Raw genomic sequence first — 56,325 nt, forward strand, 5'->3', positions numbered from 1 at the left:
CTCGCATGTGCCCGCGGCCGGCCAAATGTCACCTGCACAGTCGAGTCTTTCCCCGAACCTCGCAAACAACAAAAAAGGCCCTTGCGGGCCTTTCGTCGACGAAGCGAGTAGCGTTACTGCGTCAGCGCCGTAAACCCCTCCAGCAACCGCTCGACATCAGCTGCTTGAATCGCGCCCATCGTCGAGATCCGGAACAGCTCCTTCGACAACCCGCCTTGCCCCGCATAAATCACGAAGCCGCGCGCCTTCAGCCCGTCGTGCAGCGTCTCGTACGTGACGCCTTGCGGCAGCCGGTACGCACGCAGCACGACCGACGACGCGCCTTCCGGCAGCACGAGCGACATCCCGCGCGCCGCGAGCCCGGCCTGCGCCTGATCGGCGAGCGCCTTGTAGTGCGCATGGCGCGCGCGCCAGCCGCCGGCCTCATCGAACTCGCGCAGCGCCTCGACGAGCGCGTAGTACGCGTGCACGGACGGCGTGAACGGCGTATTGCGCTGATCCTGCAGCTTCGCGAGCCGGCCGAGATCAAGGTAATACGTGCGGCTCGCCGCCTTCGCGAGCGCGCTGCGGCGCACGATCACGAACGCGGCACCCGGCACGCCGTGCAGGCACTTGTTCGCGGTCGCGGCGACCGCGTCGATCACGCCGCCGGCGAAGTCGATCGCTTCGGCGCCGAAGCTGCTGACGCCGTCGACGAGCATCTTCACGCCGCGCGCACGGCACACGTCGGCGATCGCGCCGAGGTCGTTCAGCCGGCCGGTCGTCGTTTCGTGATGAATCACCGCGACGTGCGAATAACCGCCCGCGTCGAGACGCGCGGCGATCTGCGCGAGATCGGGCGCCTGCATCCATTCGTGCTTCAGCACCTCGTGCGCGATTCCGTACTGCGTCGCGATCTGCGTGATGCGCTCGCCGTACACGCCGTTCTCGATCACGAGCAGCTTGCCGTCCTGCGGCACGAGCGCCGCGATCATGCTCTCGACGGCGGCGGTGCCCGAGCCGGTCATCAGCACGGCGGCCCATTCGGCCGGATCGAGCTCGTACGCGGCGACGAGGCGCGCACGCGCTTCATCCTGCAGATCGAAGAATTCGCTTTCGCGATGGCACAGGTCGGGTTGCAGCAGGCTGCGGCGCACGCGTTCGGTGAGCGTGACCGGGCCGGGATTCAGCAGCAGCATCAATGAGCTCCTTCGGCGTGGGCTTCAGCCTGCGCGGCGCCGATATGCCGCATCAGGCGGGTCTTGACCTCGACCGGCGTGACGGTCGGGCGGGGCAGGCCGTCGGGCACGCCCGTGCGGATCGCCACGCGCACGAACTGCGCACCGTCGGCCCGCGCGGCGAGCGTTGCATCGAGCACGTCGAGCGTGTCGCCTTCGACCGCCGACGCATAGCCGCATGCGGCCGCGACACCCGCGAACGACACATGCTGCGACACGGTCGCCTGGCCGCCCGTCGATTCGTGTGCGCCGTTGTCGAGCAGCACGTGCGTGAGGTTGGCCGGGCCGTAGGTGCCGAGCGTCGCGAACACGCCCATGCGCATCAGCGCGGCGCCGTCGCCGTCGACGGCCACCACGCGCAGGTCGGGGCGCGCGAGCGCGAGACCCAGCGCGAGCGGCGTCACGCAGCCCATCGAGCCGACCATGTACAGCTGGTTCGGGCGGTCGTCGATCGCATAGAGCTCGCGGCCGCAGAAGCCGGTCGACGCGAGCACGACGGTCGAATCGACCGGCGTGTGCGCGATCACGCGCTGCAGCGCGTCGTGGCGGGTCGGCCACGCGTCGGCCGACGCCGCACGCGACGACGCTTGCGCGGCGACATGCGCGCGCGGCGCGGCCGCCGGGTTCGCCTTCAGCTCATACGGCGCGACGCTTCCTTTCTGCATCACGAGCGCGTACGGGCGGCCCGTCGCGTCCATGTGCGCGATCGCGCGGTCGAGCGCCGGGCCGACCTGTTCGGGGTCGGTCGGGAACGTCTCCCACGGGATCTCCATCGTGTCGAGCATCGCCGGCGTGATCGGGCCCATCAGCGCGTGCTGCGGCTCGTCGGCGACGCCCGGCTGGCCGCGCCACGTGACGATCAGCAGCTGCGGCAGCCGGAACGTCCAGGTCAGCGACGTGAGCGGGCTCACCGCGTTGCCGAGCCCCGAGTTCTGCATCATCGCGATCCCGCGCTTGCCGCCGAGCGTGGCGCCCGCGATCAGCGCGACCGCGTCGCCTTCGTTCGCGGCCGACACGTAGTGCAGCGTCGGGTCCTGCAGCACGTAGTTGATGAACGGCGTCAGGTACGAGCAGGGCACGCCCGCGTACCAGTCGAAACCGCGTTCGCGCGCGGCCTCGACGAACTGGGCCGCTTCGATCATTGCGCGCCCCCGTTGCCGGCGCCCGGCTCGGACAGCGGCGTCTGGCCGTGCGCGAAGTCGCCCGCGCGGCGGAAGTCTTCCAGATCGTTGACGCCGCGCCAGTGGCCGTGCACGTACTGGACCTCGATCTTCTCGCCGGCGGCGATCAGCTCGTTGAGCAGCGACGGGATGTCGAGCGTGTCGAAATCGGGGCGTGCCTGCAGCGTCGCGAGCATCGCCTTCAGGCGATCGACGCCCGCGCCGCGCACGTTCAGGAGACCGATCCAGCGGCCGTGCGGCGTGCCGGCGGCGACGTCGCTCGACACACGTTGCAGATACGTCTTCTGGCCGAACAGGCCGCGGTCGTCCGCCGCCGAGCACAGCGCGAAGTCGCGCACGCTCTGGTTGGTTTCCGTCAGCGACGAATCGACGACGACGCTGAACTCGGCCTCGCTCTCCGCGAGGTCGCGCACGATGTAGCTGCGGAACAGCAGGTCGCCGTACGAGATCACGGTGTCGCCGGTCAGGCGTTCGGCCGCACATGCGAGCGACGCGAGTTCGCCCGTCTGCGCATGGCGTTCGTTGACCACGAGCTTGATGCCCGACGTGTCGATCGCGTCGGCGCGATAGCCGCCGACCACGGTGATGTCGTTCACGCCGTGCGTCTTGAAGCCGTCGACGAGCCAGCGCAGCAACGGCTTGCCGGCGACCGGCAGCATGACCTTCGGCTTGTCTTCGGTGACGGCTTCGAGGCCCTTGCCGCGGCTCGCGGCGAGCACGATCGCGGCGTTCGACGCGCGCGACGACGACGACAGGTAGATGCGCTCGGCGGCCGAGTACTCGTCGGCGTCCTGCAGGCGGAAGATCTCGTTGACCGATGCAACGCGGTCCTCGACGTTGATCAGCGTTTCGCTCTCGTGGATCTCGCGCGCGGTCGCCTGCATCGCGGATGCCGACGCGCGGATCAGGTGGTTCGCCCAGATCACGGTGCTGATGCCGGCCTGGCGGAACACGTCGGTCGGCGTGCTGTAGTACTTGGTCGGTACGATCACGAGCGGCGCCTTGCCGCTCCATTCGCGCGCGAACTGCAGGATCTCGTCCGGGCGCGACAGCTTGCTGTGGATCAGGATCGCGTCGGCGCCGGCTTCCGCGTACGCGTTCGCGCGACGCAGCGCCTCGTCCATCCCCCAGCCTGCGATCAGCGCTTCGACACGCGCGACGATCGAGAAGTCGGGATCGGTCTGCGAATCCTTGCCGGCCTTGATCTTGCCGCAGAACTCGTCGATTTCCGCGAGCGGCTGGCGCTCGCCGCCGATGAAGCTGTTGGTCTTCGGGAACTGCTTGTCCTCGATACAGACGCCGGCGATGCCGCGCTGCTCGAGCTTCTTCACGAGGCGGCGCACGTTGTTGAAGTTGCCGTAGCCGGTGTCGCCGTCGAGCAGGATCGGCAGGTCGCTCGCGTCGGCCATGAACTCGAGCACGTCGACGACCTGCGTCCAGCTTGCCTCGTTGTTGTCGCGCACGCCGAACTGCGCGGAGATCGCGAGGCCCGATGCCCAGATCCCCTTGAAGCCCGCTTCGCGGACGATGCGCGCGGACAGGCCGTTGTGCGCTTCCATCAGGAATTCGAGTTCGCTGCTGACGAGCATGCGGCGCAGGCGTGCGCTGCGCGATTCGGAGAAGTTGGGTTCGCGTGCGTTCATCGTGCGGCTCCGGCGGTCGTGCGTTGAATCAGGGGGAGAATTTCTTGCGTCGCGCGTGCGACGTCGTTCGGGAAGTCGATCTCGATCCACGGCGAACCCGTGACGTCGGCGACGTCGAACGCGTGGCCGCCTTCGAGCAGCAGGTCGCGCACGGCTTCCTCGTGCGGCATGTTCGCGCGGCCGCTGTCGACGTAGCCCGCGACGATTTTCGCGAGGCGGCGCGCGGTACCTTCGGTGAAGCGGAAGAAGCCGACCGACTCGCCGATCGTGTCGTAGTCGAGGTCGACCGCGAGCTGCTTGCGCAGCTCGACCGGCACGCCGTTCTTCAGGCATAGCTTGACGGGTTCGTCGCCGGCCTCGAAGTCGCGATCGATCAGCAGGCGGTCGACCGACTGGTCGGCATCGGCGACCAGCGCGTGCAGGATGTTCTCGTCGTACAGCACGTCGGCGTCCATCAGCAGCACGTCGCCGCCGCGCGTCATCGCATCGGCGACGGTGTGCACGGTCAGCACGCTGCCGAGGTCGTAGCGCTCGTTGATCACGATCTCGGCGGTGCGGCCGAGGCGCTTCAGTTCCTGCTCGACCGTCTCGTGCTGAAAGCCGAGCCCGAGCACGATTTCATCGACGCCCGCGGCGTCGAGCACGCGCAGATGGCGCTCGAGCAGCGACACGTCGTCGAAGCGCAGCAGGCACTTCGGGAATTGCGCCTCGGGCGGTTGTTGCAGGCGCAAGCCGAGGCCTGCCGCAAGAATGATGGCTCGCATGGGTTCTCCAACCAAAAAGCCGGCGGATCTGAACGATCAGTCGGCGATGGGCTGCGGCGCACGGCGCCGCTGCCAGTTTCTTTCACTGAAATGCAGATAGAGCAGGCCGGGCAGGCCGAGCGCGAGTTCGCGCGCGCGCTTCGCGAGCGACAGCGCGAGCGCCGCGTCGGGCGGCAGGCCGACCAGCGGGGCGAGCAGCAGGTAACCGCCTTCCTGTGCACCGAGCGAGCCCGGGATCGCGAATGCCGCACCGCGAATCGCCTGGCCGACGCTCTCGAGCAGCAGCGCGTCGAGCCAGCTGACCGGGTGCCCGAGGAAGTGCAGCGCGAGCCACACTTCGGCGGTGCCGACGATCCAGCCGGCGAGGCTCAGGGCGAAAGTCTTCGCGACCTTCGCGCGATCGCGGTACAGCGCGCCGACCGCGTCGTCGATCGCGTCCGCGCGGGTCGCCAGCGACGACCAGTCGCGCGGGCCGAGCAGCTTCGACGCGAGGCGCAGCCCGCGGCCGAACAGCCCGCGCCGCTGCGCCGCGTAGAACGCGACGGCCAGTGCGCCGAGCACGCCGGTGGCGATCAGCGCCGGCGTGCGCAGGTGAGCGACCGACTCGTGCGTCGCATACACGCTGAACGTGGCGATGCCGATCAGCGCGAACGCCATCTGCGCGAGCGCCTGCATCGTCGTGCTGACGGTGACCGCGGCGGCCGCGTCGGCCATCCGCGTGCCGCGCTGCGCGAGGTGGCGCACCATCAGCACCGGGCCGCCGATCTGCCCGGCGGGCAGCAGGCTGTTCACCGATTCGCCGACCCAGCGCGCGCGCAGCGCGTTGCCGAGCTCGGCGCCCGGCTGGCCGCGGCGGAACATCACCGAGATCGCCAGCGCGTCGATCACGAGCGGGACGACGTGGAATGCCGCGACGAGCGCGATGCCCCAGCCGGCCGCGAGGAACGTCGACGCGACCGCGCCGACGCCCTGCCACGCGAGCAGGGCGACGAACAGTGCCGTTCCGAGGGACAGCAGGATCAGGCCGGCGCGTGTCATGACCCGCTCGACCGGCGCGTAGCCAGCTGCTTGAACACCTGGCGGAAACCGAAATACGCGATCGCGTCCTTCATGTTCGAAATGAAGCGCTTCCACGGCCGCATGCCGGGGTTGGTCACGTATTCGAACGTGAGCGACACGCGCGTCTCGTTCTGGCCGAGCGGCGTGATGCGATGGCGCAGCTTGTCGCCGTCGAACAGCACGATGCCGCCGTCTGCGATCTGCACGGAACCCGGTTCGTCGGGCACGTCGGGATTGCGCGTATGCAGTTCGTAGTCGAGCCGGCACGACGACTCGTCGATCACGCCGATCAGCAGCGTGTAACGACGGCCGTCGTAGTACGACGTGTCGTAGTGCCAGCCGATGTGGTCGCCCGGCTTCGTGTAGTAGTACAGCGCGTACGCATGCGGATCGTCGTCCGGCGACAGCATCAGCTTGTCGCCGGTGACCTTCTCGAGGAAGCCGATCAGCGCCTTCGAGCGGTACAGCTCCGCGATGTACGGCGCCTGCTCGTCGATCGTGTGCCGGCTCACGCTGCCGCCCTGCTTGTGGCCGGGCAGGTAATTGCGGTTCAGGCCGGCCTGCATCGCGCGGGCGGCGGCCGCGAGCTTCGCGTGCGCGTCGGCCGGCAGGAATGCGTCGAGGTACAGGAACGAGCCCTGGCGCGTGTAGTCGCCGCGCAGGCGGTCGAGGTCGAGACGGCCGACGCAGTCGGCCACGGTGCGATCGGGATCGGCCGCTGCCGCGCGCGCAGGCGCGGGGCGTGCCGGGCTCAGCACGGAGTCGTCGCGCGTGCTAGGAGTCATTTGGAAACCTGGATTTCGGTAGGGTTCTGCGGGAGATTGCCGCGGCGGACGATGCGCCACCAGTCGATCACGACCCACGCGGCGAACAGCGGGGCGCCGATCGATGCCGCGAGCAGGAACGGCTGCACGCCGTCGACGAGCGTCACGATCGGCAGCAGGTAGAGCACGTCTTCCGTCTCGAAGCCGCCGGCGAACGCCTGCTTGGTGCCGGCCTTGCCGGCGATCGATTCGATCCGCATGCGCAGGAAGAAGATCAGCGCGACGGCCGCACCGGCCACCGCGCCGAGCAGCACCGGCGACGCGGCCATCTGGCCGCCCTGGGCGACGATGCCGAGGCCCATGCTGACGAACAGCGCGACCGTCACGAGCGCGTCGGCCGCGAGGTCGTAAAAGTGACCGATCTTGCTGGACTTGCCGCTGATGCGCGCGAGTTCGCCGTCGGTGTGGTCGACGAAGTTCGACAGCACGATCAGGAATGCCCCCCCGTTGATCCAGCCGAAGCCGCCTTGCGCGAGGCACCAGGCACCGGCGAGGCCGATCAGCAGACGAAGGGTAGTGAGGTGATTCGGGGTGACGGGCGTGTCGATCAGCGGGCGTACAAGCGAGCGCGCGAGCCGCGCATCCCAGGTGCGTGGCAGGGGCGGTTCGGAACGTGTGGCGGTTTTTCTTTGGTCCATCGGCGAAATATATACGGAATTGTAATTTGTTGCTTTTTATTCGATCAATGTCCTGACATACGGGAGTGTTACCGCGCATTCCGGACATCGGCGGTTGCGAACCGGATGCACGAAACGGCGTTTGCACAGGCGGGCCTTACCTGTTCCAGTGTGGTTCGCATCGTGCGGCTGTCAAGGGCGGACGGGCCTTGCGCGCGGGCGCGGCGGCGCTCCGCGCGCGTCGTCGCGTTGATGTGCATCAGGCCCGCAAAAGCCGCGTCGGGCGACAATCGGCCGCGGCGATCGCCGATCGGCCGTCGCATGCGGATTCCCCGCGTTTGCGCGGTCAATCCGGAAAGATCTCGATCGATTCGCGTCAAGCAATTTGTAATCCGCGTGCGGCAAATTGGCGGTCCGCTTTCGCGCACCTTTCGACTGCATTCGATGCGCAGCCGGCTCCCTGTCACAGAACGGCCGTTCGATACCCGGCGCATTCGGCAAGTATCTTTTGCATTCAACGGACATTTCGCGGCGATGGCCTCTGCGATACTCCGACCGTGCCCGTGGTGCCGGGCCGCCCCTCGCGGCCCCAAGGGCTTCGCGTCGCCCAGGAGACACCCCCCGCGACGTCAACGACAGACCAAAAGCGTCAGATATACAGCCATGTCTTCTTCACGCATCCTCGCTCCCGCCCTGCGTTCGCTCGTCCGCACCGCCGACGAAGCCGCCGCGCTGATCCGCCCCGGCATGACCGTCGCCATGAGCGGCTTCACCGGTTCCGGCTATCCGAAGGCCGTGCCCGCCGCGCTCGCCGCCCACATCGACGCGGCCCACGCGCGCGGCGAGGACTTCCGGATCAACGTGCTGACCGGCGCATCGACCGCACCCGAACTCGACGGCGCGCTCGCCCGCACCAACGGCATCTCGATGCGCCTGCCGTACCAGTCCGACCCGACGCTGCGCGACAAGATCAACAACGGCGAAGTCGATTACCAGGACGTCCACCTGAGCCACGTCGCGCAATACGCATGGTTCGGGCTGTACGGCGACCTCGACGTCGCGATCGTCGAAGTCGCGGGTATCCGCGAGGACGGGTTGCTGATTCCGTCCGCGTCGATCGGCAACAACAAGACGTGGCTCGAGCAGGCGAAGCACGTGATCCTCGAAGTCAACGCGCGCCAGCCGCTCGGCCTCGACGGGATGCACGACGTCTATTACGGCACCGCGCTGCCGCCGCACCGCAAGCCGATTCCGCTGACGAAAAGCGACGACCGGATCGGCGAGCCGTACCTGCGCTGCCCGGCCGAGAAGATCGTCGCGATCGTCGAGACCGACGCGCCGGACCGCAGCAACGCATTCTCCGCGCCGGACGCCACGTCGAAGCAGATCGCGCTGCAACTGATCGACTTCCTGCGCCACGAGGTGAAGCGCGGCCGCCTGCCGGAAAACCTGCTGCCGCTGCAGTCGGGCGTCGGCAACATCACGAACGCGGTGCTCGCGGAACTCAGCTCGGCCGGCTTCTCGAACCTGACCGCGTACACCGAAGTGATCCAGGACGGCATGCTCGACCTGCTCGACGACGGCACGCTGAGCTTCGCGTCGGCCACGGCGTTGTCGCTGAGCCCGGCCGCGGTGCAGCGCTTCGCGGACGAGATCGCGACGTTCCGCGAAAAGATCCTGCTGCGCCCGCAGGAGATCAGCAACCATCCGGAACTCGTGCGCCGCCTCGGCTGCATCGCGATGAACGGGATGATCGAGGCCGACATCTACGGCAACGTGAACTCGACGCACGTGATGGGCACGAAGATCCAGAACGGCATCGGTGGTTCGGGCGACTTCGCGCGCAACGGCTACCTGTCGTGCTTCATGTCGGCGAGTACCGCGAAGGGCGGCGCGATCTCGCGGATCGTGCCGATGGCGAGCCACGTCGACCATACGGAGCACGACGTCGCGGTGGTCGTCACCGAGCAGGGGCTCGCCGACCTGCGCGGCCTGTCGCCGAAGCAGCGCGCGCGCAAGATCATCGCGACCTGCGCGCATCCCGACTACCGGCCGATGCTCGAGGACTACTTCGAGCGCGCGTCGCGCGAGAGCTTCGGCAAGCACACGCCGCACCTGCTTGCCGAGGCGCTGTCGTGGCACGAGCGCTACGTGCGCACCGGGACGATGAAGGCCTGACGTCGCGACCCGCGGCGGGCAGGTGCCCGCCGCACTGCGTCAATCCATCGCCGCGTGCGCGACGTCGACGCTCGCCGTTTTCTGCGGCGGGCGGATCAGCAGCAACAGCGGGATCATCAGCAGCGTCGCGACGAACATCAGCTTGAAGTCGTTCAGGTAGGCGATCATCGCGGCCTGCTGGTTGATCGTGCGGTCGAGCAGCGCGATGTCGACGTGGCTGCCGGCGATCGCCTGCACGGCCGGGTCGAACGGCGTGATGTGGGTCGCGAGGTCGGCATGCGCGACCTGCGTGTTGCGCGTCATCAGCGTCTGGACGATCGAGATGCCGATACTGCTGCCGATGTTGCGCATCAGGCTGTAGGTGGCCGTGCCGTCCGCGCGCAGCTCGGGCTGCAGCGTCGAGAACGACAGCGCGCTCAGCGGCACGAACACGAGCCCCAGGCCGAAGCCCTGGACCACCCCGGGCCACACGATGTCCGCCTCGGACAGCACGATCGTGTACTGCATCATCTGCCACAGCGCGAGCGCGGAAATCGCCAGCCCGGCGAGCAGCAGCACCCGCGCGTCCACGTATTTCAGCAATCGTCCGACGAACAGCATCGCGATCATCGTGCCCGCGCCGCTCGGCGCGGTGACGAGCCCCGTCGTCGCGACGGGATAGCCCATCAGGTTCTGCAGCATCGGCGGCAGCAGCGCGCGCGTCGCGTACAGCACCGCGCCGACGACGAAGATGAACAGCGTGCCGGTCGCGAAGTTCGGGTCGCGCAGCAGCTCGGACTTGAAGAACGACGCGTGACCGGCGGTTGCCGTATGCACGAGGAAGAACGCAAAGCTCAGCGCGGCGACGAGCGCCTCGATGCGGATTTCGTACGAACCGAACCAGTCGAGCTGTTCGCCGCGGTCGAGCATCGCCTGGAACGCGCCGATCGCGAGCGCGAGCGTCGCGAAGCCGAACGCGTCGAATTTCACGTGCGGGCGCGGTGCGCGCGCGGGCAGGAAGGTCAGCACGCCGGCCAGTGCGAACGCGCCGATCGGCACGTTGATGAAGAACACCCAGCGCCAGTTGTAACTGTCGGTGAGCCAGCCGCCGAGCGTCGGGCCGAGGATCGGGCCGACCATCACGCCCATCCCCCAGATCGCCATCGCCTGGCCCTGTTTCTCGCGCGGGTTGATGTCGAGCAGGATCGACTGCGACAGCGGCACCAGCGCGGCGCCGAACACGCCTTGCAGCAGCCGCGCGCCGACGATCTGCACGAGCGACTCGGACAGCCCGCACAGCGCGGACGCGATCGTGAAGCCGGCGATCGAGATCGTCAGCAGCCGCTTCATGCTGAGCCGGTCGGACAGCCAGCCGGTCAGCGGCGTCGCGATCGCCGCGGCGACGATGTAGGAGGTCAGCACCCAGGTGATCTCGTCCTGCGACGCGGACAGCGTGCCCTGCATGTGCGGCAGCGCGACGTTCGCGATCGTGCTGTCGAGCGTCTGGATCAGCGTCGCGAGCATGATCGACAGGGTCAGCATCGGCCGATTGAGGGCGGGCGGCGAGGCGGGGGCGTCGGCGGCGGGATTCAAGCGGGTGTCTCCGTGGGGTGGTCGCCGTGGGCGGCGATCCGGTACGGCTCGAATTATAAGCATGCTTATTATGTTTGTGCTCATCGCTTGATCCGAGCCGCGGGTCATTCGCGGCCTGCCCCTATAATCGCCGCATGGACAAGACCTACGAGAACCGGATCGGCTACCTGATTTCCGACGTGGCCCGCCTGCAAGGACGCCTGTTCGACCGGCGCGCGAAGCGCATCGGGCTGACGCGCGCGCAAAGCCGCGTGCTCGCGTACCTGACGTGGAAGGGCGAGATGAATCAGGCGCGGCTCGCGGAGTGGCTCGAGATCACGCCGATCTCGCTGACGCGGCTGCTCGACCGGATGGAAGGCTGCGGGTGGATCGAACGCATCGCGAACGACGACGATCGCCGCGCGTTCGTGATCCGGCTGACCGACAAGTCGCGCGAGATCTTTCCGCAGATGCTGGAAGTGGGCGACACCGTCACCGACGACGGGCTGCGCGGCTTCACGCGCGACGAGCGCGACACGCTCGTGCGCCTGCTCGGGCGCGTGCGTCACAACCTGATCGACAGCGGCGGCGAATGACGCGGGCGCGGGCGCGGCGCCGCTGAATCGGCCGGCAGCAGCGGGGCGGCTGCGGCAACGGCGGGGCGGTCCGGGCTTGTGTCGGAGGAGTCGGGCCGCTATCTTGCAACCTCAAGTTCACTTGAGATCAAGCATGAGCCGTCTGGACATCGCCGATGTCGCGCGCCGCTCGGGACTGCCCGCGTCGACGCTGCGCTACTACGAGGAAAAGGGATTGATCGTGCCGACCGGCCGCCACGGGCTGCGGCGCCAGTATGACGAATCGGTGCTCGAGCGCCTGGCGCTGATCGCGCTCGGCCGCGAGGCCGGCTTTTCGCTGGACGACATCGTCGCGATGTTCGGCGCGGACGGCCGGCTCGCGCTCGACCGCGCGAAACTCGACGACAAGGCCGACGAGCTCGACCGTACGATCCGCCGTCTCGGCGCGGTGCGCGATGCGTTGCGACATGCGGCCGTGTGCCCGGCGCCGAGTCATCTCGAGTGTCCGTCGTTCCGCAAGCTGCTGCGCATCGCCGCGCATCGTCATCCGGCGCGCCGCACGAAGACGGACGGCGCGTAAGCGGTCAAGCGGTCCGGTTTGCCGGAACGGGGCGCGCGGGCGGGCGGCGGGGCGGCCGTACCGCGGCGGCCGGCGCTCCCGAGCGGATCATCCCGCGTAATACACACGACACTCCATCTCGCGTCCGCGCACGATGCGCTTGCCGACGAGCGAGCCGAGCGTTTCGGTGACGACCGTCCTCTGGTGCTCGCATTGCAGCGCATCGTAGAAGTAGAGCGCGACCCAGTCGGCGGTGCGGGTGGACTCCTGCGGGCGAACGGGATACGGGCACAGCGCGGTGAAATGCCAGCCGCCTTTCGTCATGTGCATCACGGGCGGCTGAACGCTCAGGTCCGCGTTCAGCCGACGCGACACGAGCGTGGGCAGGATGCCGGCGGCGGCCTTGTTGCGGTACAGGCGGTCGATATACAGCAGCAGCTCGACCGGCGGCTCCGTGCCGAGATCGGCGTTGCGCGCGTGGCCTTGCCAGCGCCGGCGCCGGGTCAGCACGTCGTCGAGCGCCGCGCGGATGCCGGACGCGCGACGCGGGCCGACGCCCGCGATCGCTTCGAGCTGTCCGCTGCGGGCCGCGCGTTCGAGATCCTCGAGCGTATCGATGTGCAACTGGTCGTGAATCCGCAGCGCGAGCGCGTGGCCGATGCCCGGCACGGCTTCGAATGCGGACGCGCGCTCCGCGTCGCCGCGCAGCCGGTCGAGCAGGCGCCAGCGTCCGGTCACCAGCAGTTCGGCGATCGCCTGGGCGACGCCCGTGCCGATCTCCGGCAGTGCACCGAGCGAATCGACGCCGCCCGCATCGAACCGGGTGCGGATGCCATCTTCGAGCGACGCGATCGTGTCGGCCGACGCGCGGTAGGCGGCCACCCGATAAGGATTCGCCCCCTGTTCTGCAAGCAACTGCGCGGCTTCGCGCAGGCAGGCCGCGATTTGCCGGTTTTCCTCGTGTGTCTGGCCGATGGTCGTTTGCATGTGCGGAGCCCGGGGATGTGCAAACGGAATGGACACGGCGGGTAACGCGCCGGTCTACCTTTTATTTCAACATATTGTCGGGGCCGGCGACGAACAAAACTTGATGTGCGTCAATAGCAAACGTTGCACGGGCGGAAGCGGGCCGCGCACGTTCGTGCCGGGTCGCGGCACGAACGTGCGATGTGTCACGCTTCGAGGAACGTCTGCGCGCCTTCCGCCTCCGCGGCCGTGCGCAGCGCGGCGAGCGCGCGCTTCTCGATCTGCCGCACGCGTTCGCGCGACATGCCCGCGTCCTGCGCGATCGCGTCGTAGGTGTCGGGCTCGGCGCCGCCGAGGCCGAACCGGCGGCGCAGCACGTCGGCCTCGGCCGGTGTGACCGAGCGCAGCAGCGACGTCACGCATTCGCGCATCCGCGTGTCGGCCAGCTGCTCGAACGGGCTCGCCGATGCCTGGTCCTCGATCAGGTCGACGAGGCCGGCGTCCGCGTCGGGCAGCGGCGTGTCGAGCGACACCGGCTCGGCAGGGAGCGCGAGCACCGCGCGCAGCTTGTCCTCGGCGAGCCCGGTTTCGGCCGCGAGTTCGGCCGGCGTCGCGCGCCGGCCGGTGCGCTGGCGGAAGCGCAGTGCGTGCCGATGCACGCGCTGGTACTGATCGCCGACGTGCACCGGCACGCGGATCGTGCGCGCGCGATCGGCTACCGCGCGCGCGACCGCCTGCCGGATCCACCAGGTCGCGTAGGTCGAGAACTTGAAGCCGCGCCGGTATTCGAACTTCTCGATCGCGCGCATCAGGCCGAGGCAGCCGTCCTGCACGAGGTCGGGCAGGTCGACGCCGCGGTTCATGTACTTGCGCGCGATCGACAGCACGAGCCGCAGGTTCGCCTCGAGCATCGCGCGCGTACCGTCGCGCACCTTCTGCTGGCCATCGCTCAGCGCGGCACCGAGCGCACGCCGCGCGACCGTGTCGAAGCACGCGGCGTCGGTGCCCGCGGCGGTGTCCGTCGCGGCGGCCAGTGCGCGCACGACGCGGCTTGCGTCGTCGACGGCCGGTGCCACCCACGCGAGCGAACCGAGCAGCGCGGCCAGACGGTTGCGCGCGTCGCGGTATTCGGCCGAGCGGCAGCCCTGCACGTGCAATGCGCGGCGCACGGCCATCACCGCGTCCTGCAGCGTGTCGTAGCGTGCAGGCACCGGTGCGTTGCCTTCGCCGTCGCCGATGTCATCGCCGTCGTTGGCGGCCGCGCCGGTTGCGCTCGTCGCGCCGTGGCGCGCGAGCAGCGCCTCGACGGCCGCCGGACAGCCGGCGAGCGCGTGCAGGATCTGATGGCGGCCCGTTTCGATCTCGCGGGCCAGCACGATTTCGTCCTCGCGCTTGAGCAGGGGCACCGCATGGATGCGCCGCATGTAGAGCGCGAGCGGATCGGTCGATGCGCTCGTGCCGCGGGCCAGATCGCCGAGCAGCGCACGGCCCTCGTCGAGCGCGTCGCGATCGACGTCGACCGGCGCCGCACCGGCGAACGGCACCGGCGCGGCCGGCTCGTCGAGCACGGCGATGCCGATGTCCGCGAGCGCGGCGCGCACGACGTCCAGCGCGTCGGGGCTGTCGCTTTCCGGCGGCAGCGCGTCGACGAGGTCGGCGTGCGTCAGATAACCCTGTTCGCCGGCAAGCGCCAGCAGCTGGATGATCGGATCGAGGGGCGTGTCCGCCCGAAGCGTGGGGCGTGGCGTAGTCATGTCGATGGCGGCGTGAGCCGCGTTCCTGTCTGGGCGGGCCGAAGTCCGCGGGTTTCAGGCTCCCGGAGGCCGCGAACGCCCGTCCGCGCCGGCCAGCCTGACTCGATGTTCAAGTTGAGGGCATTTGCGTCAACTTCAACGTCGGCGCGGCTGACGCGCGAGCATGCGGCATGCCCGCCCGGTTGCGACCCGCATTCGATCCGTGGAAACAAAAAGTAACGGATCAAACCCGCAGAAATATGCGGGGGACGTAAGCTAGAGTCAGGCGCGCGCCACGCAGCGACGCGCGGATTCCTTCGGAGCATGAAATGAACCCGATTTCCGCCGCGAGGCCTGCCGTCATGGCGCTGGCCATGCTCGCGCTGAGCGGTTGTTATTACACGAGCCCGTACGGCTATGCGCCGTATTACGCACCCGTGCCTGCCACGGTTTCGCAGCGCGAACTCCCGGCAGCGCCGGCAAATGCCGGGCCGGTCGTCCCGTCGACACCCGCGGTGCCGGCCGTGCCGCCGCCGGCGGACGATTACGCCGACGCGCCGGCTCCGGTCTATGCCGCGCCGGTCTATGTGCCTTACCCGGCCTACTATCCCGCGTATTACCCGGGCTGGTACGGGCCGCCCGTCACGATCGGCCTCGGCTTCTGGGGGCATTGGGGCGGCGGCTACCGCGGCGGGTACTGGCGCCGTCCCTGGGGCGGCGGCCACTGGGGAGGCGGGCATTGGGGCGGGGGCCATCGACACTGACCGACGCGCGGCGGCACCGCGCGGGAGAGCAACATGAGCAACACGATCATCCGAAGTCTGTGCGTCGTCCTGTTCGGTGTCGCCGCGATACCGGGCCTCGCCGACGCGCAAAGCAGCGCCTATACGAATTCCGGGGCCGAAATCTATGCGGGGCCGGCGCCCGATTATCCGGTCGTCGCGCAGGTCCCGCCCGGCACCGCGCTGGACGTGTTCGGCTGCCTCAGCGACTACTCGTGGTGCGACGTTGCGCTGCCGGGCGTGCGCGGCTGGATCGACGCGGAGCAGCTCGACTATCCGTACCAGGGCAATTACGTGCCGTTGCTCGAATACGGCGCGATCATCGGGGTGCCGGTGACCGGGTTCGCGATCGGCGCGTACTGGGACCGCTATTACCGCCACCGGCCGTGGTTTCACGATCGCGACCGCTGGGAGCATCGTGCCGAGCCGCGCATCGGCCCCGGCGGGATGCCGCCGGCCTACGGGCGCCCGCAGCCGGGCGGGCCGGTTCAGCGCGCGCCGGGCGGCGAGCCGCCCGAGCGGCATGATGCACGGCCGTCGGCCACGCGCGGCGGCTGGAACGGCCCGAACCGCGCGCCGGCGCCGCAGGCCGCGCCCGCGCCCGCGCCGATGCCTGGCGCGGCTGCCCGTCAGCCGGCGCCCCCGCCGCAATCGTCACCGCCCGCACCGAGCGGTGGCGCGGCCCGGATGATGGTGCCGCCGACGCATCAGGGTGGTGGAGGTTACGGCGGCGCACGGCCGCAGGGCGGTGGAAACGGCGGCGGGAACCACGGCGGTGGCGGGGGTGGAGGCAGCAGCGACGAGTTTCGCCGTTGACCGGCCGACGGCAGCGGGGTCGCGGCCCTTGGCCTGCGCCGGACGAAAAACGGATCGGTCGGCTCGCTCATCGCGCCCCTGCAAGCCTGTTCCTGAAAAAACGAAACCCCACGCTCCGAAAAACGTGGGGTTCGTCAGCAGTCCGATGCCGCTCCGGAGAGCGGCTCCCGATCGAGGCGGGCGGGCCCGTCGTCCGGCCCGCCGCCGCGCGTCAGTCGTCGAGCAGCGACAGGTCGCGCACGGCGCCCTTGTCGGCCGACATCACCAGCTTCGCATAGGCCTTCAGCGCGGCGGACACCTTGCGCGGGCGCGGTTGCGCCGGTTTCCAGCCCTTCGCGTTCTGCTCCTCGCGGCGCCGTGCGAGCTCCTCGTCCGAAACGAGCACGTCGATCGTGCGGTTCGGGATGTCGATGCGGATCTTGTCGCCGTCGCGCACGAGGCCGATCGCGCCGCCCGCCGCCGCTTCCGGCGAGCAGTGACCGATCGACAGGCCCGACGTGCCGCCCGAGAAGCGGCCGTCCGTCAGCAGCGCGCATGCCTTGCCGAGGCCCTTCGACTTGATGTAGCTCGTCGGGTACAGCATTTCCTGCATGCCGGGGCCGCCCTTCGGGCCTTCGTAGCGGACGATCACGACGTCGCCGGCCTTGACCTTGTCGTTCAGGATGTTCTCGACCGCTTCGTCCTGCGACTCGGTCACGTGGGCCGAGCCCTCGAACACGAGGATGCTTTCATCGACGCCGGCCGTCTTCACCACGCAGCCGTCGAGCGCGATGTTGCCGGTCAGCACGGCGAGGCCGCCTTCCTTCGAGAACGCATGCTCGTACGAGCGGATGCAGCCTTCGGCGCGGTCGAGGTCGAGGCTCGGCCAGCGCGTGTCCTGGCTGAACGCGACCTGCGTCGGGATCCCGGCCGGGCCGGCCAGGTAGAACGTGCGGACCGCTTCGTCTTCGGTGCGGACGATGTCCCACTGGTCGAGCGCGTCCTTCAGCGACGGCGCGTGCACTGTCGGCACGTCGGTGTGCAGCTTGCCGGCGCGGTCGAGCTCGCCGAGGATCGCCATGATGCCGCCGGCGCGGTGCACGTCCTCGATGTGGTACTTGTTCGTGTTCGGCGCGACCTTGCACAGCTGCGGCACGCTGCGCGACAGGCGATCGATGTCCTTCATCGTGAAGTCGATGCCGGCTTCCTGCGCGATCGCCAGCAGGTGCAGGATCGTGTTGGTCGAACCGCCCATCGCGATGTCGAGCGTCATCGCGTTCTCGAACGCCTTGAAGCCGACCGAGCGCGGCAGCACGCGCAGGTCGTCCTGCTCGTAGTGCTGGCGGGTCAGCTCGACGATGCGGCGGCCGGCGCGCTTGAACAGCTGCTCGCGATCGGCGTGCGTCGCGACGACCGTGCCGTTGCCGGGCAGCGACAGGCCGAGCGCTTCGGTCAGGCAGTTCATCGAGTTCGCGGTGAACATGCCCGAGCACGAACCGCAGGTCGGGCACGCCGAGCGTTCGACTTCGGCGACGTCGGCATCCGAATACGACTGGTCGGCCGCGATCACCATCGCGTCGACGAGGTCGAGCTTCTTCAGTTCGATGGCCTTGGTGACCGGGTTCGCGAGGCGCGTCTTGCCGGCCTCCATCGGGCCGCCCGACACGAAGATCACCGGGATGTTCAGGCGCATCGCGGCCATCAGCATCCCCGGCGTGATCTTGTCGCAGTTCGAGATGCAGACCATCGCGTCCGCGCAGTGCGCGTTCACCATGTATTCGACCGAGTCGGCGATGATGTCGCGGCTCGGCAGCGAGTAGAGCATGCCGTCATGGCCCATCGCGATGCCGTCGTCGACCGCGATCGTGTTGAATTCCTTCGCGACGCCGCCGGCGGCCTCGATCTCGCGCGCGACGAGCTGGCCGAGATCCTTCAGGTGCACGTGCCCGGGCACGAACTGCGTGAACGAGTTGACGACCGCGATGATCGGCTTCGAGAAATCGTCGTCTTTCATGCCGGTGGCGCGCCACAGCGAGCGCGCACCTGCCATGTTGCGGCCGGCGGTGGAAGTTTTGGAACGGTATGTGGGCATGGTATGACTGAAGAAATATCGCGGAAAAGGGTGGAGGCACGGGAATAAAGGCCTCTCGCGCGCCCGTGCGAACAACCTCTTGAGCTGCGCCCTGGGCAAACCGGACGATTATCCCACAGCCGCCGGGCGTGCGGCGCCCGCGGGCGCGGGTGGCGTGGTGCGCCGGACAGCGCTTCGGTGCGCCGAGCGTGAAGGCGAACCGGGCGCACCAGGCACGAAGGCGGACGCCGGCCATCGCCGGCGGAGCCGGGCGGCGGCGTCATCGCCCGTTCTGCCGACGATGAAGCCGTGCGCCGTACCCGCCGATCGCGCGTCAGTCGAGCAGCGTCAGGATTTCGTCGTACAGCGTCTTCGGAATCCGCACGCCGTGCGCGATGCTGCGCGCGCGGGCATCGAAGCGCCGTTGCGACGGCAGCCGCGCGCCTTGCCCGGTGATCGACGCGAACATCCGCTCGCCGCGCGCGAGGCCTGCGTCGAGCTCGTCGCCGAGGAACACCTTCGGGTCGAACGCGATCACGAGTTCGCCGTGGCACGGCGTCGCGCCGACGCCTTCGTCGAAATCCATCGACTCCCGGCTCGTCATGTCGCCGATCAGCGCGCCGCCGAGCAGTTCGACCATCGCCGCGAGCGCCGAACCCTTGTGCCCGCCGAAGGTGCGCATCGCGCCCTGCAGCGCGGCCTTCGGGTCGGTGGTCGGCTGGCCATCGGCGTCGATCGCCCAGTGCGGCGGGATCGCCTTGCCCTGTTTCGCATGCAGCTCGATGTCGCCGCGCGCGATCGCGCTGGTCGCGAAGTCGAACACGAACGGCACGCCGTCCGGGCGCGGCCACGCGAATGCGATCGGGTTGGTGCCGAACACCGGTTCGCGGCCGCCTTCCGGCGCGACCCAGCTGTGGCTCGGGTTCATCGCGATGCCGGCCAGCCCCTCGGCGGCGATCGCCTCGACCTCGGGCCACAGCGCCGAGAAGTGGTAGCAGCGGTTGATCGTCATCGCGGCGATCCCGTGCTGCTTCGCCATCTCGACGAGCACCGGCAGGCCGGTCTCGAAGCTCAGCAGCGAGAAGCCGCGATGCGCGTCGACCGAGACGATCGACGACGACAGCCGGCGCAGCGTCGGCACGGCCTGCGGATCGACCTTGCCTTTCTTCAGCGAGCGCACGCACACGAGCAGCCGGTACACGCCGTGCGAGTGGCACTCGTCGCGCTGGCCCTGCGTGATCACGCTGGCGATCGCCTGCGCGTGCGCAGCGGACATCCCGTGGTGCGTCAGCACCCGCAGCGCGAGTGCGTGCACCTCGTCGAGCGACAGGACGACTTCGGCGAGCGGCTCAGACATCGCGCGCTTCCCGCGGCGCGGGCACGCCGTCGATGCGTTGCGGCACGTTCAGCGGGTTGCCGTTGCGGATGGCGTCCGGCAGCAGCGCGTCCGGCACGTCCTGGTACGACACGGGGCGCAGGAAGCGCTCGATCGCGCGTGCGCCGACCGACGTCGTGCGCGTGTCGGACGTGGCCGGGAACGGGCCGCCGTGCACCATCGCATGACCGACCTCGACGCCCGTGCCGAAGCCGTTGACGAGAATGCGGCCGGCCTTGCGCTCGAGCGTCGGGCGCAGCGCGGCGAACAGCGCGGCGTCGCCGTCGGCGAGATGCGCGGCGATCGTCAGCTGGCCTTCGAGCGACTTCAGCACGCGGTGCAACGTGTCGGCATCCGGGCAGCGCACGATCAGCGACGCGGGGCCGAACACTTCGTCGCGCAGTTCGGGGTGGGCGATGAACGCGTCCGCCGACGTCGCGAACAGCGCCGCGCGCGCCTGGTAGCGGCCGCCTTCCACGCCTTCCGCGAGCAACTCGACCGCGTCGTGCGCGCGCAGGGTGGCCACGCCTTGCGCATAGCTCGCGTGGATGTGCGGGGTGAGCATCGTCTGCGCGGCGGTCGCCTGCACGGCGGTGGCCGCCGCGGCTTCGAACGCGCGCAGCGCGGGGCCGTCGACCGCGAGCACGAGGCCCGGGTTCGTGCAGAACTGGCCGGCGCCGAGCGCGAGCGACGCGACGAATTGCGGCGCGATCGTGTCGTGGCGCGCGTCGAGCGCGGCCGGGAACAGCAGCACCGGGTTGATCGAGCTCATTTCCGCATAGACCGGAATCGGCTCGTGGCGCGCGGCCGCGATGTTCATCAGCGCGACGCCGCCGCGGCGCGAGCCGGTGAAGCCGACGGCCTTGATGCGCGGATCGGCGACGAGCGCCTGGCCGATTTCACGCGACGCGTCGAACAGCAGCGAGAACACGCCGGCCGGCAGCCCGCATTCGCGCACGGCCTGCTGGATCGCACGGCCGACGAGCTCGGACGTGCCCGGGTGCGCGGAGTGCGCCTTGACGATCACCGGGCAGCCGGCCGCGAGTGCCGATGCCGTATCGCCGCCCGCGACCGAGAACGCGAGCGGGAAGTTCGACGCGCCGAACACGGCGACCGGCCCGATCGCGACGTTGCGCAGGCGCAGGTCGACGCGCGGCAGCGGCTTGCGGTCCGGACGGGCCGGGTCGATGCGCGCATCGACGTAGCCGCCGTCGCGCACGAGCGACGCGAACAGCGCGAGCTGGCCGACCGTGCGGCCGCGTTCGCCTTCGATGCGTGCGCGCGGCAGCCCCGTTTCGGTGACGCAGCGCTCGATCAGGTCGTCGCCGAGCGCCATGATGTTGCGGCCGATCGCGTCGAGAAACGCGGCGCGTTGCTCGGGGCCCGTTTCGCGATACGTGTCGAAGGCTTCGTCGGCGAGCGCGCAGGCCGTCTCCAGGTCGTGCAGGCTCGCGCCGCCGAACGCGGGCTCGAGCGGTTCGCCGGTCGCGGCGGCGATCGCGTGAAGGGTGCCGTTCTGTCCGGCGACGGCCGACTGGCCGATCAGGAGCTGACCTGTGAGTTGCATGGTTCTTCCTCGGAAAATGCGGGGCCGGGCGTGATGCGCCCGGCCGGAGTGGAAAGGGGAAAGCGGGTGCGTCAGTCTTCGTCGTCTTCGAGCTGCAGCTTGTCGGAACGGATGCCGGTGTTGGCGCCCCAGTAGAAGATCACGAGCGCGACGGCCGCGACGACGACCGTGTCGTACGGATGCGCGAGCTGGCCCGTGCCGCCGAAGCCGCCGAAGTACGACAGCACGATCATGGCCGCGTAGAACGCGATCAGCCACGCGGACGAGCGCACCTGTTCGGCGATGCTCAGGTGCGCGGTCGGCACCCAGCGGCGGCACGCGAGATAGATCACGAACATCACGATCTGCAGGCCGAGCAGCCAGGACACCGTGCTCCAGCCCGACCAGTAGACGATCAGCGCGGCGATCACGAACGACGCGGGGCCGGTGATGCCGAACGCCACCGCGCGGAACGGCCGCGGCAGGCCGGGCGCGGTGCGGCGCAGCGCGGCGACCGACACGGGCGCGACCGCGTAGCTCAGCACGAGCGCGGCCGACACGATGTTGATCAGCGCTTCCCACGACGGGAACGGCATGGTCCAGAAGATCGCGAGGCCGAACGTGAGCCACAGGCCCGCGCGCGGGATGCCCGACGCTTCGTCGACACGCGTGAACACCTTGAAGAACGTGCCCGTCTTCGCCCAGCCGTAGACGACGCGCGGCGTCGCGTTCATGTAGATGTTGCCGCAGCCGCTCGGCGAGATCATCGCGTCGGCCACCACCATCACCGCGAGCCAGCCCACGCCGAGTGCGAGCGCGATGTCGCGGTACGGCAGCGAGAAGGCCTTGCTCACGTCGTGCCAGCCGGCGGCCAGCATGTCGGTCGGGATGCTGCCGATGAAGGCGAGCTGCAGCAGCACGTAGATCAGCGTGGACAGCAGGATCGACAGGATCAGCGCGATCGGGATCGTGCGCTGCGGATTGCGCACTTCGCTCGCGACCGACACGATCGGCGTGAGGCCGAGGTACGCGAAGATGATGCCGCCGGCCGACACGGCCATCTCGATGCCCGGCATGCCGAACGGCGCGAAGCCGTGCATGGTCAGGTTGGCGGGCTTGAAGAACGTGAACAGCACCGCGATCACCGACAGCGGCACGATGAACTTGAAGATGCTGATGATGTTGTTCGCCTTCGCGAACGTCTTCACGCTCGAATAGTTCAGGTAAAAGAACAAGCACAGCAGCGCGGCCTGCACGAGCCAGCCGAGCGTGGTCGGGTCGCTCGAGCCGGCCTTGGTGAGACCGGGAAACCACGCGGCCGCATATTGGCGCGCGGCGACCACTTCGATCGCGATCAGGCTCGAGAACGCGATCAGCGTGATGAAGCCCATCAGGTAGCCGAGCAGCGGGCCGTGCGAGAACACCGGGTAGCGGACCACGCCGCCCGCGCGCGGCAGCGCGGCGCCGAGCTCGCAGTAGACGATGCCGAGCAGCAGCACCGCGAAGCCGCCGAGCAGCCACGAGAAGATGCCGGCCGGGCCGGCGATCGTCGACACGTGACTCGCGGCGAACAGCCACCCCGAACCGAAGATCGCACCGAGGCCGATGAACGTCAGGTCGGTCAGCGACAACTGCTTCTTGAATTTGCCGTGACCGCCGTCGGCGGGCACGGAACGGGAAAGCGGGACGGACGGGTGGGTGTTGCCTTGGCCTGGCATGGGTTTGTCTCCTGGGAAATATCGGTGCAGGTGTGGCTTGCGCCGCGCTCCGACGGAGCAGCGGCGCAACACCTGCCGGCCGGCGTGCGACCGGTTCGAGCGACCGGCGCGGGCCGGGGACCGATCATGCGCGGCGCGGGTTGGCGCCGCAGCGAACGGCCCGCGCGAGCCAGGCCGGACCGGAAGCGGCGATGCGACGGGGGATGCCGTTGCACCGCCGGGGGGGAAATCGGTCAGCGGTTCGCCCGGTTCCGTCCGGCGCGGTGCGCGGCGTCGAAAGGGGTGGAAGCGCCCGGTGCGAACCGGTTGCTGAGGGCGGGGAAAACTCCGGTCCGCTGGATGGCGTTTCGGCTCACTGCAATCTCCTGCTTCGTATCGGTCGACGACAGGCGTGTCGACGTGCAACCAGTATCGCCGTGCAAACACCCATCACGCTTGAGCCGGATCGCGGAGCAAAATGACGAAATCGGCACAGTGGCCGGAAGGGCCGCGAAGGGCGCTTCTCACTGTGCCGATTTCGTCGCCGTCCTTATCGAAAAGCCACAAGCGGACGGACGCGCGACGGAGGAAGCTATGCTCTTTTCCCCACATCGGACGGCTCATGATGAAGCGCATCCAGATCATCGATTCGCACACGGGCGGCGAACCCACGCGGCTCGTCGTGTCCGGCTTCCCCTCGCTCGGCAACGGCACGATGGCCGAGCGCCGCGACGTGCTCGCGCGCGAGCACGATCGCTATCGCACCGCGTGCATTCTCGAGCCGCGCGGCAGCGACGTGCTGGTCGGCGCGCTGCTGTGCGAGCCCGTGTCGCCGGAGGCGGCGGCCGGCGTGATCTTCTTCAACAACAGCGGCTATCTCGGGATGTGCGGGCACGGCACGATCGGCGTCGTGCGCACGCTGCATCACATGGGCCGCATCGAGCCGGGCGTGCACCGGATCGAAACGCCGGTCGGCACCGTCGAGGCGACGTTGCACGACGACCTGTCGGTCAGCGTGCGCAACGTGCTCGCGTATCGCCACGCGAAGGCCGTCGATGTCGACGTGCCGGGCTACGGCCCCGTGAAGGGCGACATCGCGTGGGGCGGCAACTGGTTCTTCCTGATCAGCGATCACGGCCAGCGCGTGGCCGGCGACAACGTTGCGGCGCTGACCGCCTATTCATCCGCGGTGCGCGCGGGGCTCGAGCGCGCGGGCATCACCGGCGCGAACGGCGGCGAGATCGACCATATCGAACTGTTCGCTGACGATCCCGAGCACGACAGCCGCAGCTTCGTGCTGTGCCCGGGCCACGCGTACGACCGTTCGCCGTGCGGCACCGGCACGAGCGCGAAGCTCGCGTGCCTCGCGGCCGACGGCAAGCTCGAGCCGGGCGTCGTGTGGCGGCAGGCGAGCGTGATCGGCAGCGTGTTCCAGGCGAGCTATGCGCAGGCCGACGGCGGCATCGTGCCGACGATCCGCGGCAGCGCGCACCTGAGCGCGGAAGCGACGCTGCTGATCGAGGAAGACGATCCGTTCGGCTGGGGCATCGTGTCGTGAGCGAAATCAGGACCGACGTCGTCGTGATCGGCGCCGGCATCGTCGGCGCGGCGTGCGCGCACGAACTCGCGCAGCGTGGGTTGCGCGTGCTCGTCGTCGATGACGCGAGCGGCGGCGCAACCGGCGCCGGCATGGGGCACCTCGTCGCGATGGACGACAACGCGGCGGAGCTCGCGCTGAGCCATTACTCGATCGAGCTGTGGCGCGCGCTCGCCGGCGAGATGCCGGAAGGCTGCGCGTACCGCAACTGCGGCACGCTGTGGCTCGCGGCCGATTCCAGCGAGATGGACCTCGCGCGCACCAAGCAGGCGACGCTCGCCGCACATGGCGTCGCGGGCGAACTGATCGACGCGGCGACGCTGGCGCAACTCGAGCCGATGCTCCGCGCGGGCCTCGGCGGCGCGCTGAAGATCCCCGGCGACGCGATTCTCTATGCGCCCGTCGCCGCGAGCTGGCTGCTGCAGCGCGCGCCGGGCATCACGTTGCGGCGCGAGCGCGCGGTGGCGGTCGATGGTCCGAGCGTGACGCTCGCGAGCGGCGACACGCTGCGCGCGGAACGCGTGGTCGTCGCGAACGGCGTCGCCGCGCGCACGCTGTTGCCCGAGCTGCCGCTGCGCCCGAAGAAGGGGCATCTGCTGATCACCGATCGTTACCCGGGCCAGGTGTCGCACCAGCTCGTCGAACTCGGCTATGCGGCGAGCGCGCACGCGAGCGACGGCACGTCGGTCGCGTTCAACGTGCAGCCGCGGCCGACCGGCCAGCTGCTGATCGGCTCGTCGCGCCAGTTCGATACCGAGGACGCGCGCATCGAGCCGCCGGTCCTCGCGCGCATGCTGCGCCGCGCTGTCGGCTATTTGCCCGACCTGGCCGACCTGAACGGGATTCGCGCGTGGACGGGTTTCCGTTCCGCGAGCCCCGACGGTCTGCCGCTGCTCGGCGAACATCCGGCGCGGCCGGGCGTATGGCTCGCGGTCGGGCACGAAGGGCTGGGCGTGACGACCGCGCCGGGCAGTGCGCGGCTCGTCGCCGCATTGATGACCGGCGAGCGGCCGCCCATCGACATCGAACCGTATTTGCCGGGACGTTTCCTGACGACGTCCCCCGTAGCTGGAGCGCTGACATGAAACGACCCCCACGCACACTTCGTTCGCCGTCGACCGGAGTTGGCGCTTCAGCGCTTACCCCGGTCCCATGCAAGGCGCCCCCCGCGGGGGCGGCCCGCCGGAGGCTCACATGATCATTCATCTGGACGGCCGCGCGCTGACGGTGGCCGACGGTGCGACCGTCGCGGCCGCCGTCGCGGCGAGCGGTGACGACACGACGCGCGTGTCGTGCACGGGTGCGGCGCGCGCGCCGTTTTGCGGTATGGGCATCTGCCAGGAGTGCAGGATGACGATCGACGGCCGCCGCCGCCTGGCTTGCCAGACGCTGTGCCGCGACGGGAAGCGGGTGGAGCGCACGCGATGAGCACGGCGAAACAGGAACGACTGAGCGTCGACGTCGCGATTGTCGGCGCGGGCCCGGCCGGGCTGTCGGCGGCGCGAGCCGCCGCACGAAGCGGCGCGACGGTCGCGATCGTCGACGACAATCCGCGCGCGGGCGGGCAGATCTGGCGCCAGGCGGCGGCCGCGACGCCGGTGCCGGCCGCGGCGGAACGCCTGGCCGTGCTGCGTCAGCCGAACGTCACGCATCTCGCGGCCACGCGCATCGTGGCCGAAACGCAGCCGGGCACGCTGCTGCTCGAGGACGACGAGCGCGGCTTCCTGCTCGAATTCCACACGCTGATCGTGTGTTGCGGTGCGCGCGAGCTGCTGCTGCCGTTCCCGGGCTGGACGCTGCCGGGCGTGACCGGCGCGGGCGGCCTGCAGGCCCTGATCAAGTACGGCCACGACGTGCGCGGGCAGCGCACGGTGATCGCCGGCAGCGGCCCGCTGCTGCTCGCGAGCGCGGCGACGGCCCGTCAGGCCGGCGCGCAGGTGTCGCACGTGCTCGAACAGGCGGCGTGGAGCGACGTGGCCGGTTTCGGCGCGGGGCTTTGGCGCTGGCCGTCGAAACTCATGCAGGCGGCGAAGCTCGTCACGGCAGCCTACCGGCCCAATGCCCACGTCGTCGAGGCGTTCGGCGACAAGCGGCTCGAACGCGTGCGGATCCGGCAGGGCGAGCGCGAGTTCGAGGTCGACTGCGACAGGCTCGCGTGCGGCTTCGGCCTCGTGCCGAACACCGTGCTGCCGAGCCACCTCGGCTGCCGGATAGAAAACGGCGCGGTGGTGGTCGACGCGCATCAGCGCACGAGCCGCGACGGCTGTTTCGCGGCGGGCGAGTGCACGGGTGTCGGCGGCAGCGAACTGGCGATGGTCGAAGGCGAAATCGCCGGCTACGCGGCCACCGGGCAGACGGCGCCGCTGGCCGAGCGGATTGCGCGGCGCGCGCACTGGCAGGCGTTCGCGGATGCGGTGCGCGAGCGCTTCGCGATACGCGAGCCGATTCGCAAGCTCGCGCGCCCCGACACGCTGCTGTGCCGTTGCGAGGACGTGCGCTTCGACGCGGTCGCAGACGCGGCCGCGCCTGCGCCGGGCTGGACGGCCGCGAAGCTGCAGACGCGCTGCGGGATGGGCGCATGCCAGGGCCGCGTGTGCGGCGCGGCTGCGCAGGCGCTGTTCGGCTGGACGCCGCCGGTGCCGCGCACGCCGCTCGTGCCCGCGCGAGTCGGCACGCTGATGCTGGACGACATCGCGTCCTGCGACGGCGCCTGATGCGCCACGGCGCAGCGCCCGGTTCGCGCCGGGTCGCTGCGTCGCTCACTCCGCCTTCACTTTCTCCCATCCGCCCACCTGCGGCGCCGCACAGGCACGCAGGCACTCGATCGCGGCGGCCACGGCCGCGCGCTTCGCGCTGTCCGGATGCCAGTAGATCGACACCGCGCCCTGGCCCTCGAGCCGCATCGGCAGGATGCGGATCGCGTTCAATTGCTCGAAGCGCCGCGCGGCACGATGCGATGCGACGCCGAGCAGGTCGGTGTTGTTCAGCAGCGTGAGGTTCAGGATCGACGAATTCGATTCGACGCAATGCGGCGGTTGCACGCGCCCGGCGGCCGTCAGCGCGACCTGCAGCGCGTTGTGCACGGGGGTGCCGGGCGGCCAGACGATCCACGAGCAGGCCAGCACCTCGTCCCAGCCGACGGATGCCGCGCCGACGAGCGGGTGATCGGGCCGCGCGACGAACACCACCGGATCGACATACAGCGCTTCGGCGTGCAGGTGCGGATCGACGGACGCAGACCCTGAACGGCCGACGACGATGTCCAGCTCACCGCGCGCGAGCTGCGGCATCAGCTGGTTCATCGTGCTCTCCGCGAGCCGCACCTGCGCGCGCGGCATCCGCTTCAGCAACTGCGATACCGCGAGCGGCACCGTATCGGCGGCCGCGACGCCCGACGTGCCGATCGTGACCAGGCCGCTGCCGCCTTCGCGCAGCGCGGCCATGTCGTCGCGCGCGACGTCGAGCTGCGCCTCCACGCGGCGCGCATGCTCGATCAGCGCGTCGCCGTAGGCCGTCGGCCGCAAGCCGCGCGCATGCCGCTCGAACAGCGGCAGGCCGACATCCTCCTCGAGTTCCTTCAGCCATTTCGACAGCGCCGGCTGGGTGGTCGCGAGCGCAGCCGCCGACTGGCTCAGGTTGCCCGTGCTGGCCAGGCTCAGCAGGACCTGCAGGTGCCGCAAGCGCAGCCGGTGGGTCCAGTCCATCGCACGCTCCGTATCGGAAGGTATATCCGAATCAATATGGATTAGATGATTTCACCATTTTACCGGGTATGTCTGCGTCGAATATAAATGCGCTAACGGACTGCGGCACGCGGTCCCCGACCCGACACAGCGCCGACCGCGATCGGCCGCCCCAAGGAGACATCATGACCAGCCGACACCCGGATACGTCGCGCGCCGATTACTACGTCCGGATCGCCGAGCAGCGTCTCGCGCCGTTGTGGGAATCGCTGCACAACCTCGTGCCGAAGACGCCGCAGCCGGCCGCGCAGGCCGCGATCTGGAAGTACGCGCGGGTGCGCGACCTGGTGATGCAGGCCGGCAGCGTGATCAGCGCGGAAGAAGCCGTGCGCCGCGTGCTGGTGCTGGAGAACCCGGGCCTGCCCGGCAAGTCGAGCATGACGCCGACCCTGTACGCAGGCCTGCAGCTGATCCTGCCCGGCGAGATCGCGCCGAGCCACCGCCATACGCAGTCGGCGCTGCGCTTCATCATCGAAGGCAAGGGCGCATGGACCGCGGTGAACGGCGAGCGCACGACGATGCATCCGGGCGACTTCATCATCACGCCGTCGTGGGCGTGGCACGACCACGGCAACCCGGCGGTGGAAGACGGCGGCGAGCCGGTCGTGTGGCTCGACGGGCTCGACATTCCGCTCGTCGCGAACCTCGACGCGGGTTTCGCCGAAAACCATCCGACGGCCGAGCAGCCGGTGAGCCGCGCGGAAGGCGACAGCTTCGCGCGCTTCGGCCACAACATGGTACCGGTGCGGCATCGCGCGAGCGATCCGACGTCGCCGGTGTTCAGCTATCCGTATGCGCGCACCCGCGACGCGCTCGACGCGCTGTACCGCAACGGCGAACTCGACGCGTGGGACGGCGTGAAGCTGCGCTACGTGAACCCCGCCACGGGCGGCTGGCCGATGCCGACGATCGCGACCTTCATGCAGTTCCTGCCGGCCGGCTTCGACGGCCGCACGTATCGCAGCACCGACGCGACGATCTACTGCGTCGTCGAAGGCAGCGGCACCGCGCACGTCGGCGGCGACGCGTTCGCGTTCGAGCCGCACGACATCTTCGTCGTGCCGTCGTGGGCGCCGGTGCGGCTGTCGGCGTCGGCCGACAGCGTGCTGTTCAGCTATTCCGACCGGCCGGTGCTGTCCGCGCTGAACCTGCTGCGCGAAGCGCGCGACTGACGCCGGTTTTCCCCGCTTCGTTGCGTGCGTCGCCGACGCGGCGCGCGTTCCTTCCTTCATGCCTACGCTGGAGCCGTTCATGACTTATGTTTTCCCGCCCGAAGCGCCGGTGGCGCTTCCCGTCGCCGGCAGCGACGCCCGTTTCGCGGTGCGCCGCGTGTACTGCGTCGGCCGCAACTACGCGGCCCATGCGCGCGAAATGGGCTTCGATCCCGATCGCGAACCGCCGTTCTTCTTCTGCAAGCCGGCCGATTCGATCGTGCCGGTCGCCTACGGCGAAACGCTCGATCTCGCGTATCCGGCGCAGACGCAGAACTATCACTACGAAGCCGAACTCGTCGCGGTGATCGGCAAGGGCGGCGCTGACATTCCGCTCGAGCGTGCGCTCGAGCACGTGTGGGGTTATGCGGTCGGCCTCGACATGACGCGCCGCGACCTGCAGATGAAGATGCGCGAGATGGGCCGGCCGTGGGAAATCGGCAAGGCGTTCGACCGTTCCGCGCCGATCGGCCCCGTGCATCCGGCGAGCGAAGTCGGTCATTTCAAGCAGGCCGGCCTGTGGCTGACGGTCAACGGCGCGACGAAGCAGAAGAGCGACGTGTCGCACCTGATCTGGTCGGTCGCGGAAACGGTCGCCGACCTGTCGAAGTTCTTCCGCCTCGAACCGGGCGACGTGATCTTCACCGGCACGCCGGAAGGCGTCGGCGCGGTGGTCAAGGGCGACGTGATGCAGGTCGGCGTCGAGCGGCTCGGCGAACTGGCCGTGCGCGTGGTCTGACGCGCGCCTCGCTTTCCTCGAAAGGTCACATCGTGCAACTGCATAGCTTCTTCAACAGTTCGACGTCCTATCGGGTGCGCATCGCGCTCGCGCTGAAAGGACTGTCGTACGACACGCTGCCCGTGAACATCCGCACGGGCGAGCACCGCGAGGCCGGCTACGTCGCGCAGGTGAATCCGTCGGCGTCGGTGCCGGCGCTCGTCGACGGCGATTTCCGTCTCGGCCAGTCGCTCGCGATCATCGACTACCTCGACCGGATTCATCCGGCGCCGCGGCTGATTCCGCTCGAACCGCGGCAGCGCGCACGCGTGCTGGAACTCGCGACGCTGATCGCATGCGATATCCACCCGGTCAACAACCTGCGGGTGCTGCGCTACCTCGACAGCGAACTGCAGGTCACGCCGCAGCAGAAGAGTGCGTGGTACCGGCACTGGGTCGCGGAAGGGATGGCCGGCGTCGAGCGTCTGCTCGCGCGCGCGGACACGGGCCCGTGGTGTTTCGGCGAGGCGCCGACGCTCGCCGACGTATGCCTCGTGCCGCAGGTCGCGAACGCGCTGCGGATGGATTGCGACCTGAGCGCGTATCCACGCAGCCTGGCGATTCATGAACACGCACGGCGCGAGCCGGCATTCGACGCAGCGCAGCCGCAGCGGCAACCGGACTACGTCGCGTAACACGAAGCAGGAGACAGACATGGGCGAGACACACAACACAGGCCGACGCGTACTCGTGATCGGCGGCGGCATCGGCGGGCTCGCGGCGGCGCTGGCGCTCGCGCGCCAGGGCATTCGCGTGAAGCTGCTCGAGCAGGCCGCGCAAATCGGCGAGATCGGCGCGGGCATCCAGCTCGCCGCAAACGCGTTCAACGCGCTCGACGCGCTGGGTGTCGGCGAGGCCGCGCGCGACCGGGCAGTGTTTACCGACCGGCTGCAACTGATGGATGCGGTCGATGCGCGGGAAGTCGCGTGCATCGATACGGGCGCCGCGTATCGCGAGCGCTTCGGTAACCCGTATGCGGTGATCCATCGCGCGGACATCCACCTGTCGATCTACGAGGCGGTCAAGGATCATCCGCTGATCGAGTTCCGGACCAGCACGCAGGTGTGCGAGTTCGAGCAGGACGGCCACGGCGTGACCGTGATCGACCAGCACGGTGAGCGTTATCGCGCCGATGCGGTGATCGGCTGCGACGGCGTGAAGTCCGCGATCCGTCAAGCGCTGATCGGCGACGCGCATCGCGTGACGGGGCACGTCGTGTATCGCGCGGTCGTCGACGTCGACAACATGCCGAAGGATCTACAGATCAATGCGCCGGTCGTCTGGGCCGGCCCGCATTGCCATCTCGTCCACTATCCGCTGCGCGGCGGCCGGCAGTACAACCTCGTCGTCACGTTCCACAGCCGCGAGCGGGAAACCTGGGGCGTGCGCGACGGCAGCAAGGAGGAAGTGCTGTCGTACTTCGACGGCATCCATCCGCTGCCGAAGCAGATGCTCGACCGGCCGACGTCGTGGAAGCGCTGGGCGACCGCCGACCGCGACCCGGTCGAGCGCTGGAGTGCGGGCCGCGCGACGGTGCTCGGCGACGCTGCCCATCCGATGACGCAATACCTCGCGCAGGGCGCGTGCCAGGCGCTCGAGGATGCGGTGACGCTCGGCGCGGCCGTCGCGCAGACCGACGGCGACTTCGAGGCCGCGTTTGCGCTGTACGAGCGCGTGCGGATTCCGCGCACCGCGCGCGTGCTGTATTCGGCGCGCGAGATGGGGCGGATCTATCACGCGAAGGGCGTCGAGCGGCAGGTGCGCAACGCGCTGTGGGTCGGACGCACGCAGGCGCAGTTCTACGATTCGCTCGACTGGCTGCACGGCTGGCGCGCGCAGGATTGCCTGAAATCCGTTGCCTGACGCATTTCGGTTTGCATCCGGCGGCGCGCATTTCAACGACATCGCGCGCGACCGCCTTCATGGAGGAGACATCATCATGGCCGATACGCTGTCCATCGACGTCAGCGAATGGATCGACCGGCATCGCGTTGCGCCGTTTCAGGCCGCGATCGTCGTGTTGTGCTTCCTGATCGTCGCGATCGACGGTTTCGACACGGCATCGATCGGGTTCATCGCCCCCGTCATTCGCGCGGAATGGGGCCTGTCGCCCGCGCAGCTCGCGCCGGTGTTCGGCGCGGGGCTCGCCGGGCTGATGGCCGGTGCGCTCGTGTTCGGGCCGTTCGGCGACCGGTTCGGCCGCAAGCGCCTGCTGCTCGCCTGTGTCGCGTGTTTCGGCATCGCGAGTGCGGCGTCGGCGAGCGCGGGCGGTCTGACCGAACTGATCGCGTGGCGCTTCGTGACGGGCCTCGGGCTCGGCGGCGCGATGCCGAACGCGATCACGCTGACGTCCGAGTATTGCCCCGCGCGGCGGCGCTCGCTGCTCGTGACGACGATGTTCTGCGGCTTCACGATCGGCTCCGCGCTCGGCGGACTCGCGGCCGCGTCGCTGATCGAACGCGACGGCTGGCGCGCGGTGCTCGTCGTCGGCGGTGCCGCGCCGCTGCTGCTTCTGCCGGTGCTCGCATGGCGCTTGCCCGAATCGGTGCGCTACCTCGTCAACACCGGCGCGGCGCGCGAACGGGTCGCGGCGATGCTCGCACGCATCGCACCGGACCCGCATCTCGCGCACGCGTCGTTCATCGCACCGCGCGGCAAGCCGGCCGCTTCGCCGCTCGGCCGCCTGTTCGGCGCCGACCTGCTGCGCGGCACGCTGCTGCTGTGGCTCACGTTCTTCATGAGCCTGCTCGTCATCTACCTGTTGTCGAGCTGGCTGCCGACGCTGTTGCGCACGACCGGCGCGACGTTGCAGACGGCCGCGCGCGTGACCGCGATGTTCCAGGTCGGCGGCACGCTCGGCGCGATCGTGCTCGGCGGGCTGATGGACCGCTTCGATCCGCATCGCGTGTTGGCATGCAGCTATGCGGCGGCCGGCGTGTTCGTCGCGGCGATCGGCGTGCTGGCCGCGTCGCCGGCGGGCGCCGCGCTGGTCGTGTTCGCGGCGGGCTTCTGCGTGTCGGGCTCGCAGGTCGGCGCGAACGCGCTGTCGGCCGCGTTCTACCCGACCGAGTGCCGGACCACGGGCGTGAGCTGGGCGAACGGGATCGGCCGCGGCGGGTCGGTCGTCGGTTCGATGGCGGGCGGGGCGATGCTCGCGATGGGGCTGCAGTTGCCGATCGCCTTCGCATTCGTCGCGGTGCCGTGCGTGATCGCCGGGATCGCGGTGCTGGTGCTGGGCGCGGTACGGGCCGGCGAGAAGCGCGCGGCGGCAGCCGATGCGCTTGCCGGCGAGCAGGCGTAGCGGAGGCAGGGGTGGGCGTCGCAGACGGCGCTTTCCTTTTTTCTGATTTCTGATGGCGCCGACCGAAAGTACGAGTCAACGATATATAAATATATATAATATCGATTCGTTAATCGAATGCGATCGCCCTCATGAACGCCGACCCTTCCACCGGGCTGCCCGAGCCCGATCAGATGCGCGCCGCCGCCGAATCGGCGTGCGCGCTGCTCAAGGTACTGTCCAATCCCGATCGCTTGCTGCTGCTGTGCGAACTGTCGCAGGGCGAACGCTGCGTGAGCGATCTCGAGGCGCGGCTGGATATTCGCCAGCCGACACTGTCGCAGCAGCTCGGCGTGTTGCGGGACAACGCGCTCGTCCGCACGCGCCGCGAAGGCAAGAACATTCACTACTCGCTCGACAGCCCGGCTGCGATCGCGGTGATGGGCGTGCTGTACGAACAGTTCTGCGGCCCGGCCGCGAAGGGGACGCGCGATGCAGCTTGATGCGCTTCATTTCACGCCGTGGCTGTCGCTTGCCGGTGGCGTGCTGATCGGGCTTGCGGCCGCGTGGCTCATGGCGTTCAACGGGCGGATCGCCGGAATCAGCGGTATCGTCGGCAGCCTGTTCACGGCCGGTGCGGCGGAGCGCGGCTGGCGTGCCGCGTTCGTCGCCGGGCTGATCGCCGCGCCGCTGCTGATGCGTGTCGCCGGTGCCGCCGTGACGCCGCAGGTCGATGCAGGCTGGGGCGAGTTGCTGGCGGCCGGCCTGCTGGTCGGGATCGGCACGCGCTATGCGGGCGGATGCACGAGCGGTCACGGCGTCTGCGGGCTGTCGCGCGGCGCGACGCGCTCGATCGTCGCGACGGCGGTCTTCATGGTCGCGGGCTTCGCGACCGTATTCGTGCAACGGCACGTACTCGGGGGCTGACATGCAGGCAGGATTCGCGTTTCTCGCGGGGCTGGTGTTCGGCGTCGGCCTCATCGTGTCGGGGATGGCCAACCCGCAGAAGGTACTCGGCTTTCTCGACCTGGCCGGCCGCTGGGATCCGTCGCTCGCATTCGTGATGGCCGGCGCGATCGGCGTCGCCGTGTTCGCGTTCGCATGGGCGAAGCACCGGACGCGGTCGTTGCTCGGCCTGCCGATCCAGTGGCCGGCCGTGCGGACGATTACCGTGCGCCTCGTCGCCGGCAGCGCCGTGTTCGGCATCGGCTGGGGGCTTGCCGGGTTCTGCCCGGGGCCGGCGATCGTGTCCATCGGGCTCGGGTCCGTGAAGGGCATCGCGTTCGTCGGCGCGATGCTGGCCGGGATGGCATTGTTCGAATGGATCGAGCGCGCGCGGAAGGTGCGGTAGCAACGCGCGGCTGCTGCGGCCGAGGTTGTCGGCGTGGCCGAATCGGCCCGGCGAGGGCGCCGGCAGGGCTGGAATTCGTCGCCGGGGAGCGACACGGTGATCGTGCGGCGACAACGGCGACGGCGTGTAGGCGTCGCGCGGTCGGGCTCGAATTCGTCGCCGGGGGGCGACACGCTGATCGTGCGGCGACAACGGCGACGGTGTGTAGCCGTCGCGCGGCCGGGCTCGAATTCGTCGCCGGGTGGAGCGACACGGTGATTGCGTGGCGACACCGGCGACGGCGTGTAGCCGCCGCGTCAGGACTGCTCGTGCACATGCCGCTCGCCGAGCAGCCGCGCGGACGCCCGCTGCAGCCACGCACGCCACACCGCGAACACGCCGGGCCTGGCCACGGGCGCCGCGACGGTCGCGGCAACCGGCCCGGCGCCGCCGGCGGACAATGCCACGTGACCGGCCGTCTCGATCGTCAGGCATTCGCCCTCGTCGAGCACGCCGCGAACGTATTGCGGCGCATCGGGCAGCCAGTCGAGCCCGCCGTGACGTAACGTGACCGCGAGCGCGCCGTCGAGCACGATGACGCGGCTGCCCTTGTCGAACCACGCAAAGTGGCTTTGCCCGGCGTCGAGCCGGATGTCGTGCGTCCGCATGGCGTGTCCTTTTCCCGGTTGCGCGGCCCGGCGATGGCAGGGCGACAGCGTGCAATCAGGTTAAGGAAACGCGTGCGGGCAGGACAGATTCAGGGGACGGGTATCTGTTACGGTGCAGACGGCGATTTCATGTTGCTGTATCGGTGAGTTTCCCCGGAATCTGTATCTGGCGTGCGCCCGGGCGCGCGGGCAGGATGGCCCGCATGACGCCCATCACCGATCCCTCCCGCATGACTTTGCCGATGGCCGGCGAGCCGCTTTACGAACGGCTCGCCGAGCATTACCGCCGCATCATCGCGGCCGGCACGCTGTCGCCCGGCGACCGGATGCCGTCCGTGCGTGCGTTCATGGCGCAGCACGGCGTGAGCCTGTCTACCGCGACCCAGGCCTTCCGGCGGCTCGAGGATACGGGCTGGTGCGAAGCCAGGCCGCGCTCGGGCTACTTCGTGCGCCGGCGCGCGGCGGCCGCGCTCGACACGCTGCCGGAAAGCGACGGGCAGCCGCTGAGCGTCGAGCCGCCGTTCGCGGGGCTGCACGAACGCGTGTCGCGCGTGATCGATCGCGCGAATGCGACGCCCGACGCGCTGAATCTCGGTGGCGCATCCGCGCTGGCGACGCTGTACCCGGCCGAGCGCCTGCAGGCGCTCGCGATCCGGCTGCTACGGCGCAAGCCGACGCTGCTGACCGACGCGGGGCCGGTTGGCGGTTCGGCCGAATTCCGGCAAACGATGGCCAAACGCGCGTTGTCGTACGGCGTGACCGTGTCGCCGGACGACGTGATGTCGACGAGCGGCGGCCTCGATGCCGTGAATCTCGCGTTGCGCGCGGTGGCGCGCCCCGGCGACACGATCGCGATCGAATCGCCGGCCTTTTTCGGGTTGATCCAGCTGCTCGAAAGCCTCGGCCTGCGCGCACTCGAGATTCCGGCCAGCCCGACGACCGGGTTGTCGATCGAAGCGCTCGACGTGGCGCTGTCCGCGTACCCGGATATTCGGGCCGTGGTCGTCGTGCCGAATCTGCAGAACCCGCTCGGCAGCGTGATGCCCGACGAACGCAAGGCCGCGCTGGTCGCGCTGTGCTCGCGTCACGGCGTGGCCGTGATCGAGGACGAGCCGTATCGCGAACTCGTGGAAGCGCCGCACGCGGTAAAACCCGTGAAGGCATGGGATCGCGACGGCACGGTGATCTATTGCCCGTCGCTCAACAAGGTGCTGGCGCCCGGAATGCGGCTCGGCTGGATGAGCGCGGGCCGCTGGCACGCGCGCGTGAAGATGCTCAAGTTCGCGCAAAGCCGGCACAACGCCGCGTTGCTGCAGGCCGTCGCGGCCGAATTCGTCGGCTCGGGTGCGTTCGACCGCCACCTGCACCGGTTTCGCGAACAGCTGCGCGTGCAGCGCGATGTGACGATCGATGCGATCGCGCGCCATTTTCCCGCCGGCACGCGGATGAACCGGCCGCCCGGCGGCATGCTGCTGTGGATCGCGCTGCCCGACGGCGTGCGTTCCGAAGCCTTGTTCGATGCCGCGCTCGCACGCGGGGTAAGGATCGCGCCAGGCGCGATCTTCTCGAATTCCGACCGCTTTGACGCGTATATCCGGCTTGCCTGCACGCGGGTGTTCGACACGGCACATGAAGCGGCAATCGAAACGCTCGGCCAGTTGATACGCGACGCGGCGGCCGCTGCGTGAGCAGGGCGCGTGTCGGCCGGGCTGGCGCGTTGGCTACCGGGCTCGGCGGTCGTGACGAGAGCACGGGCCGGCCGATCCGGCTCGCCGCATTCTCCGCGGCCGGCCGCCGCGCGGCGACGCGCCGACGATACGATTTCGGCGATTTCATCGGCTGACCGCATGCGCGGCGAGGTGCTGACGGATCAGCGACAGATAGCGATCTCCGACCGAGAAGTCGCGTGCGGCACGCGGCCGCTCCGCCTGGCGCAGCGTGGCCGGCGCGCTCATGCCCAGGTACCGGCATACCGCCGACGGAAAGGGCTTTCGCGTATGCCCGAGCTGGCGCGCCGCACGCTCGACGCGGGCGTCGCCGACCTGCGCACGCAGCCATGCCAGCACTTGGCGATCGGTGTCGTTGACGATACGGACCAGATGTTCCATCGAGCACCTCACTGTTCATAAATACAGTACTGTAAATATAACCAGTGTTTGCGGCGACCGCAAGCGGATGCGCACGCGCCTGGCCGTTCGGCCAGGGTCAACGCGCCGGCGCGGCAGTGCGGGCGATCCGCGCGGCGGGCGGGACGGGATTCGCGTAGCGTGCGTCGGTCAGCGTGCCGAGGAACGCGACGATGTCGTCGATTTCCGCATCGGTCAGCGCGGGAGGCGTGTCGGGCCGACGGTTCATCGGCGTCGAATTGACGTTGATGTTGCCGCGATAGGCGGCCGGCACGTCGTCGAACGTCCGGGCGCCGTGATACCAGCGGCCCGGGTCGGTCGAGCGCGTGTTGTAGAACGCGACCGCGTCGCGCAGCGTCGTGAACACGCCGTTGTGCATGAATGTCTGCTTGACCGCGACGTTGCGCAGTCCCGGCGTGCGCAGGTAGCCGCACCATTGCGTCGGCTCGGGCCAGCGCAGCCGCGCAGCCGTATCGCACAGACCGTTGTCGAAATGGCGCGGATCGCGGTTCGCGGGCAGCGCGCGGTTGCGCGGCACCGCGATCGCGTCGTAGCCGAAATCGGTGAAGAGCGAGCGCTCCGGCCGGCTCGACGTTTCCGACAGCGTATGGCAGCTCATGCAATTGCCCTTGTCGGGATTGCGGAACAGCGCCAGGCCGCGCATCTCGGCCGGCGCGAGCGGCTTGCGCGTACGCAGGAACGCGTCGAAGCGCGACGTGAACGGCGCCATCTCGTCGCTCTGCAGATAGGCCTCGACGGCCGAGCCGAGCGCACGCACCAGTTGCTCGGGATCGCGCCGCACCGACGTGCCGAAGCGCGCGGCGAGATCGCCCGCCAGTTCGGTGCCGTCGACCTTGCGCAGCAGCGCGGCCGGCGACCGGTTGTTCATCTCGTTCGGGTCGAACAACGGCCCGCGGATCTGTTCGGCGAGCGTGTCCGCGCGGCCGTCGCTGAACAGGCCGCCGAACGGCGACGGCGCGGGCGCGTCGTCGTCCTGGTAGAAGTGGCGGCGCGGCACGTAGCGCACGTAGAGCAGCGATGGCGCGTTGCGCTGGCTGAAGCGCCCGTGGCGGCTGCCTTCCGGCACGCCCGGCCCCGCGAGCGAAGCGGCCGACAAGGTCGGCGCGAACGCGCGCCCCGGATCGTGGCAGCCCGCGCACGACGTGCCGCGCGGCTCGGACAGCCGCGGATCGAAGAAGATCCGGCGGCCCAGCGCAACGAGCGTCGGGTCGGGCGCGAAACGGGCGGTGGCCGCGTCGACCTTGTCGGTCACCTGCGGCGTACCGGTGCCGATCGTGCCGACGACGCGCGCCGGCGGCGCGCCGGGGAGCAGGGTTGTTTCGGCAGGTGCGCCGTGGGCCGCGAGCGCCGCTCCGGCGAGCACGGCGGCGGCAAGGGCGCGTACCGCCCGTCCGCCGGCGGCCGGAACCGCGGCGGACGCCGAACGCCCGGCGAGGGCGACCGAAGGAATCGGCTGCCTTCGCGATCCAGCCGTTCGTCCCCGGCAGCCGGCCGTATCCGCCGAACACGCCGAACACGCCGCATACGCCGCATACGCCGAATCCGCCGAATCCGCCGGATCCACCGAATCCACCGAATCCACCGAATCCGCAGAATCCATCAAACCGCCATGCAATCGAACTTCATCACTCACGGCGCGATGAACCCCGTCTTGTCGCATGCGAGCGTGTTGCCCGACTGGTCGCACGACGCGAGCAGCTTGCCCGCCGCCGAATACGCATGGAACACCCAGCCCGTCGCCGGCGCAGCGCGTCGCTCCATGATCAGGAAACCGAAGCTGTTGTTGTGCGACAGCCGTTCGATCACGGCGCCCGGCGCCGGCGTCAGGCCGGCGGGGAACGGGTCGGGCAGCGCGACGTCGAGGTTGTCGCCGCCGTTGCCGGACACGATCGTCGCCGGATGCCCGGACGAGAAGTTGATCGCCTGGAAGTCGTGCACGTGCCCGTGCAGCGCGACGTGGATGCCGGGCGGGTAGTACGCCTGCGCGTTCAGGCTCGCCATCACCGACTGCAGCGCGAGGTTGCCCGGCGCGGGCGTGCTGCCGGCGATCGGCGCGAACGCGAGGATCGGATGATGGTTCGTGAAGATCGTCGTCGACATGCCGGCCTTCGACGCGAGCGACGCGACCGTCTGGAACTGCTTCTGGTAGATGCGGAATTGCGCGTCGGTCGTCTTCAGCGGATTGCGGCCGACCTTCGCGGTGTCGAACACGATCACCTGCGTGCCGCCGCCGAGCGATACCGCATAGGGATCCGAGTAGTTCGCGTCGTCGTCGTTGGCCGGATCGTCGCACGAACGGGCCGCCGAATACGGGCGCGGATCGAGGAAGCGGTACCAGCCCTGGCCGGCCCGTGCGCATTCCTCGTGGTTGCCGCGCACGACGACCCACGGCGCCTTCGCGAACAGCGGCGCGGCCGGGCGGAACAGGTCGGCCTGCCACGCATCCCAGCCATAGCCCCACGGGCTGTCCTTGCAGCCGGCGATGTCGGGCGGGCACGCGTTTTCGCGGTAGTGATAGTCGCCGACGTGCAGCACGAGGTCCGGCGACAGCTTCGCGACGCTCGCCGCGATCGTGTCGAACGGCCAGACCGTCGCGTCGTTGCACGCCTGCCATGCGTTGTCGGCCTTCTTCATCCGGCAGCCGGTGTCGGCGATGATCGCGATGCGCTGCGGCTGCGCTTTCGGCAGCGGCAGTGCGCGGCCCGCGACGCTCGCGGTTTGCGCATCGGCCGGCAGCGCCGCTTCGCAGACCGACACCGGGAAGCTCGACGGTTTCGAGTCGGCCGCGGCGCTCGCCGTCGGACGCTGCGCGACGGTCGCGGCGCCGGCGCGCAGCGTCATGCGCGACAGCTTGCCGTCGACGGACAGTTGCGGGCACAGCGGATCGCTCGCGGATGCGGGGCTGTAGCTCGTGATCACGCGTGCGATCGCCTGGTTCGCGTCGCCGATCTCGACCCACGCGGCCTGGAGGTTGATCGCGGCACTGGCCGGATCGGCGGGCGTATCGATGTGATTCGAACACGCGGACAGCGCCGCGAGGGCAACAAGCGGAGCGCAGCGCGCGAGCAGTGCGCGCGGGAGGAGTCGTCGCATGAGAGGCACCGTAGGAAAGTCGTCAACGATACGCAGCGCGAGTGTAAGAAATGTGAAGGGCGGAGTCCGACGGCCGGCCGGCGCGCGAGTCGTGCCGCGGTCGCGGCCTTGACCTCAAGCCGGCTTGAAGCAGCATAGTCCGGATCACGGTGAATGATACGGATGAAAAAGGAGAATCGATGATGAAAGACAGCCGGGCAAACGAAGCGCAGTCTGCGCTGTGGAATGGTCCGTCGGGGCTGGCATGGGTCGACGAGCAGCGCTCGCTCGACCGGATGTTCGAGCCGTTCGAGACGCTGCTCGCGGACGCGGCGGCCGCGGCATCCGCGCGCAGCGTGCTCGACGTCGGCTGCGGCACCGGCGCGGTGACGCTCGCGATCGCACGGCGGCTTGGCACGCACGCGCACTGTACCGGCGTCGATATTTCGGCGCGGATGATTGCCGCCGCACGGGCGCGTGCCGAACGCGCCGGCCTGGGCGCCGGCTTCGTGCATGCCGATGCGCAGACGCATGCATTCGCGCCGGGTCGGTTCGACCTGATCGTGTCGCGCTTCGGCGTGATGTTCTTCGACGATCCGGTGCGCGCCTTCGCGAACCTGCGGCAAGCGGCGCGCGCGAACGCGCAACTGCGATTCGTTGCATGGCGCGGCGCCGCCGACAATCCGTTCATGACGACGGCCGAACGTGTCGCGGCAACGTTGCTGCCGGACTTGCCGGCGCGGCAGCCGGGGGCGCCGGGGCAATTCGCGTTCGGCGACCGGCAGCGGATCGCGTCGGTGCTGTCGGACAGCGGCTGGGCCGACATCGCGATCGAGCCGATCGACCAGGCGTGCGCGTTGCCCGAGGCGGCGTTGAACGACTACATCGCGCGGCTCGGGCCGGTCGGGCTCGCGCTTCAGGACGCGGACGACGCGACGCGGCGGCGCGTGGTCGAAACGGTGCGCGCTGCGTTCGAGCCTTACGTGCAGGGCGCTGACGTGCGGTTCGACGCGGCGTGCTGGCTCGTCACGGCGCGGGCGCCGTCTGCATGACGCGTCAGGCTGCGAGGACGACCGACGTTCGGCATGCACGCTGCCGTTTGCGCATGACGAGGCAAGGCCGCGCCGCCGCGCAAACGACAGATATCAGCCGCGCCTCGCACGCAACATCAGCCACGCGCAGCCCGCCGCGACGAGCGCGAGCCCGAGCAGCACCGCCTCGACGCCGAGCGCGAAACCGGGCGGCATCTCGCCGCTGTTCGGCACGGGCGACAGGTTGGCGGTGATCGCGATCGCACCGCCGGCCAGCAACGCGATGCAGACGATCCAGTAGACCTTGCCGCGCGGCGCGGCGGTGCGGATTCGCCACAGCGCGAGGCCGACGCCGCCGAGGTAAAGCACCGCGAGCGTCGCGAGCGCGATGAAGTCGCCGGTGCGATCGTGCAGCAGGCCGCTCATCGTGCGACTCCGTCGGAGGCCACGCGTCCGCACGATGCGATGAACGCGTCGACCGCGTGGCCGATCCGGCCGTTCACGCGCTCCCGCAGCATCGGATACAGCCCGGACCGCAGCGTCAGCCGGGGGGTGTAGCGGAAACCGAAGTACGCGAGCACGAGCCCCGTCAGCCCGTAGATCGCCCACGCATGGAAGCCCCAGTGGAAGAAGGGCATCAGCATGGCCTCGCGCGCGGTGGCGTGCGTGCTGGGGGCGACGACCTGCGGCTCGAACGCCGTGCGGGTCGAGGGACGGGAACCTGGCATGGCTGGCATCCAGTTGTGGGCGCAACGAGGCGCGATGCCGCCCGGCGCGCGCGTCGCACGTCGGACCCTGATACGGCGTGCGTCGAGTGTAGCGCGGTGTCGGGACTGCAAGAAGGGGCAAGCAGCAGGGATTAACCTGATGAATTGTAGGGTATCGGGCCGATCGCGAAAACCCTCGCACTGCGCGGCGCGTGCGACGGAGCGCAGACCGAGCGCAGACGAGGCGCGGAATCCGGCGCCCCGGACGATGCGGACCGTCCGGGGCGCCGGCAGGCGATGCGCTGCCGCGATTTCAGAACGTCACGGCGATCCCGGCCATGCCGACGAACTGGCCGTGCGTCGTCGACGGCGTGAGCTGCTGCGAGTCGCCGACGATCGGCGCCGCGTCGACGATATGGCCGGCACCTTGCGCGCCGAGCGTGCGCCCGCTCGAATGCGTGTACGCCTGCAGCGCATAGAGCGTCGTGCGCTTCGACAGGCTGTACGACTCCTTCAGCGAATACTGCTGGTAGCGGGCCGCGTTCGACACGCCGTTCGCCTTCGACGCGAGCGTGTAAGCGAACGCGCCGGCCACCGAGAAGGTCGGCGTGAAGCGGTACGCGGCGAGCGCGCCGTAGGTGTTGAACACGGCCGTGTTCGCGAACGCGGAGCCGTTGCCGGGCAGGTACTTCACGTTCGAGTAATTGAGGCCCATCGTCAGGTTGCCGAGCGTGTAGTTGCCGGCCGTCGCGACCTGCTCGACGGCCTTCGCGGTCAGGTAGCCCTGGTTCAGCACGGACACGGCGAAGCTGCCCGACGCCGCGGTCGCCGGATTCAGGAACCCCGCAGACGAACCCGAACTGTTGATGCGCAGGTAGCCGGCCGCGATTCCGACCGGCCCGTTCGCATAGCGCAGCGCGGCGCTGAACGTATTGCCCTTGCCGGTCGCGCCGGCGATGCCGCCGAACGCGTACATCGCGCTCGCGGTCAGCCCGGACAAGGTCGGCGACGTATAGGTGACCGAGTTGTTCACGCGGATGGTCGTGTCGAGGCCGTCGATGTCGCCCGGATGCGCGCCGGTCGCACCGGTCAGCCAGCTGCTCGACGCGTAGGGGCCGACCAGCAGGAAGTACGGCGTGTACTGGCGGCCGGCCGTCACCGTGCCGTAATGGTCGTTGCGCAGCCCGACGAAGGCCTGGCGGTTGAAGATCGTGCCGGCGGCGGCTTGCGCGCCGGTGTTCAGGTTGAAGCCGGATTGCAGGTCGAAGATCGCGTGCGTGCCGCCGCCGAGATCCTCGTCGCCGCGCAGCCCGAACTTCGACGCATACAGGTTGCCGTCGCGCATGTACACGTTCGAGTGGCCTTGCTGGTTGTTCACGTACGCGAGCGAATCGTCGACCACGCCGTACAGCGTCACGCTGCTCTGCGCATGGGCGGCGGAAGCGCCGAGCGACGCGGCGGATAAAATCAGGATTGCATAATGATGATGCGGTGCCTTCATTGTCGATCTCCAGGTCTCTTCAGGGGGCGGGAGGCTGGACGGCCTCCTCTTGGATGGCGGGGCGGGCCGCGTGCGCGGTCCGCCTGAACATGGCTCGGCGCGTGCCCGAGCGTGCGCGGTCAGTCGTCGAGCGCCACGACGAGGCGACGCCACGCGCCGTCCCGCGCATCGTGCTCGACGCGCGCGCCGCGCACCGCAAGCGCGCCTTGCAGCGACGCCGGCAGCAGGATCTCGAGGCGCTCGGCGGGGCGATGCATGCGGCCGTCCCAGCGGACCGACACGCCGAGTTCGCCCGACGCCTGGCGGCCGGTCTCGATGCGCCACAGCCCGTATTCGCCGTCGCGCCACGCTTCCGTTTCGCCGTCGTCCTCGACGCATTCGCCGTATGCGACACCGTCCTCGATGCGCGGCGCGACGAGGAAGCCGAGCGTGTCCGCGCGCGCGCCGAAGCGTTGCTCGGCGACGTTCAGCGGCAGCACGCGGCCTTCGCGCAACAGCATCACCGGCGTGTCGAGCGGCGCGGGCAGCGTCACGCTCGCGCCGCCGTCGAACGATCGCGCGCTCGCGCAGCACAGCCAGCGCGCGCCCGACGGCAGGTAGACCGTGCGTTCCGTGCGGCCCGGGTCGACCACCGGCGCGACGAGCAGCGCGTCGCCGAGCATCATGTCGTCGCATTCGTCGTAGCAGCGCGGGTCGCGGGGGAAGTCGCCGAAGGTCGGCCGCAGCACTGGCTCGTAGCGCGTGGTCGACAGCCACAGCAGGTGATAGAGATAAGGCAGCAGCCGGTAGCGCTGCTTGATCAGCGACGCGATCCGCGCGGTGATCTCCGGATACATCCACGGTTCGTTGACGGTGCCGTCGTCATTCCACGAATGGATGCTGAAGCGCGGCATGAAGATGCCGAACTGGACCCAGCGCAGCAGCAGCTCGGGCGACGGTGCGGGACCGGAGAAGCCGCCGATGTCGTGACCGATGTTCGACACGCCCGACAGCGCGAGCCCGAGGCCCATCTTCAGGTTGTAGCGCAGCGTTTCCCATGACGTGTAGTTGTCGCCGGACCAGGTCTGCACATAACGCTGCATGCCGGCGCCGCCGGAGCGCGACACGAGGAACGGCCGCTGCGCCGGCGCATGCGCGCGCTGCGCGTCGCGCGACGCACGCATCATCAGCATCGTCTGCAGCACTTTCGCCTCGCGCGCGGGAAATGGCTGGCCGAAGCCGTGCGCGATCGCGTCGGGCGACCAGATCTCGTATTCGTTGTTGTCGTTCCAGGTCGACTCGATCCCGTAGTCGAGCAGCGCCGACGTGACCTGCTCGCGCCACCAGCGGCAAGCGTCCGGTTGCGTGAAGTCGATATATGCGCCGACCTCGTCCCAGAACTGCACCCACGCCGGCTCGCCGGACGCCGAGCGGATCAGCAGCCCGCGCCGTGCAGCGTCGTCGAACGCGGGATGATCGCGCAGCAGGCACGGCTTGATGTTCGCGCACAGGCGGATGCCGTGGTCGCGGTAGTGCTTCACGAAACCCTTCGCGTCGGGAAACTTCTCGCGGTTCCAGTTGAACACGTAGCGCTTCGCGCCGATCGACGTATAGCCCGACGACAGGTGGAACGAATCGCACAGGATGTCGTGCGATTCACACTGCTCGACGAACTGGTTCATCTGGCGCTGCGCGTCCGGCGCGTCGGTGTAGCTCATCGTCGAGCCCGAATAGCCGAGCCCCCATTTCGGCGTGCGCGCCGGGCGCCCGGTGAGCCACGTGAAGCGTCGTGCGGCCGTGAGCGGCGTGTCGGGCGATGCGATGAAGTAGTAGTCGAGATCGCCGTGCTCGGCGACGAAGTAGCGGTACAGCCCGTGGTAGTTGTCGAGCTCGCGGCCCATGTCGAACGCGCAATCCGACAGCGTGTCGTAGAACAGCCCGAAACCCTGGCACGCGTCGGGCGACCAGGTGACGTAGAACGGGATGTGCTTGTAGAGCGGGTCCGTGTGCTTCGCGCTGTAGCCCATCGCGTCGATGTTGCGCATCTCGAAGCGCGCGCCGGTACGGTCGAGGTCGCCCGCGCGTTCGCCGAGGCCGAACACCTTGTCGCCGCGCTCGCGGGCGACGTAGTGATAGGCGCGGTCGTCCCACCAGCCGAAGTTGTACGCCTGCGTCGCGCGGTCGGCGAGCACGACGCGCCACGCGCCGTCGGCACCACGCATCGACCACGTGCAATGGCCGCCTTGCCGGCTTACCGTGAGACGGACCTGCGCGGTTTCGATGCGCACGCCGCCGTCGTCTTCGCCGAAGTCGTAGACGGGCAGCGCGAAGCCGCCGAGGTCGAGACGGTCGCGGCCCTCGAGCGGCACGTCGTCGAGGCCCGGTGCGATCGTCCAGGTGCGCGGGTTGCGCGGCGTCGCGTCGGGCAGCACGCGCACGCGCACGATGTCGTCCTCGAGCACGAAGATCTCGAGGGTCGCGCCCGCGTCGGACGCGAGCAGCACACGGTTCGCCTGGCGGGCGGCGACGCGGAACACGGGCGGATGAAGAAGCGAAGTCATGAAGGCGATTCCTGATGAAAACGGAGGTCAGGCGTGTTGCGCGAGCAGGCGTTCCTGCTTCGACTGCCCGCGGATCAGCACCGCGAGCAGCGTGACGCCGATGATGTCGAACAGGCCGAGGCACGCGAACAGCGGCGCGTAGCCGATCTTGTCGGCGAGCGCGCCGACCAGCAGCGAGAAGCCGAGCCCGCCGATCCACGCGGCCATGCCCGCGAAGCCGCTGGCGGTGCCGACTTCCTCGGGATCGAACACGTCGGCCGACAGCGTGTTGACGAGTGCGGAGATCATCTGGTGTGCGAAGCCGCCGACGCAGAACAGGGCAATGGCCGTGTATGGCGACGACACGAGCCCGATCATCGCCGGCCCGAGCATCAGCACCGAACCGAGCGCGACGCCGGCGACGCGGGACCACACGAGCGGCAGTTTGAACCGGTTCGCGAGGTAGGGCGACAGGTAGCCGCCCGCGATGCCGCCGAGGTCGGCCGCGAGAAACGGCATCCACGCGAACACGGCGATCTGCGTGAGCGCCATGTGGCGTTCGGTGGCGAGGTACAGCGGAATCCAGAAGCTGAAGGTCTGCCATGCGGGTTCCGCGAAGAAGCGCGGCAGCGCGATCGCCCAGAAGCGGCGCGCGGTGACGACGTCGCGAATCCGGCGTTTCGACACGGCCGGCATCGTGGCCTGGCCGTCGCGGATCAGCGTGCGCTCCTGCGACGTGAGGCGCGGATGATAGGCCGGCGAGCGGTACTGCGTGTACCAGAGCGCGGCCCACAGGAAGCCGAGGGCGCCGGTGACCATGAACGCGGATTGCCAGCCGAACCGCATCGACAGGAACACGACGAGCGGCGGCGCGATCGCGGCGCCGAGCGACGTGCCGGCGTTGAAGTAGCCGACCGCGACGGATTTCTCGCGATCGGGAAACCATTCGGCGACGGCCTTCATCCCCGACGGAATCGCGGCGGCCTCGAACAGCCCGAGCAAGCCGCGCAGGATGCCGAGCGACAGCCAGCCCGACGCGAAGCCGTGCGCGACGCCGACCACCGACCACAGCATCGCGAACAGCGCGAACCCGAGCCGCAGCCCGATCAGGTCGACGATGAACCCGCACACCGGCTGCATGATCGTGTAGCCGATCTGGAACGCGCCGACGATATACGAGTACTGCTGCGTCGAGATCGCGAACACCTGCTTCAGTTCCGGTGCGAGCACCGCGAGGGAATTTCGAGCGAGGTAGTTGAGGATCGTGCCGAGGCATACCAGCACGATGATCCACCAGCGCAACGCCTTGACTGTTTTCACTGCTGTCTCCTGATCCATGCAAGTCGCCCGGCTAGGGCGTCTCGTTCAGTCTTATTTGTACGATGTCCGATCTTAATGAGCGCCGATTCGCCCGGCTTTCCTCGAAATGACCGCATTCAATCGAACATTTCGATGTTGTCGAAAGCCGATGTTATCGGACGACCGATCATTTTCGAGCATCCTATGTTCGAATTCGAATCAGGTCAACGTGAATCTGCATTCGAACGAACATGCTTGGGGTATTCCCGATAGGCGTGCAGATCGGGTGTCCGGCGCGTTGCGTCACGACCGAGCGCCGAACGCCCGCTTGCCGGGGCCGAGCGGCCGTCGACGGGCCGACTGCATCAGCCGGGCCCGGCAATGGGCGTGACAACCCTGATGAAAATTTATTTTTTTCCTGCCGGCAGATTGTGTAAATTGATTTTCATCCACCTTGCAAAACCATTCGCATGACGCCGCTCGTACCGCACGATGTCAGTCACGAGGAATCCGCGATCGCGGAGCGCATCGCCTCGGCCATGCCGCGGATGACGCCGATCCACCGCCGGATGGGCGAGTTCGTGCTCGCGAATCCGTTCCGCGCGGCGACGATGCGGATCGACGAGCTGGCGCAGGCCGTGAATGCATCGATCGCGACTGCGAACCGCTTCGCGAAGGCGCTCGGCTTCGACGGTTATCCGGCGATGCGCGCGGCGCTCGTGCGCGGCTTCGAGGCGACGCTCGGCCCGGTCGAACGGCTGCGTTCCGCGCAGGAACAAGAGCAGGAGCAGGGCGTGCGCGGCGCCGCGTGGATCGACGCGGTGTTCGACCAGGCCGTCACGAACATCGAGAACACGCGCGCGCAGCTGGATGCGGCCGACGTCGAAGCGGCCGTCGAGGCGATCGTCGGCGCGCGGCGCGTGCTGATCCTCGGCGCCGGTTCGAGCGCGTTTCTGGCCGGGCTGATGGAACATGGCCTGTCGGTGTGTCACGACAACGTGCAGTCGCTCGCGCTGCTCGGCGGCCCGTCGCATGCGGCGCGGCGCCTGTACACGGCCGACTCGCGCGATCTCGTGATCGCGCTTGCGTTTCCGCGCTACGTGAAGGACACGATCGAGCTGGCCCGCCGCGCGGCGGCGCGCGGCGCGCGCGTGCTCGGCATTTCCGACGGGCCCGGTTCGCCGCTGGCACCGATCGCGTCGCTGAACCTGTACGTGAAGGCCGAGCGGCGTTTCGCGGCCACGTCGGAAGCGGCCGTGCTGACGATGATCGAGGCGCTGATCGACGCGGTCGCGCTGCGCACGCACCGCTCCGCGAAGTCCGCCGCCGAAATGACCGAATTCCTGTTGCCGTGGCTGGTCCAGCCGCAAGCGGCGCTGCCGGCCGCCAACCCTTCTTCTTCCGGTCCGAAAAAATCATGACTTCACCCGCGATCGTCGCGATTCATGGCGGTGCAGGCACGATCCTGCGCGAGGCGATGGACACCGACACCGAACACCGGTACCGCGCCGAGCTCACCGCGATCCTGCAGGCCGCGCAGAAGGTGCTCGCCGACGGCGGCAGCGCGCTCGACGCCGTCACCGTCGCGGTGCGGATGCTCGAGGACTGTCCGTTGTTCAACGCCGGGCGCGGAGCCGTCTATACGGCCGAAGGCAAGCACGAGCTCGACGCGGCGGTGATGGACGGCACGACGCTCGCGGCCGGCGCGATCTGCTGCGCGACCCGCGTGCGCAATCCGGTCCTCGCCGCGCGGCGCGTGATGGAGGCGAGCGAGCACGTGCTGTTCGCGGGCGCGGGCGCCGATGCGTTCGCGGCCGCACAGGGCCTCGAACTCGCCGAGCCCGGCTACTTCGACACGGAAGCGCGTCGTGCGCAGTGGCTCAAGGCGCGCGAGGCGGCCGGCATGATGCTCGACCACGACGCGGCGACCTTCGCGTTCGGCGCCGGGCAGCCGGCCGAGCCGCTCGATCCCGACCGCAAGCACGGCACGGTCGGCGCGGTCGCGTGCGACCTGCGTGGCCATATCGCGGCGGCGACGTCGACCGGCGGCATCACCAACAAGCAGCCCGGACGCGTCGGCGATTCGCCGATCATCGGTGCCGGCTGCTACGCGGACGACGCGACCTGCGCGGTCTCCGCGACGGGCACCGGCGAGATGTTCATCCGGCTCGCGACCGCGCACGACGTGGCCGCGCAGATGGCCTATCGCGGCGCGTCGCTTGCCGACGCCGCGCACGACGTCGTGATGAACAAGCTGCCGCGCCTGGCCGGGCGCGGCGGGATCGTCGCGGTCGACGCGCACGGCAACGTCGCGATGCCGTTCAACACGGAAGGGATGTATCGCGGCTACGCGCGCGTCGGCGAGACGCCCGTGGTCGGCATCTATCGCGACGACGCGGCCTGATTCCGGATCGTACGAGGAGACCTTCGCATGACTTCGAGCCGAACCCCGTCCGCGCTGGTGCTGCCGGAACAGCGCGTGGTCGCCGTCGACGACCTGTCGGTGATGTTCCGACGAGAGAACGCGACGTTCGACGCGGTGCGCAACGTGTCGTTTCACGTCGATCGCGGCGAGACGCTCGCGATCGTCGGCGAATCGGGCTCCGGCAAGTCGGTCACGTCGCTCGCGCTGATGCGGCTCGTCGAGCACGGCGGCGGCGAGATCACGAGCGGCCGGATCGCGTTGCGGCGCCGCGGCGGCGCGCTCGTCGACCTCGCGCAGGCGAGTGCGGCGACGATGCGCGGGATCCGCGGCGCGGACATCGCGATGATCTTCCAGGAGCCGATGACGTCGCTGAACCCGGTGTTTACGGTCGGCGACCAGATCAGCGAGGCGATCGCGCTGCACCAGTCGAAGAGCGCGACCGAAGCGCGCGCGGAAGCGTTGCGGCTGCTCGATCTCGTGCGCATTCCGGAGGCGCGCCGCGTGTTCGCGCGCTATCCGCACCAGTTGTCCGGCGGGATGCGGCAGCGCGTGATGATCGCGATGGCGCTGTCGTGCCGGCCCGCGCTGCTGATCGCCGACGAACCGACGACCGCGCTCGACGTGACGATCCAGGCGCAGATCCTGCAACTGATCCGCGGCCTGCAGGACGAAATGAACATGGGCGTGATCTTCATCACGCACGACATGGGCGTGGTGGCCGAAGTGGCCGATCGCGTGCTGGTGATGTATCGCGGCGAGAAGGTCGAGGAGGGCGAGTCCGAGCGCATTTTCGCGACGCCCGCGCATCGCTACACGCGTGCGCTGCTCGCGGCCGTGCCGCGGCTCGGCTCGATGCACGGCACCGATATCCCCGAGAAATTTCCCCTGCTGAAGGTGGACGGCGCGAGCGCGGCCGCACCGGCGCCTGCCGCGAACGACGCGAATGATGCGGCCGATGCGGCGGATACGAACGATGCCGCCGCGGTCCCCGCCGCCGGGCAGCCGCGCGTCGATCCGGCCGCGCCGCCGATCCTGCGCGTGCGCGATCTCGTCACGCGGTTTCCGGTGAAGAGCGGCGTGTTCGGCCGCGTGTCGCAATACGTGCATGCGGTCGAGCGCGTGAGCTTCGAGCTGCGCGCGGGCGAGACGCTGGCGCTCGTCGGCGAATCGGGCTGCGGCAAGTCGACCACCGGCCGCTCGCTGCTGCGCCTCGTCGAATCGCAGAGCGGCTCGATCGAATTCGACGGCCGCGACATCAGCGCGCTGAAGGGCCAGGACCTGCAGGCGCTGCGCCGGAACATCCAGTTCATCTTCCAGGATCCGTTCGCGTCGCTGAACCCGCGCCTGACGGTCGGTTTCTCGATCATGGAGCCGCTGCTCGTGCACGGTGTCGCGAGCGGCCGCGAAGCGCAGGCGCGCGTCGACTGGCTGCTCGACAAGGTCGGCCTGCCGCCGGAGGCCGCGCGCCGCTATCCGCACGAATTCTCGGGCGGCCAGCGCCAGCGGATCGCCATCGCGCGCGCGCTCGCGCTGAATCCGAAGGTCGTGATCGCCGACGAATCGGTGTCCGCGCTCGACGTGTCGGTGCAGGCGCAGATCGTGAACCTGATGCTCGACCTGCAGCGCGAGCTCGGCGTCGCGTATCTGTTCATCTCGCACGACATGGCCGTCGTCGAGCGCGTCAGCCATCGGGTCGCGGTGATGTATCTCGGCCAGATCGTCGAGATCGGCCCGCGCCGCGCGGTGTTCGAGGCGCCGCAGCATCCGTACACGAGGAAGCTGATGAGCGCGGTGCCGGTGGCCGACCCGGCACGCCGGCATGCGCCGCGCCAGCTCGCGGCGGACGAGATTCCGAGCCCGATCCGCGCGGTCGGCGACGAGCCGATCGTCGCACCGCTCGTCGCGGTCGGCCCCGATCACTACGTCGCGACGCATCGCGTCGGCGGCGCGTATTGATCGCGCGGCGAGGCGCATATGGACCGTAGCTGCGCACGCGCCAGGCAACGGCGTCACTTCCCGGAGCGGATGCAGTCGCGCCGCGATTTCCACCACGCGTTACCGAATCATCCACAGGAGCCAGACAAAATGAACAAGCCGCATTCGTTCCCGATGTTCCGCCCGCGCGCGCTGTTCGCCGCGGGGGCAGGCGCGCTCGCGCTGTCGGTCGCCGCGCCCGCGTTCGCGCAGCAGAACGTCGTGGTCGCCGTGTACTCGACGTTCACGACGATGGATCCGTACGACGCGAACGACACGGTGTCGCAGGCCGTCGTGAAGTCGTTCTACGAAGGGCTGTTCGGCTTCGACAAGGACATGAAGCTCGTGAACGTGCTCGCGACGAGCTACCAGGCGTCGCCCGATGCGAAGGTCTACACGGTCAAGCTGCGCCCGGGCGTGAAGTTCCACGACGGCACCGACTTCAACGCCGACGCGGTGAAGGCGAACTTCGACCGCGTGACCGATCCGGCGAACAAGCTGAAGCGCTACGGGCTGTTCCGCGTGATCGAGAAGACCGAGGTGGTCGATCCGATGACGGTGCGCTTCACGTTGCGCGAGCCGTTCTCCGCGTTCATCAACACGCTCGCGCACCCGTCGGCGGTGATGATCTCGCCGGCCGCGCTGAAGAAGTGGGGGCGCGACGTGTCGCTGCATCCGGTCGGCACGGGCCCGTTCGAGTTCGTCGAATGGAAGCAGACCGACGACATGAAGGTGAAGAAGTTTGCCGGCTACTGGAAGAAGGGCTATCCGAAGGTCGATTCGATCGACTGGAAGCCGGTGGTCGACAACAACACGCGCGCCGCGCTGCTCAAGACCGGCGAGGCGGATTTCGCGTTCACGATTCCGTTCGAGCAGGCGGCCGACCTGAAGAGCAATCCGAAGGTCGAGCTGATCGAGCGGCCGTCGATCATCCAGCGCTACATCTCGCTGAACACGCAGAAGAAGCCGTTCGACAATCCGAAGGTGCGTGAAGCGCTGAACTACGCGGTCAACAAGGAGGCGCTCGCGAAGGTCGTGTTCGCCGGCTACGCGACCCCGCAGACGGGCGTCGCCCCGGTCGGCGTCGAATACGCGACCAAGCTCGGGCCCTGGCCGTACGATCCGGCGAAGGCGCGCGCGCTGCTGAAGGAGGCCGGTTATCCGAACGGCTTCGAGTCGACGCTCTGGTCCGCGTACAACCATTCGACGGCGCAGAAGCTGATCCAGTTCGTCCAGCAGCAGCTCGCGCAGGTCGGCGTGAAGGTGCAGGTGCAGGCACTCGAGGCCGGCGAGCGGGTCGCGAAGGTCGAGAGCGCGCAGGATGCGGCGGCGGCGCCGGTGCGGATGTACTACAGCGGCTGGTCGGCCTCGACGGGCGAGGCGAACTGGGCGCTGTCGCCGCTGCTCGCGTCCACGTCGGCGCCGCCGAAGCTCTACAACACCGCGTACTACAAGAACGGTGCCGTCGACGACGATCTCGCGAAGGCGCTCGAGACGACCGACAACGCGAAGAAGGCCGCGCTGTACGCCGACGCGCAGAAGCTGGTGTGGGCCGACGCGCCGTGGATCTTCCTGGTGCAGGAGAAGATCGTCTACGCGCGCAGCAAGCGCCTGCACGGCATGTACGTGATGCCGGACGGTTCGTTCAACTTCGACGAAATCTCGGTGAAATGACGGCAGCTCGCCTGCTGTCCGGCGCCGGCGGCGCAAGCTGCCGGCGCGCTGATTCGATCGGTGTCCCATGCTGAATTTTCTCGTCAAACGCCTGTTCGGCCTGCTGCCCACGCTCGCGATCGTCGCGGTGCTGGTGTTCCTGTTCGTGCACCTGCTGCCGGGCGACCCGGCGCGGCTCGCGGCCGGCCCGGAAGCCGACGACGCGACGGTCGCGCTGGTGCGTGCCGATCTCGGGCTCGACCGGCCGCTGCCCGCGCAGTTCGCGAACTTCTTCGTGAAGATCGCGCACGGCGATTTCGGCACGTCGACGCGCAGCAAGCGGCCGGTGTCGACCGAGATCGGCGAGCGCTTCATGCCGACGCTGCTGCTCACGCTCGTCAGCATGGTGTGGGCGACGGCGTTCGGGATGGCGATCGGGATCGCGTCGGCGGTATGGCGCAACCGCTGGCCCGACCGCCTCGGGATGACGATCGCGGTGTCGGGCATCTCGTTTCCGGCGTTCGCGCTCGGCATGCTGCTGATGGAGATCTTTTCGGTGAAGCTCGGCTGGCTGCCGGTCGTGCCGGACGGCACGTGGAAGAGCTACGTGCTGCCGTCGCTGACGCTCGGCGCCGCGGTCGCGGCCGTGATGGCGCGCTTCACGCGCGCGTCGTTCGTCGAGGTGCTCAACGAGGACTACGTGCGCACCGCGCGCGCGAAGGGCGTGCACGAGCCGCTGGTGGTGCTCAAGCACTGCCTGCGCAATGCGATGATCCCGGTCGTCACGATGATGGGGCTGCAGTTCGGCTTCCTGCTCGGCGGCTCGATCGTCGTCGAGGCCGTGTTCAACTGGCCGGGGCTCGGGCGCCTGCTGGTCGATGCGGTCACGATGCGCGACTACCCGGTGATCCAGGCGATCGTGCTGCTGTTCTCGCTCGAATTCATCCTGATCAACCTGACCGTCGATGTGTTGTACGCGGTCATCAACCCGACCATCCGGTTCAAGTGAGCGTGAGGCCAGCATGAACGCGACTGTCCAGCCCGCGGCACCGGCCGCATCGAACACGATCCGCACGCCGTGGCGTGAATTCTGGCGCAAGTTCCGCAAGCAGACCGTCGCGCTGGTCGCCGGCGGCTTCGTGCTCGCGCTCGTCGTGCTGGCCTTCGTCGGCCCGCACATCGTGCCGTTCGATCCGGAGAATTATTTCGACTACGACGCGCTGAATGCGGGGCCGTCGGCCGTGCACTGGTTCGGCGTCGACTCGCTCGGCCGCGACATCTTCAGCCGGATCGTGACCGGTACGCGCATCTCGCTCGCGGCCGGTTTCTTCTCGGTCGCGCTCGGCGCGCTCATCGGCACGTTCTTCGGGCTGCTCGCCGGCTACTACGAAGGCTGGTGGGACCGCATCACGATGCGCGTGGCCGACGTGCTGTTCGCGTTCCCGGGGATCCTGCTCGCGATCGGCGTGGTCGCGATCCTCGGCAACGGGATGGTCAACGTGATCTGCGCGGTCGCGATCTTCAGTATTCCGGCGTTCGCGCGGCTCGTGCGCGGCAACACGCTGATGCTCAAGCACATGACCTACGTGGAAGCCGCGCGCAGCATCGGCGCGTCCGACTGGACGATCATCATGCGGCACATCCTGCCGGGCACCGTGTCGTCGGTCGTCGTCTACTTCACGATGCGGATCGGCACGTCGATCATCACGGCCGCGAGCCTGTCGTTCCTCGGGCTCGGCGCGCAGCCGCCGACGCCGGAGTGGGGCGCGATGCTCAACGAGGCGCGCGCGGACATGGTGACCGCGCCGCACGTCGCGATCTTCCCGAGCCTCGCGATCTTCCTGACCGTGCTCGCGTTCAACCTGCTCGGCGACGGGCTGCGCGACGCGCTCGACCCGAAGCTGGAGCGGCGCTGATGCGAGCCGTGCCCATGTGGGCCGCGACGCTGCCGGTCGGGCCGCGCGGCACGATCGCCGACGTGCCGGGCGTGACGGTCGGCCATGCGACGCTCGATGCGGGCGACGTGCAGACGGGCGTCACCGTCGTGAAGCCGCACCCGGGCGACCTGTACCGCAGCAAGGTGCCGGCCGGCGCGGCCGTGATCAACGGCTTCGGCAAGAGCGTCGGGCTCGTGCAGGTCGACGAACTGGGCACGCTCGAAACGCCGATCGCGCTGACCAACACGTTCGGCGTCGGCGCGGTGGCGCAGGCGCAGATTCGCGCGGCGGTCGGGGAGAACCCGCAAATCGGCCGCGAC

At 69.2% G+C, this 56,325-nt stretch carries 50 protein-coding genes and 1 pseudogene (1 of these 51 only partly in view); 26 read left to right on the top strand and 25 right to left on the bottom strand.

Annotated elements, in window-relative coordinates; translation table 11 throughout:
* Positions 1–113 precede the first annotated feature (113 nt).
* The 8 genes from U4Z31_RS19710 to U4Z31_RS19745 form a co-directional block, all read right to left on the bottom strand.
* Entirely contained in the window at positions 114–1,178 is a 1,065-nt protein-coding gene (locus U4Z31_RS19710; RefSeq protein WP_321811152.1) for a 2-aminoethylphosphonate aminotransferase, read from the bottom strand.
* Positions 1,178–2,359: a phosphonopyruvate decarboxylase gene (aepY, locus tag U4Z31_RS19715; protein WP_124485036.1), complete on the bottom strand. Its 1,182-nt coding sequence runs from the start codon at positions 2,357–2,359 to the stop codon at positions 1,178–1,180. Before aepY ends, U4Z31_RS19710 begins: the two co-directional genes overlap by 1 nt.
* Entirely contained in the window at positions 2,356–4,041 is a 1,686-nt protein-coding gene (aepX, locus tag U4Z31_RS19720; RefSeq protein ID WP_124920476.1) for a phosphoenolpyruvate mutase, read from the bottom strand. The genes aepY and aepX overlap by 4 nt, the downstream gene beginning before the upstream one ends.
* Complete coding sequence (locus U4Z31_RS19725; protein WP_321811153.1) at positions 4,038–4,805, bottom strand: phosphocholine cytidylyltransferase family protein; 768 nt, start codon at positions 4,803–4,805, stop codon at positions 4,038–4,040. Before U4Z31_RS19725 ends, aepX begins: the two co-directional genes overlap by 4 nt.
* A 36-nt stretch (positions 4,806–4,841) precedes the next feature.
* Positions 4,842–5,843: an HpnL family protein gene (locus U4Z31_RS19730; RefSeq protein WP_321811154.1), complete on the bottom strand. Its 1,002-nt coding sequence runs from the start codon at positions 5,841–5,843 to the stop codon at positions 4,842–4,844.
* Entirely contained in the window at positions 5,840–6,649 is an 810-nt protein-coding gene (locus U4Z31_RS19735) for a 2OG-Fe(II) oxygenase (protein WP_044843987.1), read from the bottom strand. The genes U4Z31_RS19730 and U4Z31_RS19735 overlap by 4 nt, the downstream gene beginning before the upstream one ends.
* Complete coding sequence (locus U4Z31_RS19740) at positions 6,646–7,326, bottom strand: CDP-alcohol phosphatidyltransferase family protein (RefSeq protein WP_321811155.1); 681 nt, start codon at positions 7,324–7,326, stop codon at positions 6,646–6,648. Before U4Z31_RS19740 ends, U4Z31_RS19735 begins: the two co-directional genes overlap by 4 nt.
* A gap of 68 nt (positions 7,327–7,394) precedes the next feature.
* Complete coding sequence (locus U4Z31_RS19745) at positions 7,395–7,685, bottom strand: hypothetical protein (protein WP_321811156.1); 291 nt, start codon at positions 7,683–7,685, stop codon at positions 7,395–7,397.
* 283 nt (positions 7,686–7,968) lie between these two features.
* Between U4Z31_RS19745 and U4Z31_RS19750 the strand changes: the two genes are divergently transcribed.
* Positions 7,969–9,483, top strand: coding sequence for an acetyl-CoA hydrolase/transferase family protein (locus tag U4Z31_RS19750; protein WP_044843989.1), 1,515 nt, complete (start codon positions 7,969–7,971; stop codon positions 9,481–9,483).
* Positions 9,484–9,522: 39 nt separating this feature from the next.
* Here the strand turns inward: U4Z31_RS19750 and U4Z31_RS19755 are convergent, their stop codons facing one another.
* Positions 9,523–11,055 (bottom strand): DHA2 family efflux MFS transporter permease subunit, encoded by a 1,533-nt coding sequence (locus U4Z31_RS19755; RefSeq protein WP_321811157.1) that lies wholly within the window; start codon positions 11,053–11,055, stop codon positions 9,523–9,525.
* A gap of 134 nt (positions 11,056–11,189) precedes the next feature.
* Here U4Z31_RS19755 and U4Z31_RS19760 point away from each other — a divergent pair, with 134 nt between their 5' ends.
* A complete protein-coding gene (locus tag U4Z31_RS19760) occupies positions 11,190–11,630 on the top strand; it encodes a MarR family transcriptional regulator (RefSeq protein ID WP_321811158.1) in 441 nt (146 codons plus the stop codon).
* A gap of 133 nt (positions 11,631–11,763) precedes the next feature.
* A complete protein-coding gene (locus U4Z31_RS19765; RefSeq protein ID WP_321811159.1) occupies positions 11,764–12,189 on the top strand; it encodes a helix-turn-helix domain-containing protein in 426 nt (141 codons plus the stop codon).
* A gap of 87 nt (positions 12,190–12,276) precedes the next feature.
* Here U4Z31_RS19765 and U4Z31_RS19770 read toward each other — a convergent pair whose 3' ends face one another.
* Both U4Z31_RS19770 and U4Z31_RS19775 read right to left on the bottom strand, forming a co-directional pair.
* Positions 12,277–13,155, bottom strand: coding sequence for a helix-hairpin-helix domain-containing protein (locus U4Z31_RS19770; protein WP_321811160.1), 879 nt, complete (start codon positions 13,153–13,155; stop codon positions 12,277–12,279).
* A gap of 185 nt (positions 13,156–13,340) precedes the next feature.
* Positions 13,341–14,888 carry a sigma-70 family RNA polymerase sigma factor gene (locus tag U4Z31_RS19775; protein WP_321811161.1) on the bottom strand — a complete coding sequence of 516 codons (1,548 nt, stop codon included), beginning with the start codon at positions 14,886–14,888 and terminating at the stop codon, positions 13,341–13,343.
* Between the two features lie 308 nt (positions 14,889–15,196).
* Between U4Z31_RS19775 and U4Z31_RS19780 the strand changes: the two genes are divergently transcribed.
* Positions 15,197–15,631, top strand: coding sequence for a hypothetical protein (locus U4Z31_RS19780; protein ID WP_044843995.1), 435 nt, complete (start codon positions 15,197–15,199; stop codon positions 15,629–15,631).
* A 33-nt stretch (positions 15,632–15,664) separates the two neighbouring features.
* Complete coding sequence (locus U4Z31_RS19785; RefSeq protein ID WP_321811162.1) at positions 15,665–16,465, top strand: SH3 domain-containing protein; 801 nt, start codon at positions 15,665–15,667, stop codon at positions 16,463–16,465.
* Positions 16,466–16,676: 211 nt separating this feature from the next.
* Here the strand turns inward: U4Z31_RS19785 and ilvD are convergent, their stop codons facing one another.
* The 4 genes from ilvD to U4Z31_RS19805 form a co-directional block, all read right to left on the bottom strand.
* Positions 16,677–18,536, bottom strand: a complete 1,860-nt coding sequence (gene ilvD / locus U4Z31_RS19790) for a dihydroxy-acid dehydratase (RefSeq protein ID WP_044842880.1) — start codon at positions 18,534–18,536, stop codon at positions 16,677–16,679.
* A gap of 313 nt (positions 18,537–18,849) precedes the next feature.
* The gene (locus U4Z31_RS19795; RefSeq protein ID WP_321811163.1) at positions 18,850–19,872 is read right to left on the bottom strand and encodes an Ldh family oxidoreductase; all 1,023 of its coding nucleotides are present in this window, start codon (positions 19,870–19,872) and stop codon (positions 18,850–18,852) included.
* Positions 19,865–21,457, bottom strand: coding sequence for an aldehyde dehydrogenase (NADP(+)) (locus tag U4Z31_RS19800; protein WP_044842882.1), 1,593 nt, complete (start codon positions 21,455–21,457; stop codon positions 19,865–19,867). Before U4Z31_RS19800 ends, U4Z31_RS19795 begins: the two co-directional genes overlap by 8 nt.
* 71 nt (positions 21,458–21,528) lie before the next feature.
* The gene (locus U4Z31_RS19805) at positions 21,529–23,154 is read right to left on the bottom strand and encodes an APC family permease (RefSeq protein ID WP_044842883.1); all 1,626 of its coding nucleotides are present in this window, start codon (positions 23,152–23,154) and stop codon (positions 21,529–21,531) included.
* A 604-nt stretch (positions 23,155–23,758) separates the two neighbouring features.
* On the opposite strand from U4Z31_RS19805, the gene U4Z31_RS19810 reads away from it, so the two are divergent.
* The 4 genes from U4Z31_RS19810 to U4Z31_RS19825 all read left to right on the top strand — a co-directional run bounded on the left by U4Z31_RS19810 (position 23,759) and on the right by U4Z31_RS19825 (position 27,444).
* Positions 23,759–24,691, top strand: a complete 933-nt coding sequence (locus U4Z31_RS19810; protein WP_124485087.1) for a 4-hydroxyproline epimerase — start codon at positions 23,759–23,761, stop codon at positions 24,689–24,691.
* Complete coding sequence (locus U4Z31_RS19815; protein ID WP_321795138.1) at positions 24,688–25,815, top strand: FAD-dependent oxidoreductase; 1,128 nt, start codon at positions 24,688–24,690, stop codon at positions 25,813–25,815. Before U4Z31_RS19810 ends, U4Z31_RS19815 begins: the two co-directional genes overlap by 4 nt.
* A gap of 109 nt (positions 25,816–25,924) precedes the next feature.
* Positions 25,925–26,158 carry a 2Fe-2S iron-sulfur cluster-binding protein gene (locus U4Z31_RS19820; RefSeq protein WP_321811164.1) on the top strand — a complete coding sequence of 78 codons (234 nt, stop codon included), beginning with the start codon at positions 25,925–25,927 and terminating at the stop codon, positions 26,156–26,158.
* Positions 26,155–27,444 carry an FAD/NAD(P)-binding oxidoreductase gene (locus U4Z31_RS19825; protein ID WP_321811165.1) on the top strand — a complete coding sequence of 430 codons (1,290 nt, stop codon included), beginning with the start codon at positions 26,155–26,157 and terminating at the stop codon, positions 27,442–27,444. The genes U4Z31_RS19820 and U4Z31_RS19825 overlap by 4 nt, the downstream gene beginning before the upstream one ends.
* 45 nt (positions 27,445–27,489) lie before the next feature.
* On the opposite strand, the gene U4Z31_RS19830 is transcribed toward U4Z31_RS19825, so the two are convergent.
* Positions 27,490–28,434 (bottom strand): LysR family transcriptional regulator, encoded by a 945-nt coding sequence (locus U4Z31_RS19830; protein WP_044842887.1) that lies wholly within the window; start codon positions 28,432–28,434, stop codon positions 27,490–27,492.
* A gap of 164 nt (positions 28,435–28,598) precedes the next feature.
* Between U4Z31_RS19830 and gtdA the strand changes: the two genes are divergently transcribed.
* The 8 genes from gtdA (at position 28,599) to U4Z31_RS19870 (ending at position 35,093) form a co-directional block, all read left to right on the top strand.
* Positions 28,599–29,645, top strand: coding sequence for a gentisate 1,2-dioxygenase (gtdA, locus tag U4Z31_RS19835; protein ID WP_321811166.1), 1,047 nt, complete (start codon positions 28,599–28,601; stop codon positions 29,643–29,645).
* A 79-nt stretch (positions 29,646–29,724) separates the two neighbouring features.
* Entirely contained in the window at positions 29,725–30,423 is a 699-nt protein-coding gene (locus U4Z31_RS19840) for a fumarylacetoacetate hydrolase family protein (RefSeq protein ID WP_321811167.1), read from the top strand.
* Between the two features lie 32 nt (positions 30,424–30,455).
* Positions 30,456–31,097, top strand: a complete 642-nt coding sequence (maiA, locus tag U4Z31_RS19845; protein WP_321811168.1) for a maleylacetoacetate isomerase — start codon at positions 30,456–30,458, stop codon at positions 31,095–31,097.
* Positions 31,098–31,116: 19 nt separating this feature from the next.
* Positions 31,117–32,325: a 3-hydroxybenzoate 6-monooxygenase gene (locus U4Z31_RS19850; protein WP_321811169.1), complete on the top strand. Its 1,209-nt coding sequence runs from the start codon at positions 31,117–31,119 to the stop codon at positions 32,323–32,325.
* A 76-nt stretch (positions 32,326–32,401) separates the two neighbouring features.
* A complete protein-coding gene (locus tag U4Z31_RS19855; RefSeq protein WP_321811170.1) occupies positions 32,402–33,763 on the top strand; it encodes an aromatic acid/H+ symport family MFS transporter in 1,362 nt (453 codons plus the stop codon).
* 131 nt (positions 33,764–33,894) lie between these two features.
* On the top strand, positions 33,895–34,245 hold the full coding sequence (locus U4Z31_RS19860; RefSeq protein ID WP_044842893.1) for an ArsR/SmtB family transcription factor: 351 nt from the start codon (positions 33,895–33,897) through the stop codon (positions 34,243–34,245).
* On the top strand, positions 34,235–34,669 hold the full coding sequence (locus U4Z31_RS19865) for a YeeE/YedE family protein (protein ID WP_044842894.1): 435 nt from the start codon (positions 34,235–34,237) through the stop codon (positions 34,667–34,669). The genes U4Z31_RS19860 and U4Z31_RS19865 overlap by 11 nt, the downstream gene beginning before the upstream one ends.
* 1 nt (position 34,670) lies before the next feature.
* Positions 34,671–35,093, top strand: a complete 423-nt coding sequence (locus tag U4Z31_RS19870; RefSeq protein ID WP_044842895.1) for a DUF6691 family protein — start codon at positions 34,671–34,673, stop codon at positions 35,091–35,093.
* Positions 35,094–35,389: 296 nt separating this feature from the next.
* Here U4Z31_RS19870 and U4Z31_RS19875 read toward each other — a convergent pair whose 3' ends face one another.
* Complete coding sequence (locus tag U4Z31_RS19875) at positions 35,390–35,740, bottom strand: hypothetical protein (RefSeq protein WP_321811171.1); 351 nt, start codon at positions 35,738–35,740, stop codon at positions 35,390–35,392.
* 203 nt (positions 35,741–35,943) lie between these two features.
* Here U4Z31_RS19875 and U4Z31_RS19880 point away from each other — a divergent pair, with 203 nt between their 5' ends.
* Positions 35,944–37,428, top strand: coding sequence for a PLP-dependent aminotransferase family protein (locus U4Z31_RS19880; RefSeq protein ID WP_321811172.1), 1,485 nt, complete (start codon positions 35,944–35,946; stop codon positions 37,426–37,428).
* Between the two features lie 144 nt (positions 37,429–37,572).
* Here U4Z31_RS19880 and U4Z31_RS19885 read toward each other — a convergent pair whose 3' ends face one another.
* The 3 genes from U4Z31_RS19885 to U4Z31_RS19895 all read right to left on the bottom strand — a co-directional run bounded on the left by U4Z31_RS19885 (position 37,573) and on the right by U4Z31_RS19895 (position 40,980).
* Positions 37,573–37,848 carry a hypothetical protein gene (locus U4Z31_RS19885; protein ID WP_057928306.1) on the bottom strand — a complete coding sequence of 92 codons (276 nt, stop codon included), beginning with the start codon at positions 37,846–37,848 and terminating at the stop codon, positions 37,573–37,575.
* 97 nt (positions 37,849–37,945) lie between these two features.
* Complete coding sequence (locus U4Z31_RS19890) at positions 37,946–39,250, bottom strand: cytochrome-c peroxidase (protein ID WP_415750292.1); 1,305 nt, start codon at positions 39,248–39,250, stop codon at positions 37,946–37,948.
* Positions 39,251–39,516: 266 nt separating this feature from the next.
* Entirely contained in the window at positions 39,517–40,980 is a 1,464-nt protein-coding gene (locus U4Z31_RS19895; protein WP_321811173.1) for a metallophosphoesterase, read from the bottom strand.
* Positions 40,981–41,162: 182 nt separating this feature from the next.
* Here U4Z31_RS19895 and U4Z31_RS19900 point away from each other — a divergent pair, with 182 nt between their 5' ends.
* Positions 41,163–42,011 (top strand): class I SAM-dependent methyltransferase, encoded by an 849-nt coding sequence (locus tag U4Z31_RS19900; RefSeq protein ID WP_321811240.1) that lies wholly within the window; start codon positions 41,163–41,165, stop codon positions 42,009–42,011.
* Between the two features lie 93 nt (positions 42,012–42,104).
* Here U4Z31_RS19900 and U4Z31_RS19905 read toward each other — a convergent pair whose 3' ends face one another.
* From U4Z31_RS19905 to U4Z31_RS19925, 5 genes and pseudogenes are all read right to left on the bottom strand, one after another.
* A complete protein-coding gene (locus U4Z31_RS19905; RefSeq protein WP_044843140.1) occupies positions 42,105–42,416 on the bottom strand; it encodes a hypothetical protein in 312 nt (103 codons plus the stop codon).
* Positions 42,417–42,421: 5 nt separating this feature from the next.
* Positions 42,422–42,682: pseudogene (locus tag U4Z31_RS19910) on the bottom strand (BCCT family transporter); the annotation flags it as partial.
* A gap of 328 nt (positions 42,683–43,010) precedes the next feature.
* A complete protein-coding gene (locus U4Z31_RS19915; RefSeq protein WP_044842903.1) occupies positions 43,011–44,198 on the bottom strand; it encodes a porin in 1,188 nt (395 codons plus the stop codon).
* A gap of 119 nt (positions 44,199–44,317) precedes the next feature.
* The gene (locus U4Z31_RS19920) at positions 44,318–46,738 is read right to left on the bottom strand and encodes a glycoside hydrolase family 31 protein (protein ID WP_321811174.1); all 2,421 of its coding nucleotides are present in this window, start codon (positions 46,736–46,738) and stop codon (positions 44,318–44,320) included.
* A gap of 27 nt (positions 46,739–46,765) precedes the next feature.
* Positions 46,766–48,037, bottom strand: coding sequence for an MFS transporter (locus U4Z31_RS19925; RefSeq protein WP_124519659.1), 1,272 nt, complete (start codon positions 48,035–48,037; stop codon positions 46,766–46,768).
* 449 nt (positions 48,038–48,486) lie between these two features.
* Here U4Z31_RS19925 and U4Z31_RS19930 point away from each other — a divergent pair, with 449 nt between their 5' ends.
* From U4Z31_RS19930 to U4Z31_RS19960, 7 genes are all read left to right on the top strand, one after another.
* A complete protein-coding gene (locus U4Z31_RS19930) occupies positions 48,487–49,437 on the top strand; it encodes a MurR/RpiR family transcriptional regulator (protein WP_321811175.1) in 951 nt (316 codons plus the stop codon).
* Positions 49,434–50,420 (top strand): isoaspartyl peptidase/L-asparaginase, encoded by a 987-nt coding sequence (locus U4Z31_RS19935; protein ID WP_321811176.1) that lies wholly within the window; start codon positions 49,434–49,436, stop codon positions 50,418–50,420. Before U4Z31_RS19930 ends, U4Z31_RS19935 begins: the two co-directional genes overlap by 4 nt.
* A 27-nt stretch (positions 50,421–50,447) precedes the next feature.
* Entirely contained in the window at positions 50,448–52,397 is a 1,950-nt protein-coding gene (locus U4Z31_RS19940; RefSeq protein WP_321811177.1) for a dipeptide ABC transporter ATP-binding protein, read from the top strand.
* A gap of 129 nt (positions 52,398–52,526) precedes the next feature.
* The gene (gene gsiB / locus U4Z31_RS19945) at positions 52,527–54,089 is read left to right on the top strand and encodes a glutathione ABC transporter substrate-binding protein GsiB (RefSeq protein ID WP_321811178.1); all 1,563 of its coding nucleotides are present in this window, start codon (positions 52,527–52,529) and stop codon (positions 54,087–54,089) included.
* A gap of 67 nt (positions 54,090–54,156) precedes the next feature.
* Positions 54,157–55,077 carry a glutathione ABC transporter permease GsiC gene (gsiC, locus tag U4Z31_RS19950; protein WP_044842909.1) on the top strand — a complete coding sequence of 307 codons (921 nt, stop codon included), beginning with the start codon at positions 54,157–54,159 and terminating at the stop codon, positions 55,075–55,077.
* Positions 55,078–55,090: 13 nt separating this feature from the next.
* On the top strand, positions 55,091–55,984 hold the full coding sequence (gsiD, locus tag U4Z31_RS19955) for a glutathione ABC transporter permease GsiD (protein WP_044842910.1): 894 nt from the start codon (positions 55,091–55,093) through the stop codon (positions 55,982–55,984).
* Positions 55,984–56,325, top strand: partial view of a P1 family peptidase gene (locus tag U4Z31_RS19960; protein ID WP_321811179.1) — the start only. 750 nt of this gene lie beyond the right edge of the window; 342 of the gene's 1,092 nt are visible here — the first part of the coding sequence; its start codon is at positions 55,984–55,986; its stop codon lies beyond the right edge, outside the window. Before gsiD ends, U4Z31_RS19960 begins: the two co-directional genes overlap by 1 nt.

It is taken from the genome of Burkholderia sp. BCC1985, assembly GCF_905339915.1.
Classification (GTDB): Bacteria; Pseudomonadota; Gammaproteobacteria; order Burkholderiales; family Burkholderiaceae; genus Burkholderia.

Excerpts from the sequence above, each read along its gene's own strand:
- U4Z31_RS19710 (WP_321811152.1), bottom strand. The coding sequence starts at position 1,178 with ATGCTGCTGCTGAATCCCGGCCCGGTCACGCTCACCGAACGCGTGCGC.
- aepY (WP_124485036.1), bottom strand. The coding sequence starts at position 2,359 with ATGATCGAAGCGGCCCAGTTCGTCGAGGCCGCGCGCGAACGCGGTTTC.
- aepX (WP_124920476.1), bottom strand. The coding sequence starts at position 4,041 with ATGAACGCACGCGAACCCAACTTCTCCGAATCGCGCAGCGCACGCCTG.
- U4Z31_RS19725 (WP_321811153.1), bottom strand. The coding sequence starts at position 4,805 with ATGCGAGCCATCATTCTTGCGGCAGGCCTCGGCTTGCGCCTGCAACAA.
- U4Z31_RS19730 (WP_321811154.1), bottom strand. The coding sequence starts at position 5,843 with ATGACACGCGCCGGCCTGATCCTGCTGTCCCTCGGAACGGCACTGTTC.
- U4Z31_RS19735 (WP_044843987.1), bottom strand. The coding sequence starts at position 6,649 with ATGACTCCTAGCACGCGCGACGACTCCGTGCTGAGCCCGGCACGCCCC.
- U4Z31_RS19740 (WP_321811155.1), bottom strand. The coding sequence starts at position 7,326 with ATGGACCAAAGAAAAACCGCCACACGTTCCGAACCGCCCCTGCCACGC.
- U4Z31_RS19750 (WP_044843989.1), top strand. The coding sequence starts at position 7,969 with ATGTCTTCTTCACGCATCCTCGCTCCCGCCCTGCGTTCGCTCGTCCGC.
- U4Z31_RS19760 (WP_321811158.1), top strand. The coding sequence starts at position 11,190 with ATGGACAAGACCTACGAGAACCGGATCGGCTACCTGATTTCCGACGTG.
- U4Z31_RS19765 (WP_321811159.1), top strand. The coding sequence starts at position 11,764 with ATGAGCCGTCTGGACATCGCCGATGTCGCGCGCCGCTCGGGACTGCCC.
- U4Z31_RS19770 (WP_321811160.1), bottom strand. The coding sequence starts at position 13,155 with ATGCAAACGACCATCGGCCAGACACACGAGGAAAACCGGCAAATCGCG.
- U4Z31_RS19775 (WP_321811161.1), bottom strand. The coding sequence starts at position 14,888 with ATGACTACGCCACGCCCCACGCTTCGGGCGGACACGCCCCTCGATCCG.
- U4Z31_RS19780 (WP_044843995.1), top strand. The coding sequence starts at position 15,197 with ATGAACCCGATTTCCGCCGCGAGGCCTGCCGTCATGGCGCTGGCCATG.
- U4Z31_RS19785 (WP_321811162.1), top strand. The coding sequence starts at position 15,665 with ATGAGCAACACGATCATCCGAAGTCTGTGCGTCGTCCTGTTCGGTGTC.
- ilvD (WP_044842880.1), bottom strand. The coding sequence starts at position 18,536 with ATGCCCACATACCGTTCCAAAACTTCCACCGCCGGCCGCAACATGGCA.
- U4Z31_RS19795 (WP_321811163.1), bottom strand. The coding sequence starts at position 19,872 with ATGTCTGAGCCGCTCGCCGAAGTCGTCCTGTCGCTCGACGAGGTGCAC.
- U4Z31_RS19800 (WP_044842882.1), bottom strand. The coding sequence starts at position 21,457 with ATGCAACTCACAGGTCAGCTCCTGATCGGCCAGTCGGCCGTCGCCGGA.
- U4Z31_RS19805 (WP_044842883.1), bottom strand. The coding sequence starts at position 23,154 with ATGCCAGGCCAAGGCAACACCCACCCGTCCGTCCCGCTTTCCCGTTCC.
- U4Z31_RS19810 (WP_124485087.1), top strand. The coding sequence starts at position 23,759 with ATGAAGCGCATCCAGATCATCGATTCGCACACGGGCGGCGAACCCACG.
- U4Z31_RS19820 (WP_321811164.1), top strand. The coding sequence starts at position 25,925 with ATGATCATTCATCTGGACGGCCGCGCGCTGACGGTGGCCGACGGTGCG.
- U4Z31_RS19825 (WP_321811165.1), top strand. The coding sequence starts at position 26,155 with ATGAGCACGGCGAAACAGGAACGACTGAGCGTCGACGTCGCGATTGTC.
- U4Z31_RS19830 (WP_044842887.1), bottom strand. The coding sequence starts at position 28,434 with ATGGACTGGACCCACCGGCTGCGCTTGCGGCACCTGCAGGTCCTGCTG.
- gtdA (WP_321811166.1), top strand. The coding sequence starts at position 28,599 with ATGACCAGCCGACACCCGGATACGTCGCGCGCCGATTACTACGTCCGG.
- U4Z31_RS19840 (WP_321811167.1), top strand. The coding sequence starts at position 29,725 with ATGACTTATGTTTTCCCGCCCGAAGCGCCGGTGGCGCTTCCCGTCGCC.
- U4Z31_RS19850 (WP_321811169.1), top strand. The coding sequence starts at position 31,117 with ATGGGCGAGACACACAACACAGGCCGACGCGTACTCGTGATCGGCGGC.
- U4Z31_RS19855 (WP_321811170.1), top strand. The coding sequence starts at position 32,402 with ATGGCCGATACGCTGTCCATCGACGTCAGCGAATGGATCGACCGGCAT.
- U4Z31_RS19860 (WP_044842893.1), top strand. The coding sequence starts at position 33,895 with ATGAACGCCGACCCTTCCACCGGGCTGCCCGAGCCCGATCAGATGCGC.
- U4Z31_RS19865 (WP_044842894.1), top strand. The coding sequence starts at position 34,235 with ATGCAGCTTGATGCGCTTCATTTCACGCCGTGGCTGTCGCTTGCCGGT.
- U4Z31_RS19870 (WP_044842895.1), top strand. The coding sequence starts at position 34,671 with ATGCAGGCAGGATTCGCGTTTCTCGCGGGGCTGGTGTTCGGCGTCGGC.
- U4Z31_RS19875 (WP_321811171.1), bottom strand. The coding sequence starts at position 35,740 with ATGCGGACGCACGACATCCGGCTCGACGCCGGGCAAAGCCACTTTGCG.
- U4Z31_RS19880 (WP_321811172.1), top strand. The coding sequence starts at position 35,944 with ATGACGCCCATCACCGATCCCTCCCGCATGACTTTGCCGATGGCCGGC.
- U4Z31_RS19885 (WP_057928306.1), bottom strand. The coding sequence starts at position 37,848 with ATGGAACATCTGGTCCGTATCGTCAACGACACCGATCGCCAAGTGCTG.
- U4Z31_RS19895 (WP_321811173.1), bottom strand. The coding sequence starts at position 40,980 with ATGCGACGACTCCTCCCGCGCGCACTGCTCGCGCGCTGCGCTCCGCTT.
- U4Z31_RS19900 (WP_321811240.1), top strand. The coding sequence starts at position 41,163 with ATGAAAGACAGCCGGGCAAACGAAGCGCAGTCTGCGCTGTGGAATGGT.
- U4Z31_RS19905 (WP_044843140.1), bottom strand. The coding sequence starts at position 42,416 with ATGAGCGGCCTGCTGCACGATCGCACCGGCGACTTCATCGCGCTCGCG.
- U4Z31_RS19915 (WP_044842903.1), bottom strand. The coding sequence starts at position 44,198 with ATGAAGGCACCGCATCATCATTATGCAATCCTGATTTTATCCGCCGCG.
- U4Z31_RS19920 (WP_321811174.1), bottom strand. The coding sequence starts at position 46,738 with ATGACTTCGCTTCTTCATCCGCCCGTGTTCCGCGTCGCCGCCCGCCAG.
- U4Z31_RS19930 (WP_321811175.1), top strand. The coding sequence starts at position 48,487 with ATGACGCCGCTCGTACCGCACGATGTCAGTCACGAGGAATCCGCGATC.
- U4Z31_RS19935 (WP_321811176.1), top strand. The coding sequence starts at position 49,434 with ATGACTTCACCCGCGATCGTCGCGATTCATGGCGGTGCAGGCACGATC.
- U4Z31_RS19940 (WP_321811177.1), top strand. The coding sequence starts at position 50,448 with ATGACTTCGAGCCGAACCCCGTCCGCGCTGGTGCTGCCGGAACAGCGC.
- gsiB (WP_321811178.1), top strand. The coding sequence starts at position 52,527 with ATGAACAAGCCGCATTCGTTCCCGATGTTCCGCCCGCGCGCGCTGTTC.
- gsiC (WP_044842909.1), top strand. The coding sequence starts at position 54,157 with ATGCTGAATTTTCTCGTCAAACGCCTGTTCGGCCTGCTGCCCACGCTC.
- gsiD (WP_044842910.1), top strand. The coding sequence starts at position 55,091 with ATGAACGCGACTGTCCAGCCCGCGGCACCGGCCGCATCGAACACGATC.